Genomic DNA, 57,279 nt, shown 5'->3' on the forward strand with positions numbered 1-57,279 from the left:
GACTAAAATAAACCCGCCATAAATCAGTGCATTCCGTTTTCCTTTAGATCTATCAGTAGCATTTTTTGTAAAGAAAGAAACTGTCAGTGGAATCATAGGGAAGACGCATGGTGTCAACAACGCTATTAATCCTCCTAGGAATCCTAATAGCAATACCAGCCAATTACCAGATTCTTCTGTGACTTGCTCATTACCACAATCTACCAGGGGATTTTTAAAATCTAATGTATTGACCTTAATGTCACTTTGCAGATGAGCTAAATCAGAATCTTGCATTTCACTTACTATGATTTTGGACTTTGTTTCCAAATCATTTTTTGCATTTACTATTTCCTCAAATTCTATCGTATTTGGAGCTAAACAAATTTTATCGTTGCATACCTGAAAAATAATCTCAGTAGCTATCTTGGGATTGATTCCGTTACTTTTTAATCTGAATTTTTGAATAAATCTTACAGAATCGGCAAAATATACTATTTGAACACCAAATGCTTCACTGAACTCTTCTGTTTTTTTTCCCAGCTCTTTTACGTCTCCTATTAATTCAACGTTATTACTAACAATTTTCATTTTTGTTGGTATACCGCTATCCTTTGGTAAATCCTTAGAGTAAAGATGCCAACCTTCGTCTATCTGTGCTTTCAACACAGCCTCATATTCATTGTCTGCGATTTTATTAATTTTATAATCCCACTTAACAACTTCCTTTATCTGAGCCTGTAAGTTTGTTATTTGGAACAATAGCAAGACCCATAACCATTTTTTCATGATAATTTTTGTAAGTTTATTAAAATAATGTTGGGCTGTTTTCGGCCCATGTTAGAGGAAGCTTATCTGTCTTATTTAAGCGTATCAGGCTCAAAATCCATTGAAATGGAATTCATACAGTAACGCTTATATGTAGGGGCGGGGCCATCATCAAAGATATGTCCGAGATGCGAATTACAACGATTGCATTCAACCTCTGTTCTATGCATGCCATGTGAATTATCTTCTTTATAGACGACACTGTTTTTAACGGGTTCGAAAAAACTAGGCCACCCACAACTGCTTGAAAATTTAGCATCTGAACGGAAAAGTTTATTTCCACACACCGCACAATAGTAGGTGCCTTTCGTTTCACTATCCCAATATTTACCAGTAAATGCCTGTTCAGTAGCCTGTAATCTTGCAACTTGATACAACTGTGGATTTAAGACTTTTTTCCATTCTGCATTACTGATATTTAATTTTTTTTTATCGGTTCTGGAATAATAGGGATTTTCCATATGTTCCTGACTTATACCTTTATTCGTTTCCTGCGCATAACAACTACCTAAGAAAAACATGCATCCAATTAATATCAATATCCTTTTCATTTATATTTCGGTTTAACTTTATTCTTAAACACTTTTTTAAACTTGTCTAGCTTAGGTTTAATCACTCTCTGACAATACGCGGCCTCTGGATTATTCTCAAAATAATTTTGATGATAATCTTCTGCTTTGTAAAACTCTCCATAAGTTGTTACTTCGGTTATTATATTCTTTGGATAAACCTGTTCAATATTCAATTCAGCAATGATAGCTTCAGCCAATTTCTTTTGACTTTCATCATGGTAAAAAATAGCGGACCTGTATTGTGTTCCAATATCGTCTCCCTGTTTATTTAATTGGGTCGGATCATGCGCGACAAAAAAACCTCCTAATAATTCTTTATATGATATTCTTTCAGCATCATAGACTATATTACAAGCTTCTGCATGCCCGGTCATACCAGTACTTACTTCTTTATAGCTAGGATTTTTCTGATGACCACCAGTGTATCCAGAGGTTACAGATTCCACCCCTTCTAGTAGTTTGAATTGTTCTTCTACACACCAAAAACATCCGGCAGCAAACGTGGCAATTTCACAATTTTTACTATCTATTTCCATGACTCCCTTTCTTTCGACTTCTTTTTTTCCTATTTTTTTATTGATTTTCTGTTGACCACAGGAAACCAAGGGTATTTCGACCAATGCCAATAACCAAGTTTTTAAGTATTGCCCTATTTCCTAGTGTTCTTTTAATTCTTTAGCTAAAGGAAAATCTATTGGCACATTTAAAACTTTGCTTGTGAAGTTTGTGATGAAACTATCACCTACGACATGCAACGCATCAATCAGATTTTCATGATTATAGCCCATTTTAAAACATTGTTGAAGCAGTTGCACACTAATCCTATTTTTTTCTTCAACTACATTTTTAATGAATTTTACCAGCGCATCTAATTTTTTATCAAATTCAGCATTCCCCCGACGAAGCTGTAATATTTGATCTTCATCAAAACCATTTAGCTTTCCGATCATAGTATGGACACTTAGACAATATAAAGAATTGTTTTTTTGAGAAACCACTAACATAATCGCTTCGCATTCTTGCTTTGACAAAGAAACCTTTCTAGTATGAAATTGATAGTAATTACTTAATGCATTTTCTGAATGCATCATCGACGCATAAAGATTAGGGACACTCCCTAAACGCTCTTTGAAGTATTTCAAGAACTCCTTGTTTTTTTTACTAACTTCCTTATTATCGGGTATTTCTATTGTTAACATTGTTATATCTTCATTTTTTTAACTAAGACTCTTATTCTCTAAATTTGGAGATGTTTGTACCGGTATACATTTTAAAAAATCTGCTAAAATGTGCCGGACTTTCAAAACCTAATTCGTATGCAATTTCCTTTGCCGTTTTGTCGGTATAATGCAGATATCTTTTTGCTTCCAGGATAATCCTATTTTGTATTATTTTTGATGGAGCAGGTTGCCTCAAAATCGCGAAAATATTACTCAAAGTTTTTGGTGATTTATTTAACGCATCTGCATAAAATTTCACTCCATGTTCCTTTTTAAAATCTTCTTCCAGTAATAAGGCAAACTTTCTGATCATATCAAGTTTTTCATCTGAAAATTTTGAATAGCATTCACTTTGCTGTTTTGCAGTACGGGTCGTTTTAATTATTAGATGTTTCAGCAAAGTCCTAAGCATTTCTCCTTGAAAATTATCTTGCGATAACCATTCATCAGAAAACATTTTTTCTAAGTATCGCATTTCTTCTTTCTCATCCTCATTTAATTTAATAAACATAGGATGTTCAATACCATAAAATAGAAAACCAACGCAACCTACTTCAGCATCATGATCTACTATGCAATAAAACTCTCTGTTAAACTGCCAGGCAATTAATTGATCTGGTTTTTCAAATGTGAAATTTTGATTGGATACTAATGGTAATAAAGACCTTTCGGGCATTTCATAGTCAATTTCATCAATTTTTACTTTTTGCTTAGAACCTTTATTATAAACAAAAGTGTTGATAGGTGCTGTTGGCTTACGAAGTCCTGCTCCTTTTAACTGATCACTGTTCACATGCATGACGAATCTTGCTGAAGTTATTTTATCTTCGTATTCCCTTACCATATTGATTTGCCTTTATTTTATCGTTTTTAAGTGGATACTAATTTAATTTTTCTCCCTCTTTATTCCCTTATAATATCCATCACGTTTCCCCAATTATCTCATACTTACACTACATCATAAGACACCCTCTCATTTCACATTTATATGTTCTTATATATCTTACAAAATTGCTGCTGTCGCACCTCCGTCCACTACAATATTTTGACCGCTCACATACGATGCCTTATCCATTGCTAAAAAAGCAACTACCGCTGCTATTTCTACATCTTGGGCCACGCGTCGCAATGGGGTTCTGTTTGTTATTGCACTTAATTTTTGTTCATCTGCCAATACATTTTTTGTTGCTGGTGTTTCGGTAAACCATGGCGATACCGTATTTACTCTAATTTTATCTTCTGCCCATTCATTCGCTAGGTTTCTTCCCAATTGAATTAGCCCTGCCTTTGACATTCCGTAAGGAGCACCAGTTCTAGCATCCAATATTCCCGCTACAGACGCAATATTGACCACCGCACTTCCTGCCCCGTCCAAAAGGCTTGAATATAAAATTCTACTTAATTCAAATGGGGCTAACACATTTACTTCAAATACAGATCTGTATTCTCTTTCTTCATATTCGTTACTTGGTTTACGAATATTAATTCCAGCATTATTGACCAGCACATCTAATTTACCCCATTTTTTATCTACCCACATTTTAATTCTCAAACGATGATCTGTACTAGTTACGTCAGCTGACATACCATATACATTTAATCCTCGCTCTCTCAAAGCACTCTCTACTTTAATGACCTCCTCATTATCGCGTGCAGTAAACAATACTTCGGCTCCTAATTCCGCAAACTCTGTGACTATTGCTTTCCCAATCCCTTTGGAACCTCCCGTTATTACTACTTTTTTCCCTTCTAAATTCCAATTTTTCATGTCTTTATATTTTCAGTTATTTTTTCTTTGAAGCCTGTTCACCAAATTCTATCAACTGCTTTCCATTGACAAATCCTATTTTTGTCATCACTAATTTACCTTGTGGAGTGAAGAATAATAATGTTGGATATGCTGTCACTTTCCATTTCTCTGCTAATGCAATACCTTCACCACTCTCCATATCAATGGTCACATTAATGAAATTTTTATTAAAATACACTGCTGCTTCTTTCTCTTTGAATGTTTTAGATTTCAGTAATTTACAAGGCGCGCACCAAGTTGTATAAGCATCCACAAAAATATATTTATTACTTTTTTTTGCTTTTGCAGCAATTTCGCTCCATTTCCCATTAGTAAAGTCAATTTCCTGACTTTCCTTTTTCATACCGGCTTTTGGATTATTTTGGGCAAATGACATACTTACTAAAGACACCAATGCAAAAATTAGCATCGTATAAGTCATTACTCTTTTCTTAGTTTTTAACATCGTTTCTGTTTTATAAGTCTTTAAATATTGTTTGTGCTACTACCTTTAATAATTCAGGCTTTAACCTTTTTGTAATATCTGGATTGATGTATTCAAAATTTATTTCACCATTTTTGCTTAATATAAATACCGATGGAACAGGTATCAACAAATCAATGTCTTTTCCGCCAGTAGACTTAGGGAGAAAATCCCAATAACCTTTAGGGGCTTTATACGCGATGCCGAATTGCTTAGAAACTGCCAGATCTGCATCTGACAACAATGTGTATTCTAAGCTTGCTTTATCCATTGAAGCGTTTAAACCTTCAGGCTTATCGGTGCTTATTGCAATTAACTGATATCCCATTCTTTCCAGATCGCCTGATATTTCTTGTAATCCAGATAATTGTTTAGAACAGTATGGACACCATCCACCCCGATAAAAAACTAAGATAGTAGGTTTCTCAGCTACCATTTTATTTAAATCGACAATTTTCCCTTGCTGATTCATCAACGTTACCATAGGTATTTTCTCTCCTGCCAAAAGTGGGCTGATATCCTCAGCTTTTTGAGGATACATATTCTCTCCCATAGCCATCCTCCCCATTTCCATCTGGCTTTTTTCTTTATGGTCCATCATGTTCTTTTGTTGTCCTTGGGCATTGGCCTGACTAACCATTATAAGCAGACCAAGTATGCTCATAATGTGTTTTATTTTTTGTGTTATACTTTCCATTTTTAGTTAATGAAGTGTGATTAAATGTTTTTTGCTAAAGGAAAATCTATCGGTACTTGTGTTACGGCATGTAATAAGTTGCTTATTGTACGATCACCTATAATGACAATTATATCAACAAGGTTTCCCTTAGTATAACCAGCCTTAAAAAAAGCATCTAATGTTCCTACATCCACATGTCCTCTTTTTTCTGTAATCTGATTGGTAATTTTTACAAGCGCATCCAACTTTTCGTTAGCATGATACCCCCCCTTGCGGATCTCAATCGCTTCCTCATCATTTATACCTATCGATTTTGCAACTATGGTATGCGCACTTAAACAGTATACACAACTATTTACTTGGCTTACCACTAAATTTATAGCTCCGACCTCTTTTATAGTTAGGGAATTAGGAGTTTCTTCTAATTTCATATAGGCTCCTAACGCATTCTCAGAATATGCTATTATGTTATATAGATTTGGTACTTTACCAAAACTCTTCTCCATCTTATCAAAAATTTCTCTATTCGTTGATGAAATTTCTTCTTTGCTTAATAAACTGAATTTATTTTTCATTTATCCGCGATTTATAATGAGAGTCTAAGATTAAAAATGCCCAGCCTTGTTATTGGATTATTCTATTGTTACTTTGATGATGTTTGGTATAGTCGGTAACATCGTAAATGCGTTGGGATTTGGCACTTCTTCTATATTTTTATCTTCTGGCAGTGGTACTCCTGCTAAATTAAATTGGGTAATACTCGCTCCAGGAAATTGATTTATCGCTGTCCCATTGTCAAACAGACCAATTGTTGTTGAAATATCACCCTTTTGCAGTGCATCCACACCATTGCCTTTTGAAGCGAAGTACCAATCATTTGATAAGCCATACATGGTTGCAATTGCCAATCTATCACCGGATTTAACATTTAATTCTTGTGATACTTTGTTACCTGCTTGCCCACCAATTTTTGGCAACAATACCGTCGAATTGCTAGCAGGCAATACATATACATCTTTTACTCCATTCACAGTTTTGAGATACGCTGCTAATTCAGTAGCATCACCCATTTGTGCTAATTTTTTTAATCCTTTACCTTGATCTTTTTCACCTACTTTATAAATTGGATTCTCAATACCGTTGTAAATGACTACTAAAACTGGGGACAGTGGTGTAAAGATTCCTGTTTGCGACTTAATATAATCTGCAAACATTGTATTATCACCCATTTCGGCAATGTTGGTTAGGCCATTTGCGGTAGGTTTGCCTGATTCATATAGTGGGTTCGGATTTAATAAATCTCCCCCTGCAATATATGATACTGTCCATACACCCGGACTAAACGGCGTAGGATTAGCAGTATTTCCTGATGTATTTTCAATTGTCAGTGTAAACTGTGAGTTACCTTCATAATGTAGACTGGCTTTTAGTAAACTAGAAGCAGGCGCATATGTGTTTCCTTGTTCATCTGCACTGTTTACCTCAGTGATATCTTTCACACTAGATTCCGGAGTACCTGGATGCATTACAGTAGCTCCCGGCATTTGGTTAATCCTTGTACCATTATCCCATAACTTAATTTGGTTTGATACGTCACCTTCGATTGGAGTTCCGTCGTCTTTATATAATTTGATACCAGGATTAGCAGGAGCAAAAAATAAATCGTTTGACCATCCATACATTGTTGCAAATGATACAGCCTGTCCTTTACCTGCATATAATTGAATTGAAATTGATTCTCCTGGCATAATTAGAGGAGAACCGCCATTATTTTTAAATGTTCCTGATTCAACTAAAGGTCTGGAGTCCAATACATTTTCAATTGTAATCGTTGACGATGATGACATTTCCATCATGCCATCATCGTCCTTACTACATGATGCTAAAACTAATGATAGTCCCAAAAGTGATAACCACCCAAATTGTTTGTGTCTCATAAATTATTCTGTTAAAATTTTATAAAACAAAGGTATTTGATGATATTAGTTATACTGATGTCCAAATTTCCCTATCATATGACTGAATTTCCCGATTTACGGTATCTATCTGTTTAACTCGAAAAAATTATTGATTTGGGAGATTCAAATTGACAAAATTAGCTAACTTAAAATGTCAACCACCTATTCAAAGGAAAATTTGAAACAGTAAATCGAAGACAGAATCAAAAAAAGAGAATTAATACCATGTTAACATACAATCCAGCCATGTATTCATCAATCATATTCTATTCCTTCACAGGATAGAGGTCTTAGCGGGTTCTATGTAAAAATGGTATCATGACTTACTTGCACAAATTGCTTGGGTAAGTGGTTTTTTATATTCAAAAAAATACGCAGATTCCAAAACATCATTAACGGCAGTGTGTCTAAAAACCTAAACCTAACTGCTGAGAATCGAATATACGCGAATTTTGTAAGATAGGTGCCCGTGTATGAAATTGTGATTTGAGGTTATTACACAGTTTGACGGTCAGCACCTCATGGCAAATGCGAATTGGTGGAGTGGTCTTTATTACATTTAGTCTGCTAAATTCCGAATATAAAATTTCAACATAAGGACCGTTGACATAGGATCACGGCTCTCACTATATTACCTGATAATATTTGCTTCCCTTATATCTTTTAGTGGTATGTACGAGTATCTACACAAGTAAGTATATATGCTTATGTAATCCTGTAGTGGCTATATTGCTTAGTTTATTCTTCACAAAAGATAAAATCACTTTAATTCTATGATAGGCCTTTTTATTATTTTAGAAAGCATCTTATTCATGAATATAAAAAATACGGAACAGCTTTAAATTAGAATTAGAAAGAAAGCTATTCCAATTTAGTCGATAAAAGGAAATTTCGTCATGTATTAGGGAAATATGGACTATTAACCGCGCTGTTTTATAAATATCTTTGTTTTATCAAATAAAAAAATGGAAAAATCAAGCAACATAAAAACGCCAAGTATCGGGCTATTAATCATGGTTCTAGGTACAGCAGTTGTTCTACTCTGGATCGGTGCTTTTAAGTTTACATTAACGGAAGCTAAAGGAATTAAATCTCTCGTAGAAAATCATCCTTTAATGGGATGGAGTTATGAAATATGGTCAATTAGAACCGTTTCAAATATAATCGGCATAATTGAAATTATCACGGGATTAATGCTGTTGATAGGAATAAAAATAAAAAATAGCCTAAAATGGGCTGGATTGCTAATGATTTTGACTTTTGGATTTACAATTAGTTTTTTATTTACTACTCCTGGAGTATGGAAGACAGTAGATGGAGTACCTGTTACGGACTTTTTTATTTTGAAAGATTTAGTCTTTTTGGGATTTGGTGTGGCCTTATGGAAAGATAGTATTAAATGAAGCCTCGGTAGCTGAAGAATCAATCGAATCAACGATAAAATTGTATTGTGAATAAATAATTAATGAAAACAAGATTAGAAATAATGGGAGGCGTTAGTATGAGGTTACTTTTAAGTAGCCTTGTATTGATTTTGTTGAGCTTCAATCGTATGGATATACGATTGAAGCTCAACAGGCTTCCCATATGGAAATCTCTTATTGCAATCCTTTAAAAAGTGATTCTAAATCACATCAATCCGGTAAGACAAAAAATAATAAATGTAAAGGGGAATGTGCAAGTAAATGTTGCGGGAAAGCATGTAATAGTGGCTCTATTGTAGTCGCAGTAATTGAAAAATCTACGAAAAGAATATAATGTTGATCAATGTAAACGAAAACATGATCAATATATTTTATTAAAAGTATTCTGCCTTGATCCAAGATATATAACAACTGAAAAATCATCTATTTAATCCTAAGATGGCGCACAGTACTACAATACAATGTAGAAATAACTACTTCTTAATAAGCAAAGTGAAGGGAGAATAAACTGCCCGATGCATCTGGGAAATATCAAATAAAGTTTTTTAAAAGAGAATTTTAGGGAAAATCAAAAAAACAAATTTGAAATTATTGGAAGGGAATACTCGTGCGTTTTAAGAAACATACATAAGCAGATCTTACATACAGATAAACTATTTCACCCACAATTTCTTTTTCGGTGATGGCTAACGTGTAAGTACTCTAATATAGCTAGTCAATTTGTACATCGTCAATATTTATTAAAACTTATCCGGAAGTGAAATTTTCCATATCGGGAAGTATAGACAACTTAAAGGGAAGTACGGACATTTGTGAAAGCTTTCCCTCGGCTTACCTTTGTACTATACAAACGAATAAATTTATAACATAACAATTTAATAAAAATGGAAAATACATTCAACGTCCTAAAAAGAGAAGAGGTTTCAGCAAAAAATCAACAGATATTCGATGGTCTGAAAAAAGCATTCGGTGCTGTGCCTAATTTGTACTCTACGTTAGCTTATTCCGAAAATGCGCTAGAAGCTTATATTAATCTTGAAAATAGCAAAACCTCGTTAACAAAAAAAGAAATTGAGGCGGTAACGCTAGTAGTTAGTGAGGTGAATAGTTGTTTATATTGCTTAAGTGCACATACTATGGTTGCCAAGATGAATGGTTTCACAGAAGAACAGACGCTTGAAATCAGAGGCGGAAGCGCAGGGTTTGATAAAAAATTGAATGCTTTGGTAAAACTCGCCAAACAGCTTTCAGAAAAAAGAAATGCAGGTGATGGAACATTGGTAGCAGCCTTTTTTGATGCCGGTTATTCGAAAGAGAACCTTATTGATATGATCGTGCACATAGGCGACAGAACTATCAGTAACATATTACATGCTGTAACCCAAGTGCCTAATGAATTTCCATTAGCAAAATCTATTAGCTAGTAATAACTATTCAGTTAACGTCAAAATAACTTTAAATCTATAGACTATGATGCCAAGAACACAAGCTCTAAAGCCGGAACAGGTGCCGGCTGACTCTAAACCAACTCTTGATACGTTCACCAGGATGCTCGGGTTCACGCCAAATATGCTTGCGACATTTGCGCAGAGTCCAATTGCGTTCAATGCATGGGCTACTTTCCGCAGTTCCCTGAACAAGGTGCTTGACGTGAAGACGCGAGAAATCATCAGCCTCGCCGTCTCTGAGGTGAATGGCTGCAACTACTGCCTGGCGGTTCACAGCTATGCGGCCAGTATGGCTAAGTTGCCGGCCGATGAAATTATTCTCGCTCGGAAAGGCCATGCTATCGATCCGAAGAAGGACGCCGCCGTCCAGTTTGCGCGCAAAATCATCGAGACCCGCGGTCAGGTCGGTGAGTCTGATCTGGAAACTGTTCGTCAAGCTGGATATACAGATGCGAATATCATGGAGATTGTCGCTCTGGTGGCTATGTATTCGCTGACGAACTTTTTCAATAACGTGTTCGATCCGGAGAAGGACTATCCCGCTGTTCCGCTGGCTGGTTCGATCTAACTTTTATTTGGTTGGATAAATGATCTTCCAAGAGACATGAACATGCTGAAAACAAGATTGCAAGATTATAAGCGACAGTAATATAAGTTAAAAACAAGAATGGACATCGGAAAAGCAGAACCTAAATTATACAGAGCGAGGGGGACTTCGGACAAATATTTACCAACTTTAGATCTGGAACCAAACCCCCAGGAACTTATCCGGACTTGGATTTCACTAATCAACGTTTGCGGTTACTATATAATCAGTCATACCCAAGCGGCATTGGAATTAGGGTAAACTCCGTAGCGCCTGTTTGTCCTGGCCGCATGGTGGGAAACACCTTTTTTACAGAAACAGAACAAGCTGTACTTAAACTGGCAGAAGAAATTGCCTAACTTGATAAAGCTGGGGTTTCTGATGAAACTTACGAGCGAGCACTAGCGCTGCTTGGTGAACAGAAATTAGCTCAAGTAATTTTTGTTACAGTTACCATCGGTAGCAGGAACCGAATCGCTATTGCCATGCATATGGTAACCGGAGAATAGCTCAATAGTGCAATTGATGTTATTTTTTTACATGTATTATATGAAAAAAAACGAAATCTGAACGGGAATGATCAAAGAATATAACGAAAATGCAACATTGGCGCGGTTTGTTATGCACAGCGATAATCAACTGTTTTCAGGATTAGGACTTAGCAATTCAAGTCCTAATCCCGTAAATACTTTTGTTTACAATAAGGGTGAATCGCAAGAAGTACTCATCGATGCGATAGCCTACACAATGCCACCACGGAGCATTCTTCCGCTCGTTTCCAATCAGCATTTTACCTTTCAGCATCCTGAGACCCTAACTGCCTGGCAATTTAACCGTGAATTTTACTGTATCATCGATCACGATTCTGAAGTTGGATGCGTCGGTTTTCTCTTCTACGGAATCCAGCATCCAATGTTTATCACACTAAATGCCGATGAAGCAGAAGAATTGTCCGACCTTGAAAAAGTGTTTTCTACTGAACTGATGGTGAGGGATAATTTTCAGGGAGAAATGCTTCGTACCTTATTAAAAAGGGTAATTATAAAAACTACACGAATAGCAAAGCTTCAAAGTGAAAGCTATTCAAAATTCCCTGACGAAAAAATGGATATTGTGAGAAAATTTGCATTGCTTCTCGAAAAAAATTTCAAAGAACAACATCAGGTTAATTTTTATGCAGGTGCCCTCCATAAATCTCCTAAGACATTGAGCAATGTTTTTGCACGATTAAAACAACCGGCACCTTCGGTACTCATTCGTGAAAAGCTTCTGTTGGAAGCCAAACGTTATTTACATTATACTGAAAAATCGGCTAAGGAAATAGCCTATGAACTTGGTTTTGAAAGTCCGGCACATTTCAGCAAGTTTTTTAAGCTCTATACGGGAACAAATATTTCGAAGTTCAGAAGTATCTGATAGAAGCATTTTAATATAATAGAGATGTCAACGATAGATAACAACATGTACCTTCTTAATGCAATGAGTGAGCAGAATAGTAAGTATTTAACCTATTTCAATAGAAAGTTGGGGCGTACACCAAATCTGTTTTTGACGATGATGTATTCTGACAATACGTCGATAATGGAAATGCAGATATCAAGCTCATCATTAAAACATTTGAAAGCATTTTTAATGTTAGTTTGAGAGATTTTTATCATACATTTATGTAGCTTAAGTCCCGAAAAAAGGGAGGGTTACAAAGTTTCTTGACAGCCTGCGTAATGCTTTGATTAAGAAAATGTATGAACATGCCCAAGTCGGATAACATTCATTTGATTTTAATCCTGTTCTATTTAGGCTAGGATATTTATGTGTTGTAGGAGAATTGCGGGATAAAGTCAATTTAGATTCTATTCGACTAGACCTTTAAGCCAGTTCGTTCAAACCAATTATTTTTCAACTCGATCTTTTTTTCGAACAGCTCGCGAATAGTATGCTCATTTTTTTTATCGATGATTATTACTTCTGGCCTCGTTCCACTTTTCATATTTAATGCGTTTAGGATATCGTTGATGACACGCTGACGTTTCTCCTCTGTAGGTTCTAATTTAGAAACTGATTGTTTTAGTTTGTGTATTAAATCTTTGGATTCAATTCTATAGGCCTCTTCAATTTCCGGCCGGTCAGCATCTAATAACTTATTATCGTCCGAATTGGGCAAACAACTATCAACCAAAACAGAAATACAATCGATTCCCTCATTTTTCAGTTCAGCTTTTAATCCTTCCGATAATGCGATGATACTTATTTTTGATAATGTTTGCGGTATTAAGAATGGTAAGGAAAAAAGGGAGGGTCCACAACAGATATTTAAAATGATCCCGGATTTGTTTTTTCGCATGTCTGGCAACACAGCCTGTATCATACTTATCACGTTAAATAAGCTAATATCAAGTATATGTTTTATTTGAGTGATAGAAGTTGCTTCAAGCAACCCTATGCTGATTACCTCGGTACTATTGATTAAAATGTCGATTGCTCCATATTTACGAAGGATATGATCTACATTATCCTTTATAGATTTTTCGTTATTCAAATCTATATCTACCACTTGAATGTTGGGACATGAACCAAGTTCTTCAGCTGTTTCCCTACTCTTGTCATCAGTGATTACCATGGTTGCAATTACTCCATGTCCTTCTTCAGATAGCGCTTTGGCAATTAATTTACCAAACCCTGTACCACTCCCTGTTACTAAAATTGTCTTTGACATAAAATTAAACTTAAGTTATCAGTTTAGTTGCTGAATAAGTGCCTGTTATTATTGTTTGAGGATCATCACAGTTCACGGTTTTCTTGACAGGCACAAGCCTAAAGTTTTATTGTAAAAATTGTAATTACGTTGTGCATTCCCTGCAATTGCCCTCATATGATGCAATCTCAATATTCTACATGAATTATAAATTTAATAATGTAGTCGCCTTCATCAGTTGCTGTCATATTTAGATGATTTCCTTTAAATGTTGGTAATTTGATTTTAATGTTTGCATCGCCTCATCCATGCGACCACCTAGGATCATTTTTCCTACTGATAAGGTAAAGCCTTTTAGTTGTTCCCATTCAATTTTGGGGGGCATTGCCAGTGCATGTGGATTGGTTTTAATATCTACTATAACAGGCCCGTTATGTGCCAATGCCTCTGAAAGCCCTTCATACACCATTTGAGGCTCATCAATAGTTATAGATTTAAAGCCCATAGCGGTTCCAATTAGCGAAAAATCCGGATTAACAAGATCTGTTTCATTATCAATAAGGCCTTGAACTTCCATTTCAAGTTTTACCATTCCTAATGAACGATTGTTAAATACCAGAATCTTGACCGGTAAATTATATTGTTTAATAGTTACCAGGTCACCGAGTAACATGGTCAGTCCACCATCACCACAGAGCGCAATAATTTGCTTTTCCGGATGCGCCAAAGCTGCACCAATAGCCATCGGCATCGCATTTGCCATAGAACCGTGATTGAACGATCCCAGAAATTTGCGCCCTTTGGTAGCGGCAATATAACGAGCAGCCCATACACAGCACATGCCCGTATCCATAGTGAATATAGCATTGTCGGATACGAGTTCATTGACTGCATGGGCTACAAATTCAGGTTGGATAAGATCCTTTGCACCCGAATCTTTTACATAAATATTTAGATGCTTTTTTACATGGTCATATAAAGTCAATTGGGCGTTGAGAAAGCTATCGTCCGTTTTACTATCTATTAATGGTAGTAATGCTGTTAAAGTATCCTTAATATCTCCAGCCAATCCAAGTTCCAATTTTGCCCTTCTTCCCAATTTTTCCGGTTTGTCATCTATTTGGATTAACTTGTTATCAGTTGGCATGAAAGGTATGTAAGGAAAATCTGTACCCAAGAGCAAAACAATATCCGATTCATGCATCGCATGAAAGGCTGAAGGAAGGCCTAAAAGACCGGTCATTCCAACATCATAAGGATTGTCATATTGTATGCCCATCTTTCCACGAAAGGTATAGCCCACGGGTGCCTTTAATGCTTCTGCAAGACGTATTATTTCATCATGTGCATGGATAGCTCCAAATCCGCAAAAGATGGAAACTTTAGGATACTTATTCAATAAGGCCGCTGCTCTATGTAAATCTTGATCAACTGGACGGTGAATCGAAACAGGTCTATAGTTATGCATGGCGGCAACACTTTCCTGGGCAGGGAGGGCAGAGATATCACCGGGCAGACCAATAACTGCTACGCCCCGCTGGTGAATGGCATGCTGAATGGCAGTCTGCATCATGCGGGGAGCTTGTGCAGGCGTTTGGATTATTTGGTTGTAACAGCTGCAGTCATCGAATAGTTTTATCGTATTTGTTTCCTGATGGTAGTTTGTACCAAATTCACTGGTACGTATAGTCGAAGCAATTGCGATCACCGGCACACCTGAACGTTGCGCATCGTAAAGACCATTAACAAGGTGCACATGTCCTGGGCCGGAACTTCCTGCGCAGCATCCTATTCCGTTGAGTTCGGCCTCTGCCGCCGCCGCGTAGGCGCCGACTTCTTCATGGCGTACATGAATCCATTTTATTTTTCCATTACGTCGAACAGCATCATTTAGCTCGTTTAGGCTATCTCCGGCAACAGCATAGATCCTTTTTACGCCATTTTCCACTAGCATTTCAATTAGTTGTTCAGCTACTTTTTTACCCATGCGTTTAGTTTTTGAAATATAATGATTGATTTTTCACCAACGGTTATGGCATATATATAATAATAAACGTCATAAGACTACTTACTTACTTTTACGCCATTCCAAAATGCGATACGTCCTTTTATACCCTCGGCCAGTGGTCGTGGATTAGGATAGTACCATGCAGCGTCGGCGGCTTGTTCCCCGTTAACAATTACATTGTAGTAAGATGCCATACCTTTCCAAGGGCACGTCGTGTGTGTATTTGATTCCGTTAAGAATTCTTTTTTCACGGAATTTTCAGGAAAATAATGGTTACCTTCGACAACAACAGTGTTTTCACTTTCTGCGATCACTTGATCATTATAAATTGCTCTCATTGATATTGATTTTTGTTTAAATGTTATTGCTTTTTAATGACTAATTCCTATTCAAATTATTTAAGCAGTATGGCAAAACTGAATTGAGAATCAAACACTTAACTCAATGCCTCACGTTATACATACGTTTAACGAATGCAAGTATCTTAATTGACTACTAAAGTATAAACTTTGATTAAAGCGTACATTGACAAATGTCACATACATTGAAGTGGTGCCAAAGTCGAAGCTACTCCATCAGAAATGTAGTTTTTGGAGTTTGTTTCTTTTGAAAAGATTTCTGAAGCATTTTAACCTATGCACCTCATTTATATTCGGGGACTTTCAGACGGAGGCAGGACATAGGTGAAAATATCCATACTAAATGCACAGACACACCTATATGATACAGCTTTAACGCAATATAATATGGGTAATAAATAACATTTTTTTTCGCACTAGATAACTTAAAGATTTGCTTTTGACAACATGTTTTTTATTTTATCACTTACTTTAAACCGAGCTGACTAAGAGCCTGTTTCCAGAGATCAATGGCACTCACCATTTCGATTTCATCTAAAGAACAATATCCAATACGTATGAAGTTGTCTGGCTTAGAAGTATTGGGCTGAAAAAAGTAATTAGTGCCGTCGCTTATCTTTAATCCCAACTTTGCCGCATTTAGCGAGACTTCCCTGGCACTAATATCTTTTCTATAAGTTGCCCAGATTGCAAGTCCTCCGTTCGGCCGCTCAAAGGCTAAATATTCCCCCAACTGCTCGTTAAGCAAGCGGCAAGTGTTTGTCAACCGCCCCTCATAAACCTTATGTGACTTTTTGAGGTGCCGCGAGATATCACCAGTAGACAAAAGTTCGGCAATTGCTTCTTCCAGTAACTGTTCTCCTTGCCGATCTATCAATTTACGAATCGCTGCGGCTTGGTTTATTACTGCCTCCGGAGCCACCATAAAACCAATCCGGATGCCAGGGGCAAGGCTTTTGCAAAAGGAACCTACATAAATAATATTTCCTCCGTTATCCAGACTTGCCAAAGGCAAAAGCGAATTGCTTGAAAAATGATAATCGAAATCATAATCGTCTTCGAGCAATGCAAATTTATATTTACGGGCAAGATTCATCAGTCGCATACGTCTTTCCGCACACAGTGTAACCGTCGTAGGCCGATGGTGGTGGGGAATAATATAGATCATTTTAGGAATCACCTTAGTCTTACACAACTGTTCAATCATATCTATATCCATACCATCTTTATCTACAGGAATAAACGTTAGTTTTGCTCCAGTAAGCATAAATGCTTGATTTGCATCCTTATAACCTGGTTCTGGTACGAACACGTGATCTCCCGGACGAATGAGTAACTGTGTCGTTAAATAGATGGCCATCTGTGTTCCTTTGGTTATCAGTATTTCTTTTTCAGTAATCTGCATACCTCTTGTCCTGTTTAAGAAATTGGAAAGCTCAACCCTTAGCCTATGGGAACCATGTTCCGGACCATACATGAGAAATTGCCCTGCCGAGCGGCTTTTCCCAAATCTTCTGTATTCCCGCACTAACTGCTCAATAGGTGCAATCCTCGGATCAGGAAAACCGTCATCGAGTTTATATAGCGGTGCTGGCAATTCCTTGGCATTTGATTCTATACCCGGATCTATACTTGTTGATACATCAATAGATCTATTTATCAATGGATAAATGGGGTGCGAACTCCGTGTCAATTTTTTGTTGTTTTGGTTATTAATACGGACCGACGTCTCAGGGAGGTTACCTGAAACATAGACACCACTTCGGTCTCTGGTTTCCACCCAGCCCTGTAAGCTCAATTCTTCGTAGGTCTTAACGACTGTTTTTCGGTTAATTTTTAGCATTTGAGCAAGTTCACGCGAAGGTGGGAGCAGCTGGCCTGGCTTCAGGGTGCCTCGACAAATTAACTGGATAATTTCAGATTCCAACTGTAAGTATAAAGGACTATGCTGCCTATCTTTTCTAAATGCAATTTGAAGAAGTTTTATGATCATATTTGGACCCTTGTATATTTTGAAATTGGCCCACCAAGGTAACCAAAAAAAAGATTAATTTTATAGCTTGACCAAAGAATCATTTTAACAATAATAAATATTGAACTCTTTATGAAAGCAATAATTGTAACAAACCAGGCGGCTGGAATAGCTGGGATGAAACTGGTAGAGTTGCCAGAGCCAGTGGCGGCTATAAACGATGTCATTGTTCAGGTTTATGCAGCCAGTATTACCGGGGACGAGTTGTCATGGCCGTCGACCTGGACAGATCGTGCTGATCATGACCGAACGCCCTCGATTCCAGGACACGAACTGGCTGGAGTGGTTACGGCGCTTGGGTATGGCACAACGGGATTATCAGTAGGACAACGCGTCTTCGGCCTTCAGGATTGGTATAGAAACGGCACACTGGCCGAATACGTGGCGATAGAGGCACGTAACCTTGCACCATTACCAGACAATGTTGACTTCAATGATGGTAATGCACTAGTGATGCCGGGCTTAACTGCGTGGCAGGCACTTTTCGATCATGGCCAACTTCAGGCAGGACAAAGAATCCTCGTGCATGGAGCAGCTGGTATAGTAGGATCAATGGCCGTGCAGCTTGCACGTGATGCCGACGCGTACGTCATCGGTACTGGACGTACTTCTCATCGCGAAGCGGCGCTCAACTTTGGCGCAAATGAGTTTGTCGATCTGGATAATGATGAGTTAGAAAGCATTGACAAAGTAGACCTGGTTTTTGATGTCCTCGGGGGTGATATTGCGAAGCGTTCTTTGGGCGTGATTCGCTCCGGAGGGAAATTTGTGACCATCACGGGACCAATCGAAGAACAGATCAACGGAGTTAAGAATATTGACTTTGTTGTCGAAGCCAATCGGTCTCAATTGATTGAGATTGTGAAGAGGTTTGGTGAGGGAGGTCTAAAGACGAATAGCGGTATCGTTGTTACGCTCGATGACGCGGTTAAGACATACAATTCTACTGATCAGATTAAGGGTAAGACAATTGTTCGCATAGTTTCTTAAAAGCAAGTAAATAGGGGGATAATCTGCGTCGATTTTCGTTAGCCCCCTTTGAGCTAACTGATGAAACCATGGAGTATGTATTATCCTTCAGCATTGAGGACGAACATACTCCATTTTCTTTCAGTATTGGTCCTTGTGTTTTAACTAGGTAAATGAACATGAAATAAATTTGTTAAAGTATGAATGAACGACTACAGATAGAATTAGTAAATCCACAAACCAACGTATTAGCGTTTAGGTTAGTACAGCTTAATGATGACAACTATTTTAAAAATCTGAAAGGCTTCAACTGTTATAAAATAATACTGATCAGAAAAGGAAAAGGTCACTTAACCTTTGATAAGGTTAAGTATAAGTTCTCTGAAAATTGCTTAATAAGATTTCCTATTTATCAACCTTTTCAAATTGAGGCCGATGGTCCACTTGAGGGTATATTATTACAATTTCACCCGGATTTCTTTTGGAATCATAAATATGAATTGGAATTAACCAGTAAGCAGGTGCTATTTAAGAATGTTGGCGAAGTCCCCTCAATCAAAATCAGTAAAGGGGAAATGAATCAACTCCTGCATCCATTGGATAATCTTATTTCGGAACTCCATAATGACCGTTTAGGTCGTTATGATATAACGATTTCCTGGGTAAAAATATTTATGATCTATGCATCTCGGATAAAGATGGAAAGAGGAAGTGATCAATCAGAAAAACTTTCAGCAGCGCATTACATGACCCGGAATTTGATCGATGCAATAGAGCAGCATTTTCACAGTAAGCACAGGCCAGCAGATTACGCCAAATTATTAAATGTCACCGTCAAAACACTGAATCGTAGTGCTAAGCAAAACTTTTATAAAACTGTTAGTGATATGATTGCAGAACGCCTCATAACGCAGGCTAAACATGAATTGTATTTAAGTGATAAGCCAATAAAGCAAATTGCAATTGAGCTGGGGTTTCATGATATGGCTTATTTCAGCCGTTTCTTTAAAGTGAGAACGAGTATGGCACCTGACGTTTATCGTAAATCATTCCGAGATACGTCTGATTAGGCTGTCAATAATCAGATATGGATGTCATCATTGATGCCTACCATTTGTCTAGTAACCATTAACAATTATACAACAAGTTTAGATTTAAAGATTTGTTGGTATATCCGACAAAAAGGATGATTATCACAACAGATTGTCCTTTCCGTCCATTTATCTGCTTTGCTTTATACCTTAATTTTACCAGTCATAATAAGGTTTTTATGAGGACGAATAGTGCTAAAAACATGCATTGTGGCTTTGCTGCTGTAAGAGACAATAAAAGTGAAATTTTTTTTTACTTAAAGCAATCAGTTATTTCTATTGATGCCTGAGTCTATATTTGATTTTTTTGAAAGTTATATCAGAACTTATGACCTATTCTCTGACGAGGAGATTGCAACTATTAAGTCTCTTGCAATACCCAAGCGACTTAAAAAGAGACAATTTTTACTACGTCAAGGAAGCATATGTAGATATCACACCTTTGTATGTAGTGGCTGTTTCAGGTCATATCGAATCGATGGTGAGGGCTATGAGCACATCATAAGTCTCTCTCCGGCCACGGTTTGGTTAAGTGATCCGGTTAGTCTTCTAAGCAGTTCGCCTTCAAACGAATTTATTGATGCGCTGGAAGACAGTACCATCATACAACTTTCAATACATAGTTTTAAAACCCTTTTGGAAGATATACCTAATTTTAATATACTAGTTACCAAAATCATTAGGGATGACTACTATATCAGCCGTGATAGGATATACATGATGCTCAGCCTTCAAGCAGAAGAAAGATACCGGGAGTTCATCCGGAATTTCCCTAAATTACATCAACGTATCCCGATATATATGATAGCTTCTTATCTTGGGGTATCAAGGGAGACATTAACAAGGGTACGGAGCAATATGTTGGAGCCTTGACGTTTTGGGAGGCATGAAGTAAATTAAGATGGTTGGGAGGATGGTTTTCTTATAGAAAATAAGGTTACACAAGGCCGAAATATTGATAATCAAAATTAAAGATTGAAAGTGCATGCAATGATAATCATTATATACTTTTATGATAATGAACATCTTTCTTCCGATCGAATATCGACCACCTCATTTTGCTCTAGCCAGGTTTTAAAATTATTCATGTCTTCAGGAAAATGATGAATAATCTTGCCGTTTTTGAGCATAATAGTAAAGAAGCATGATGTACTAGCATATTTTTTTAATTCTTCCGCTAAATATTCAAAATTAGGATATCGATTTTTCAAGACCACTATCTCTCACTGTTAATATCTTTCATCAAACCGGTTATACCCAGTATAATACTAATTCGGGTATAACCGTAGAATTAAATCCCTTGAAATATGCTGCCTTATATTGCAGTCGGACTTTATATTTCAATTAGAAAATGTTTATTGTTTATCGATCAATACTACTACCCTCACTTGCAGTAACTGCTACAACAAGATATACAACGACGGCATTGATATAATAATACGCTGCATCAAGCCCCTCAAAACCAAAAAGAAACGGCACGAGCATAAATATTGTCGCAACTAGGAGGTCAAGTACAAGATGCCCGCCGAATGGAATTATTTTAAATACTCCATAACGATACCTGGTAGCTAGGCTAACAAAAATAACAACAATACCTGTAATTACAGATATCCAGGATGCCATAGGATTGTTGTTGCCCAATTGTAAAATGAATGGTGCAACAATTAATGTAACAGCGGCAAGGTAGTCTACAATGCCGTGATTAGTTGGAGAAAGAAACCTTAATTTCATGTTATTTAAATTATGTTGAAAGATTATTAGTTCAAAAGACCAAAATTTCTAATGATTAGTTGTTAGTAATACTGCTCAGATAATGCCCACTTTTGTACACCTCACTATCACTGCAACACAGCGGTTCCTTTGTTATTGTCGATAAGGAATCTCCAAAATCCATCAACCTTGTACCGGATGGTATCGCAGGCCGTGCCTGCGAGCTGAATAGAATCGCCATCTTGCCCTGTGCCATCAATCGATCAGTCTACCGCGATCTGGGCAATATCTTCAGCAATGAAAATATGGCGAACATTGGCCATTAATGGAATGCCCGGCTTTAGATCTGTTTCAAGTCTGCCTGTAAGCGCTGCCTGATCAGTAATATAACCATCATCCATGACAAACACCGCCTCTGGCTCATATAATTCCATCTGGATAATAATGCTACACGAGTTAAAGTGTTTCACTAACGAAGGCATAAAATCTTCGAGTTTAATAGGAAGCGGGAATGATTTCATGTATTCTAATTAGTTTTCAGGATCATAAAGTGTAGTCCACTAACTATATCAAATGCGAACGAAGCATCCAGGCAAGTTTTTCGTGAAATTCAGTCAGACCAGTCAAATAATCACTGGTACCAGCGTCCTTTAATTGTTCTGCCAAACGGTTAATTTGCGTTCGAATATTGATAACAATACTTTCGTGATCTCCCAACAACTCCTTTATAAAACCTTTGCTGTCGTTTTTCTCCCTTGTCTGTTCAGTAAGATGGGTTAATTGTAACATTTGTTTTAGGGTAGCAGGAGCATAATGCCCCAATGTCCTTATCCGCTCTGCGACATTATCAATAATTTCGGACAGCTCGTTATATTGAGACTCGAACATCATATGCATGGCATGGAAATCTGGTCCTTCAATATTCCAATGTGCATTACGCGTTTTAGTATATAATACAAATTCATCAGCAAGGATATGTGAAAGTACTTGGCTGATCTCGGCGAGGTGTTCCTCGCTTATTCCAATATTTGGTTTCATAATAAAAATTAAAGTTATTTATTTTCTGTAAAACTATGTTCTTGACTTATATCCATCACTCAATGTCACCCTGGTGGATGCCTTTAAGGTCTTGTAACATTGTGATAATTTTATCCAATTTTTCAGTTTCAATCCTGCTAAGTTTGACCTCTATTTCTTCGATTTCCATTTTTGCTTCAAGGTTGGTTCTATAGTCATCATATGCCTGGATTCTGTCCCGCTCACCCTGACGATTTTGAGCCATCATAATTATAGGTGCTGCGTAGGCTGATTGCACCGAAAAAAATAGATTAAGAAGGATGAAAGGATAAGGGTCCCATTTAGAAAAATACGCAAGTAAATTGATGCCAACCCAGGTTAGAATCACCGCAGTTTGAATGATAATGAACTTCCATGAGCCCATGACATTCGTTACTTTATCGGCAAGACGATCACCAGGAGTGCAATCAGACTTATGTTGTTCATGCCACGTTTTACTACTTTTCATTAATGATATTGCGTGTTTTAGTATTTAATACAAATTGATCTCCAAAGACATGAGAAAGCACTTCATTGATTCCGTCGCGATACTCCTCGCTTATTCCAATGTTTGGTTTCATAATATAAGTTTTCGATTTAATTAATTCAGATAAAATTATGTTTGTATTAGGAACTGCACAATGACATTTGTCACAATACATACTTGTTCTTCAATATCATTCTGCTGATTATTGCTTGGAAACTCCAAGTGATTCAATCTTTTTCTGTAACACATATACTAGGTCCTCCTTAAACCACTCGTTTTTCCTTTGCCAAATGTTGTTCCGGGGTGACGGATGTGGTAGTGGGATAAAATTTGGGAGATACTCTTCGTAATTTTTCACTGTTTCTGTTAAGGTATCTTTAGCGCTGTTTTTTAAGTAGTATTTCTGGGCATATTGTCCAATCAAAAGTGTTAATTGTACTTCTGGCATTAATTTTAAAATCTGTTGATGCCATAAGGGTGCACATTCTGGTCTTGGAGGCAAGTCGCCTGATTTTCCGCTGCCAGGAAAACAAAAGCCCATGGGGATGAGTGCGAAGACCTTTTCATTATAAAATGTTTGTCTGTCGACTCCCAACCATTCTCTCAAATTGTTACCGCTGGCATCATCCCAAGGAATACCACTATTTTGAACTTTTTGACCTGGGGCCTGACCTATTATTACAATTTTTGATATCATGCTCGCTTGAATAATCGGTCTTGGAATGTTAGGCAAAAAATCTTTGCAAACAGTACAATTTCTAATTTCTGAAAGTATTTTGTCCATTTTATATAAGCGTAAAACACTTGAAGCATCGACTTCAAGCGTTTTTTTTAAAATTTATCGAAATAATTAGAAACAGCCTACTCCGGCTTATGCAAGCTTACTACTGTTAAAACCGCACCTCCGTTTATCCAGTAGTAGTAGGCATCCACTCCTTCAAATGAAAATGCGAACGGAGCTATCACAAACACAATTCCCACAAGTGCATCTATCGCTAAATGCCCTTTGTAAGGGATAATTCGGTATGCACCCAATTGGTGGTCTGTCAGTAGTGTGAGAATAAAGGCTGCAATGCCTGTTCCGACCGATAGTTGTAAAGCAAGTGGGTTAGAATTTCCCAATCCTAATACAAACGGTAATGCTATTAGTGCCACAGCTACCGGATAATCTAAATATGCGTGTATTTTTTTGGTTACGAATCTCATGTCTTGTTAGTTTAAGCGTTAAAATATTGTTCTTCTACAATTTGTCCGTTTTGCCAAATGGTTCGAAGTATTTCGTGCCATAAGACTTTACTTCCATCTTTCATATCGAAGTCAAAAGTGAATTCAGCGAAAGAAACATCTCCATTCAATGAAGCATTATGCAGGGTGATACCATTTACCTTGGCAATAGCGCCTGCAAAACCTTGCATTTTGGCTATCATTTCTGATTTTCCCTTTGTTACCGTACCATCAAAATCAATAGTTTTGGCATCCGGAGCGAAAAACTTTTCTGTTGCTTCTACGATTTGTCCTTTTTTAACCATCTCGTTTTTAGCCGAGAAGATTTCATTTAATGAATGTTCCATTTTTTTATCTGTTTTGAATTAGCTGTCAACATTGACAAAACAAAACTCCGATAATTCAAAAACAATAAAAATGAAGTAGGTCAAGAAAAAAGGTTGATGTAGTTCAACTTTTTTTCCGAGCTTTCTTATTTCTGATTCTTGATAGGAATTCAGTTGACATTCCGAGGTAGGAAGCTAAAGCGTATTGAGGTACACGTTGAACGAAATTTGGATAGTTTAATAAAAAGTTCTCGTAGCGTGCTTCAGCACCATGTTTTAGGTTAAAAAGGATTCTTCGGTGTTCGAAAGCAAGTCCTTTCTCAGCCATTATCCTAAAAAAGGTTTCGAATTTATGGTTCGCTTTTTTTAGTTCCTGCTCTTTATCATAGTCAATTTGTAAAACGGTACTATCTTCTAATGCGATGATGAAAAGCGTAGCGGGATGCTGATAGATATAGCTATTAAAATCAGATACCCACCAATTTTCTATAGCAAATTGAAAGGTGTGGTCTTGTCCCTCATCTGTAACGGCATAAGTTCTGAAAGCCCCTTTAACCACAAATGCTCTATGTTTATTGGTAAAATTAGGCTGCACAATGAATTGTCTTTTTTTTACTTTGACTTCTTTAAAGCCAGACACAAATTGTTCAGCCTCATCATCATCATCTAATGAAACAAAGTTTCGTACATAATCTAAAAGTTGCTTCTTGCTCATTTTTCAATTTGTGTATGCTGTTGGCGTTCCAGCATTAAAGGTAACTTCTGTCTTCTGACAAACAGTTAAAGTCCTGAAAATAATAGTCTGTCTAGTTCGTTGCAATATTTAAATCTGCTATTTTAACCCGCAGTACATCCAACTGTTCTCCCAACCGAATCCGAACATCGAATCGGGATTTGGTTGATAGTTCTGTAAAGAATGTTTTTATTACTAGATCTGGTTTTTCATTGATTAATTTTAAAAATTAAATCAAAATCGAGTAATATCATAAAGAAACTATACTACATGGATCGATGATTTTTCGTCCTCTCTTTTAAGGCTTCAAAATTGTTGGCTGCAATTTGGTCGAATTTTCTCGGCTCCAAAAAATTCACTTTTACTTGTTCTTCCATTTCTTTGCCACCTATGATCACATTAATTTCTTTCTGAATTAGCCCTGTAATAGTGGCTTTTGCCACATCTTCAGGACTATCCATTTTCTCTACCACTGCCGTTTTCATCATACCAGTATCTGTTGCCGAAGGATAAACAGTCATGACATGAAGGGGATATTGATAAAGCTCCCTTCTCATGGCATCAGAGAATTGTCCGACCGCTGCTTTGGTAGCAGCATACACACTGTAAAAGGGCATAGCGATGTAGCCATATCCGGAGGATATATTAACAATTGCACCTTCGTTACTCTTCTGTAAAAGACTGGTTAATTTTTTGGTCAATAATACCAGACCTGTGAGGTTGATATTTATCTGGCCAATAATATCTTCGTCGCTCTGTTCGGTTAACAAACCGGCACTTACAACACCCGCACTATTTACCAGGATGTCTAGTGCTCCCCACTCTTTTGTTATCGTTGCAACCACTCTATTTAAATCTTCAACCTCAGCAACATTAGCCTGTATGATAAGAATGTTTATAGATTTCAATTCAGCTTTTAGCGCCTCTAAATGCTCTTTCTTTCTGCCCACAACAGCTATATCCTTTACACCATGCCGTACGAGCTCTTTGACAATTGCTTTGCCTATTCCGGCACTTCCACCGGTAATTAATACCTTTTTGTTTTTCAGTTCCATACGATTCTTCTAGTTTTATGTTAATATATTGTGGCCAGCCAACGACTATAGGATAACACAATAAGCGAATTTATTTTTTGTGCGACCTTTATACGTATGAGCTGGACTAACGTTTGTCAAATTTCTTTAGACGGCGCCATTAGTTAGGCCTTTCCGATTTTACGCTTCTTTATAAAGAACGGTTTTTAATCTTTCATCTTTTAGAATACTGGAAGTTAACCATACGTATTCCTTTAATTTATTATCATAGCCCAACATGGAAAAACTTTGCGCAAATGGACAAGGAGGAAAATCAGGAAAATCCTTTCTTAACACATAGCGATGAGGGTCTTCATTAAATTTTGATTTGTGAACTTTTGGCAGTAAGCCGAATTTCAAGTCCGAATTACTTTCTTCATGGGTCAACAGAATTGTCTTTGCTGACCGAATTTTATGAATGACAAAGTTATCTTCCAATGATGATAAGGCATCAAACACATCGATTAAAATTCCCTTTATCCCTTTTTTCGGAATGGAAATTCCATAAATCAACGAAGAATCTTCAGGGGCATCCGCGCTTTCAAGACGATAGGCATGATCTATTTCAAATTGATCAGCATTATATTTAACAGACTTCCCCACCCAGTATAATTTTTCACCCCTGGTCCTGAATTCTTCTGAGTATCCAAGCTTCCCCAGTTCATCTACAATTGCTACGATATTGTTCTTTCCTCTCATATTGTCTTTTGATTTTATTTTAAATAAGAAATAAAGTTGATACACCGGTAGCAAAGACCGAACAACCGGCTTTAATGTGTTTTTAATTTTTGTACCATATCGGCAGTTAACGGGTCTGAATACAGACCATAGGCGTCAACTAAGACGCCTTGATGACCGGATTTAGTCCTTAACGCATAAACAATCGACTCATCTGCCGGATCGCTATTTCCTTCAAACCGATAGAATTCCACGATTTCGAAGTCATCGGGTTTAAAAGATTCACCAAGCGCCTTACAATAAATACTATCACTTTGCATGTTAAAATCTATGGTATAACCACGTTTGTTTAATCCATTTAATGCTTCTGATAAAGTATCGTATGAACTCATGTTCTATTTCCTTTTATTTTAGTTTACAACCTCGATTGTAAATTTTTTATTATTAAATTCAAATGTGTCGCCTGCTCTTTTCCCTTCAAGGCTCTTGTAGATGGGTGCGGCTGGTGAGATACCTATAAAATGCCTACCATCAATTGTAAAAGGCGCCTTGGGAACTGCAACGATCATGCAGCGGCCATTTACGCTTACGACTGCGCCAGGCTTGACAACATCTGTAGGGTCGAATGAAATGTCATTAATTGCCTTTAAGTGGTCAATATGGACATGAGCCTGATGTTCTAATTCATCCGAGATCTCTATACTCTGCCGATGATGTGACTGATCATCTTGATCTACGATTTCTTCCCTGTCCAGCAAATTACCCATTAAGAAATCGTCATATTTCATTTCTGCTTCATCAATATGATGTCTTTCCAATTTGATTAGTGCTTGCTTAATTGCGTTTTTATCCATTTTTTTTTAATTAAGATTGTTATGATGTATGTTAAGGATGCATAGAATGAATCTGTTTGCCACGAAATTTTACTAAAATTTTAAATTGGGTTATAGAATATTGGATTGACTTTCTAGTCTTTTTTCGGATTGAAGAGAGGCTAATAGCAGGCTGGCGAAACTGACAACGAAAACGGAATAATCAAATGGGGATCGATATCCGGTAAAGATCAGCATACTGAGTGCAAACGTCAGCGTAAGCACGAAACTGCCATAAGCAGCGAGCCTGATTTTATACCCGATAATAAGCAATATGCCAAATAATGCTTCGCCAATAGTAGCTACGAGGCCAAAAAAAGAAGCCATTTTTGGTGCCAGATAAGGCATCATGGTATTTGCATAAGCGACAAAATTGTCCCAATTACCCCATGATACATTGGCACTGCCGGGGGTGCCTAGAAAACCAATACGGTCCAATACCGGCAGTAGGAAACCTGCTCCTAATGCAAAACGTAATAGTACCTGCGCTGTTGGAAAAATATTTTTCATAATGACTTTATATTAAATTAAAGAGAAAGGAATTTAAACCCTTTCAAGTTCACAAGGCCTCAAATGGTCTTTTTATCAAAGTACGGCAGTAAACTTCTTTTTATTAATGACATTTATCACAAAAAGCAAAATAGTAACTATAATGTTGTAAGGGTAAAGTCCTCATTCAAGAAATGGAATTTGTCTAAAATGATTCCGTCATTCAAAGTCATAAATTAATGGACTGATAATTCGATTTTTCCAAACCAGTGAACGATTACTTCATGGCCTTCTCCAGTTGTTTTTCTGAAGGAATCATAGTTAGCCTAGCAGCTAAAGTGTGATAAATGTCCTTGTGCTGGAATCTTGATTTCTCTTTTTTTGTATGTATTAAACAGGATAGAAGAATTTTAAAACTAAATATTGATTATGACATTAAATGAAAACGATCTTGTCGCGGTAGTTGACGAACTACGTCTTAAAGGTTACACCGATAACTTTATCATAAAAGACAATCTGATTTTCTCGACAAGCATGAACCAAGGGTTTAAAGAAGAAGATGTAATTATCGAAGGAGCATACCAATTTGACGTCACCGAAGACGCCTTTGATACACAATACCTATTCGCTGTTTCGGTACCGCAATATGAGTTAAGAGGGCTGATCGTTGATCTTTTAGGAACGTACTTCTATATGGAAGAGCAATCGATCACCAAGATACTGAGAGATGCATCTCTGGTTAGCTACATTTTTGACGATCATGACCCTTATGTAAAATATGGATTGAAAAAAATTACACCATCCAATTTTAATGCAGACAGCAATCGATATGTGTTGCGGATAGGATTTCCTGATTACCCTGAATGTCCTGTAGGAACTGATTTTACGATGCTGGGATTTGATGAACAAACACGGCAGTATGTATGGCTTTCAACAAGCATACTAAACAATAGTCGCCTTAAAAGAGTCGAGTTTAATACCCTGTAATTTTTGGTAAGAGTCAATTTTACAATTGATTTGTGTGATAAATGTCAATGTTTAAGAGATGGCAAGTTTTTAACTTGCCATCTCTATGCTTTGATAATTTTAAGTAATCGGGCGAAATATAAGTTTATCTTTTAAATCCTACTAAAACAATATGATATCAATAGAGACAGACGAGTTCAGATTTGCAACAAAGAATAAAGATTTTTATTTGGACGTTATCCAGAGTCTGACGGAAACGCCAAAAAGGCTGTCGTCAAAATACTTTTACGACAAAAAGGGTGATGGCCTCTTTGAGGCTATCATGATGTCTCCGGATTATTATCTTACCCGGTGTGAAATGGAAATTTTCACTTGTCAAGCCAAACAAATTGTTGATAGGATAACAGGTCAAAATTCAGATTTTGAATTAATTGAACTGGGACCCGGTAATTGCGCTAAATCAATTCATCTATTACGTGCCCTTGTTAATGCAAATGTGTCTTTTAATTATGTACCCATCGACATATCTGAAAACGTAATCAATGAGCTGCAATCATTTCTACCCGAGAACGCCCCAGACTTACATTTTAATGGATTGGTAGGTGACTACTTTGACGCATTAGCACTCCATTGTTTATTGCCAGGAACGCGGAAAGTTGTGATGTGTTTAGGGGGCAATATCGGCAATATGACAATAGCTGAAGCTAACCTGTTCTGTAAAAAGCTTCGTAGTTATTTAAAGCCCGGTGATCAGTGTGTCATCGGATTTGATCTTGTCAAACATCCTGCAATTATCAAGCAAGCATACGACGACAGGGATGGCCTGACCCGGGAATTTAATCTAAACCTCTTAGATAGAATTAACCGTGAATTAGATGCAGATTTTAAGATTGACCAGTTTGACCATTACTGTAGCTATGATCCTTTGACAGGGTCAGCTAAAAGCTATCTCGTCAGTTTAAGCGACATGTCAGTAAACATATCCGGCACCAGCATTCCTTTTGAAAAAGACGAATGTATATGGACTGAAATATCTCAAAAATATTCTAAAGATCAGATTCATCAAATAGCGGCAGATAATGGGTTTGTCCATGCGGCGGAGTTCGTGGACAGCAAATCATGGTTTATGGATGCGCTTTGGACGGCTGTTTAAATTAAATTAATATGGAAAGATTTGATGCGATAATTATTGGTTCCGGTCAGGCGGGCAATCCCTTAGCAAAGCGATTGACTATGGAAGGTAAACGTGTGGCTATTGTCGAATCAGTCTATATAGGAGGTACTTGTATTAACTATGGATGCACACCGACAAAAACTTTGGTTGGCCTGGCTAAAAACATTGCCCAGGCACGCAAGGCCTCAGACTATGGCATCATACTAAATAACAATGTTCCGGATTATAAACTAATCAATCAACGCAAGAACGAAGTTGTATCCTATTACCGGGAAGGACTTGAAAATAGGCTGATTAAGGACCCAAATATTACGGTTTATCATGGAAAAGGCAAGTTTTCAGGATATAAGGAAGTCAGTGTACAACTTGCAGATCTGAGCTATAAATTAATTACGGCGGACTGGGTATTTATTAACACGGGCGCTCGGCCCCGTATTCCAGATATTGATAGGTTGCAATCAGTCAACTTTTTAACGTCGGAAACCATTTTAGACCTTGAATATCTGCCGGAGCATTTGATTATTGCCGGTGGCGGCTACGTGGCACTTGAATTTGCACAGATTTTCCGTCGGATGGGCAGCCAGGTTACGATCATTGAAAAGTCTTCCAAGTTACTGTCAAAAGAAGATGAGGATGTAGGATTAGAAATCACCGGGATTCTTGAGGCTGAAGGTATGCAGATCGTTATGGATGCATCCATAAAACGTGTTGATGCCGAGACGGATGGGTCTATCGCTGTTGAAATTCTTTCCACACAAGGATCATATACGTTAACCGGTAGTGATCTGTTGATTGCTACCGGCAGAATGCCAAACACGGAAGATTTGGATTTACCAAAAACAGGCATTCAGGTTGACGGAAAGGGATTTATTCCGGTAAACGACCACTTGGAAACAACAGAAGCAGGTATTTACGCACTTGGCGATGTAAAGGGCGGGCCTGCATTCACGCATGTGTCGTATCACGATTATATTGTGTTAGCTGAGAACTTATTGGATAAAAAAATGTCCTCTATCCACAATCGGTTAATCCCTTACTGTGTTTTTATTGATCCTGAACTGGGAAGAGTTGGGCTCACGGAAAAGGAAGCCGTTGAAATGGGTCTGGACTTTTCGGTTGCAAAGATGAATACTTCTTTTATTGCCCGGGCAGTTGAGATAGGCGAAACAAGCGGATTTATAAAGGCAATAGTTGACAATAAAACAAAGAAGATTTTAGGTGTCGCTGTGATATGTCCGAACGGTGGCGAATTGATGTCTTTGCTACAGGTGGCCATAATGGGCGGTCTTACTTATGACCAGTTGCGCGATACCATGTTTGCCCATCCCACGTATGCGGAAGCTATCAATAATCTTTTCCATCCGGCACATATAAAACCAAAAGCTAAGTTATGATCAGCATTCGCCAGGTAAGTAAGTTTTTTGGAGCGCATTCAGCAATAGAAAACGTCGATTTTAATATTGCTGAGGGTGAACACGTTGTATTGCTTGGACCTAGTGGAAGCGGTAAAACAACATTACTTCGGATGATTAACGGCCTGGTAACACCTTCAGCCGGTATAATATTGATCAATGGAAAGGATATCCGGAAGCAGCCTCAGGATGAGCTGAGGCGTCGAATTGGTTATGTACTTCAACGCAATAGCCTTTTTCCACATTATACCGTGGAAGAGAATATTAGCGTGGTGCCCAATCTGTTAAAATGGAACAAGCAGACGACTGCTCAAAGAGTTAGGGAACTGATGGCAAAGTTACACTTACCTGAAAAATACTTATCACGCAGACCGGATGAATTAAGCGGTGGCGAGGCACAAAGGGTAAACATCGCGCGGGCGCTTGCTACAGATCCACCGGTATTATTGATGGATGAACCGTTGAGTGCTTTAGATGCCATTACCAGAAAGTCCATACGGGAGGAATTTATGCGACTAGATGAATTCCGGAAGAAAACGATCGTCATGGTTTCTCATGATATCCAAGAAGCATTTGCAATGGCAGATACCGTTGTTTTGCTTAATAATGGGAAACTGGTTCAGCAAGGAAGACCATCTGAATTATTATACAATCCTGCTAATGATTTCGTAAAAGATTTTCTTTCAAACGACTATTTAAAACTTTCGCTTGGCGTTACATCGATTGACGACCTGTGGAATTACCTGCGGGGAGAAAGCGGTGACGAAGAAGGTTTTTCTGCGGAGCCGGTCGGTGATACCACGTTATGGAATGCAATGGAACGATTTCAGCATAACACTGAAAATTGTCAGTTCATCACCATGCGACACAAATCTTCCGGTGAATGGAAGCGCATTACATGGAGCGATCTCATGAATGCATATCGTTTACATCAAAACAATAATCAAAGATGAACGACAATATTAATCTTTGGGAGTTTGTTACCCGCCATTGGGAGAAGTTGCTCGAACAAACCGGGCAACATATCGGGCTTACCTTTATGTCCATATCCCTTGCGATATTCGTAGGTGTCCCGGCAGGTATTCTCATCAGCAGAAAAAGAAAGTTATCATCACCGGTTCTTGGTTTCGCCGGAGTGCTGCAAACAATTCCAAGCATTGCATTGCTCGGACTGCTGATTCCTGTATTGGGTATTGGTGCCAAACCCGCTATTGCAGCACTGTTCTTATACGGCCTGCTTCCTATCGTTCGCAATACCTACACTGGTATTATAAACATTGATCCTGAAATAAAAGAGGCCGCAAGAGGACTCGGCATGAGCTATAAGCAATCATTGCTGAAAGTAGAACTGCCCCTAGCGATGCCTGTAATACTTGCTGGCGTTCGTATCGCGACGATCATCAACGTTGGAGTAGCCACGCTTGCGGCGTATATAGCTGCCGGTGGATTGGGCGAGTTTATTTTTGGCGGGATTTCGCTGAACAATACAACCATGATGCTTGCGGGTGCAATACCTGCGGCCTTGCTGGCGCTTCTTTTCGATTTTCTTCTTTCGCGTCTTCAAAAAATAAGGTTTAGGAAGATAGCGGGCCTTTTTTCCATCATGGCAGGAATTGTTTTGCTTTCGGGCTTCTATATCATTCCATCCATAGAACGGAGCAAATTATTAGCCGGGTTTACTCCTGAATTCATGGGACGTGCCGATGGTTACATCGGCCTACTGCAAACATATGGTTTAAAGATACCGACAGTGGTTATCAATGATGCCGTTATGTACAAAGCGATTTATGAAAAGAAGCTGGATATAGTGAGCGGTTATAGTACCGACGGCCGGATTGATGCTTACCGGTTGGTTAGCCTGGAAGATGACAAGAAAATATTTCCCCCATATTATGTAGCACCGATTATAAAAGAGCAGACACTCTTGCGCTTCCCCGAACTGGAGCCTGTGCTTAACCTACTTGCGGGTAGGATCAATGATTCGATCATGACTTCCCTTAACTATCAAGCGGACTACCTACACCGTGAACCGGCTACCATTGCCCGTGAGTTTCTTGAAAGCCAGCATTTATATAAACCTGCCCGTCCGGTCGGTAAAAGCTCGATCAGGATTGGCTCTAAAGTATTTGACGAGCAATATATTCTTGCAAGCATTTATACGCAGCTTATCAGGGGCTATACAGACTTGGATGTTTTACCAAAAACCGGATTGGGCGGCACTAAAATATGCTTTGACGCACTAATGAACGATCAGATTGATCTATATCCGGAATACACAGGAACGGGGCTGACGGTCATGTTGCACGCCGATACGGCAACTGTGCGCAGGCTGATAGCAAATAAAGATGCGGTGTATGATTATGTGCAACGGGAGTTTAAACAACAGTTTCAAATCAAATGGTTAAAGCCTGTGGGATTCAATAACACTTATGCCTTAATGATGCGGAAAGAAGACGTTAAACGGCTAAAAATCCGGACAATCAGCGATTTGTCCAATTATTTAAAATTCGAAAAATGATAGCTATTAAAGATAAATACAGTAAAGTCCGCAAACGAAGCGAAGACATCTGTTCGACCTTGGAGACGGAAGATTATGTGGTACAACCGATAGTAGACGTGAGTCCGCCTAAATGGCACTTAGGACATACATCCTGGTTTTTTGAAACCTTTATCTTGGTCTGCTATCTTGAAGATTATTCCAGTTTTAATCCGTCTTATCCTTTCGTGTTTAACAGTTATTATGAGAGTTTAGGCGCACGCGTGATACGGACTAACCGTGGTAATTTAAGCCGGCCAACTGTTGACGAGGTCTATGAATATCGCCGTCATGTTGATGTGGCAATGGACAAGTTGCTTAGTCAAACGATAAGTGAGGAACTACATACCCTTATTATTCTTGGACTTAATCATGAAGAGCAACATCAGGAATTATTAGCGACCGATATCAAATATATTTTAGGACACAATCCGCTCTTTCCAACCTATGAGGAAATTGCAAATCCAATAGCCGTAGATACGGCTACCAATGAGTTTATTACCGTTAATGATTCCATGCACAACATTGGATACGATGGCAACGGATTCTGCTTTGACAATGAACTTGGGCGTCATGAAGTCTTTCTCCCAGCATTTAAAATAGCAAAGAATTTGGTCACAAATGGCGAGTATCTCTCATTCATCGAGGATGACGGGTACAAGAAGCATGAATACTGGCATGCCGAGGGCCTTGATTGGGTCAAAAATAATAACATTGATGCACCACTTTACTGGCATTGGATAGCTGACCAATGGCACTCCTACGGTACGGCGGGAATCCAACCATTGAAACTGGACGAACCGGTGGCTCATGTAAGCTATTACGAAGCATCCGCCTTTGCTGCATGGAAAGGAATGCGATTGCCTACAGAATTTGAGTGGGAAGCAGCGTGTAAGCAATTTCCTTGGGGTGACCGTTGGGAATGGACCGGCAGCGCATATCTGCCTTATCCCGGATACGTCCGAGCGGCCGGGGCTATCGGAGAGTATAATGGCAAATTTATGGTTAATCAAATGGTACTCCGTGGCGCTTCAATTGTCACGCCGCCGGAACATAGCCGTCCAAGTTACCGCAATTTTTTCCATCCGCATTTAAGATGGCAATATACGGGCATCAGACTCGCAAAGGCCTTTAAATAACTGCACGCACGTTTATTGTATACATATAACTCATACTCAAAAAAACAAAAAAATGGAAAGCAAACTTAAAGAACTCGTAAAAGAATTGAATGGTTTGGTATCAAATGGTCAGCTGGTTGATGCGGCTGAAAAATTTTATGCACCTAATGTCAAGACCATTGAATATGATGGCTCAGTAACAGAGGGAAAACTCGCGACAATGAAGAAACTCATCGACTTTGTAGATTCCATTCAAAATGTCAAAAAAATTGAGCTTCTTCGATCGGCGGCTGATGGCAATGCCTCCTTTTCGGAATACATTTTAGATTTCGACATGAAGGATGGAAGCAATGTCTACCTGCATGAGATCATCCGCGCACTATGGGAAGATGGCAAAGTTGTAGAGGAGCGGTATTTCAAAGGATAACGGATTTTTTTAACCTTAAATAATTAATACTACTATGCTAAAGTGGCTTGATGTTATAAAATATGCCAATAACGGCAACCCTACTCCTGACAAAAGAGTGGAAAAGACTGAAAAGGAATGGAAAGCACAGCTTACCGAAGAGCAGTTCAATATTACGCGGCTTAAGGGGACAGAGCGTGCATTCAGTTCTGACCTGTGCTCCTATTTTGAACCGGGAAGATACGCATGCGTTTGCTGTGGCACAGAACTATTTGATGCAGACACCAAGTTTGAAAGTGGAACTGGATGGCCCTCCTTCACGCAGCCGATAGAAGAAAATGCAGTTGCCTACCATAAGGATAGCGCCTTTGGTATGGTGCGTATTGAGGCGCTCTGCAATACCTGTGATGCTCACCTGGGGCATGTTTTTCAGGATGGACCTATGCCGAGTGGACTTCGTTATTGCATGAATGCCGTTTCGTTAAAAAAGGTAGACGTTAGCGAAAAGAAGGTGGATTTGGGCGGAGGCTGCTTCTGGTGTACCGAAGCAATCTTTCAACGACTGAAAGGAGTAATAAAAGTAGAAAGTGGCTACAGCGGAGGGAAGATCACCAACCCAACCTATAGAGAGGTTTGCAGCGGTATAACCGGACATGCTGAAATGGTTGAAGTTACCTACAATCCAAACGAAATATCATTTGATGATTTACTGCGAATACATCTCAGTACCCACAACCCTACAGCCGTGGACCAACAGGGCGCAGACCAGGGTTCCCAGTATCGGAGCATCATTTTTTACAGGACTGAAGATGAAAAACAAACTGCGATGAAGGTTATTCACGAAGTGCAAAAATCATATTTAGATATGGTTGTTACTCAACTGGAAATGTTCGAACATTTTTACAAAGCGGAAGATTATCATCAGGATTACTACAACAAGAACCCCGACGGAGGATATTGCCAGGCTGTTATCGATCCTAAACTATCTAAATTCAGGGAATTGTATAACGACAATATAAAATAACGCTAACTTATTAAAACAGAGACACAATTGAATACAGAACAGTACGAACGAATAAAATGTCTGATCATCGGATCTGGACCAGCTGGTTACACCGCCGCCATTTATACGGCCCGCGCAGACCTAAAACCTGTACTATATACAGGCTTGCTTATCGGCGGCCAGCTTACTAAAACGTCTGATGTCGAAAATTATCCGGGATATCCCGATGGTATAATGGGACCCGAAATGATGGAAGGTTTTCACAAACAGGCTTCCAGAATGGGCGCAGATCTGCGGATCGGGTTTGCAAGCGAAGTCGATTTTTCTGAACGGCCTTTTAAAGTTACTATCGATGAAAATAAGGTGTTACTGGCGGATTCTGTGATTATCGCTACAGGAGCAACACCAAAGCTTTTGGGACTTGATTCGGAAAATCAGTATGCGGGTCACGGGGTTTCGGCTTGTGCCACCTGTGATGGATTCTTCTTTAAGGGTGAGGATGTTGCCATTGTAGGTGCCGGGGATACTGCGGCTGAGGAAGCACTGCACCTATCAAAACTTTGTAGAAAAGTGTACATGTTGGTTCGTAAATCCAACTTCAGGGCTTCGAAAACAATGGTTCATCGGGTAGAAAACACGCCTAACATTGAAATCATGTTTAACGTCGAGGTAAAAGAAATTCTCGGAGATGGTGTAAAAGTTAATGGTACTCGGCTATTCAATAACATTACTTCGGAGGAAACTAAACTGGACGTAACCGGTCTGTTTTTAGCCATCGGCCACCATCCAAACACCGGGTTATTCAGCCGTTGGATTGATATGGATGATGTAGGATATATTAAAACAAAAAATTGTTCCACAAAGACAAATATCCAGGGCATTTTCTGTTGTGGTGACGCTCAAGACCCAAACTACCGTCAGGCAATTACCGCTGCGGGAAGTGGTTGCATGGCGGCCCTGGATTGTGAGCGGTTTCTATCGGCTATGGAACACGGAGCTATTGAATAACGGCTGCCAAATGATTTAACAAATAAAGGAAACAACAAAGTATGGAGGAATCATTAAATTTTGTCGAAGCAATCATTGAGCAAGATATCCATAATGAGGTTTACAGTGAAGGTATCACGACGAGGTTCCCTCCAGAGCCTAATGGATATCTGCATCTCGGTCATGCCAAATCCATCTGCTTGAATTTTGGGCTTGCATCAAAATACAAAGGAAGGGTTAACCTGAGGTTTGACGATACCAATCCAGAAAGAGAAAACAGCAGCTATATAGATGCCATCAGGGAAGATATTCAGTGGTTGGGATTTGAATGGCATAATGAATTCTACGCTTCAGACTATTTTGAAATCCTCTACGGATTTGCCATAGAATTAATCAAAAGAGACCTCGCTTACGTTGACGATAGCACACCTGAAGAAATTGCCGAGCAGAAAGGAACTCCCCAGGTTCCGGGAGTACCTAATCGGTACAGAGGACGTTCGATAGATGAAAATCTACTTTTATTCGAAGCGATGAAGTTTGGCGGCTTCAAAGATGGGGAGAAAGTATTGCGCGCTAAGATTGATATGAAGGCCGCTAATATGCACATGAGAGACCCGATCATGTACCGCATCAAACACACTCCCCATCATCGTACCGGGAGTGCGTGGTGTATTTATCCCATGTATGATTTTGCTCATGGCCAGTCCGATGCTATTGAGCACATCACGCATTCCACCTGCACCCTTGAATTTGTTGCACACCGTCCGCTTTATAATTGGTTCATCGAGAAATTGGGCTTATTTCCCTCCAAACAGATTGAATTTGCTCGTTTGAATCTTGCTTATACAATCATGAGCAAACGCAAGTTGCAGCAACTGGTTGAAAAAGGCTTGGTTGACGGATGGGATGATCCACGATTGCCTACGATAGCCGGTCTCCGTCGAAGGGGTTATACCCAAAACGCTATCCAGGAGTTTTGTGAAAGGATTGGCGTTGCGAAACGGGATGCGATTACGGATTACAATTTGTTAGAATTCTGTGTACGCCAGGATCTAAACAAAACGGCCCAGCGGAGAATTGCCGTTTTAAAACCGTTGAAGGTTATTATAACGAACTACGACCAGGCATCTATTGAAAAGATAGTTTTAGAGAATTTACCAGGAGAAGAAACCAAAGGTAGTCGTGAAGTACCATTTAGCAGGGAGCTATGGATCGAGCAGGACGATTTTATGGAGCATCCGACAAAGAATTACTACAGGTTGACTTTGGGAGGAGCGGTCAGATTGAAAGGAGCATATATCATCTTATGTGAGCATGTTGTGAAAGATGAAGATGGAAACATCTTAGAACTACATTGTAAATATTTTCCGGAAAGCAAGTCTGGTGACGATCAAAGCAACATTAAAGTAAAAAGCACGATCCATTGGTTAAGTATTCCTTTTGCGATCCCGGCTGAAATCCGGCTCTACAGTAACCTTTTTAAAATAGAAGACCCTAGTCAAACGGGAGACGAATTCCTAAATCATTTTAACAAAGACAGTATTCAGGTATTGCCAAATGCATATGTAGAAAATGATCTCATCAAAGGAGATGAAGTAGGTGTAAACTTTCAATTTGTCAGAATGGGCTATTTTATAAAAGACAAGAATTCAACAGCGGACCATTTTATTTTTAACAGAACCGTCGATTTGAAAGAAAACTGGAAGAAAACCTAAAAATGCCTTTTACAATAACTCATACTTAAATAACAAGCAAATACAAATTATTAAAAAAATATAAAAAATGGAAAAGATTGAAATACACGAAGGCCAAAATGGCATCTCTTTTTTTTCGCTTCATGCAGATGGCCAGGAAGTCGGCAGAATGCTTGTCAGTGTTACTCCCGATATATTGGAAGCGGGATATACCAGTGTTGGCTTTGCCCAGCGTAAAAATGGATATGGCAAGAAACTCGTAGACGCAGTAGTTGATTATGCACGCAAAAACAACCTGAAAGTAATAGGGAAATGTGGTTTTGTGGCGATGATGTTTAACAAATATCCAGAGACTTACGGAGACATCCGTGCCCATATGTAAACGTAAGGGTAACCGCTTCGGCGTATAATAGGACCCTACGTCGCAATCCCAAAAGAGATACTTAAAAACCTGAAGTCTGCACTCATGTTACCTGTTGTTATCCAGACATTCAAGCTAGAAGTATTGGTAGAGATAAAAGTTGTCGCATAAGGAGCGCTAGTTGACAGGAAAGCTAATTGGCATTTGATGCCGAATTCAAAAGGATTTTTTAAAAGGAACCAAACACTTTGAAGATAGCGCTAAAATTTAAAAATCATGATACACAAAAAACAAATCGTTCGATTGTTCGCAAAGGATATTACAGGTGATATCATTAAAGACCGTCAGGGAGTTACTGTTAATTGGCGAGCAGGGCAACTGGTTCTCGATGAACCAACATTTAATGGTGGTAATGATATCGGTCCCGATCCGTTTACAACGGTTTTATCCGGTCTTGTAGGTTGTACATTGACCACCTTACGGATGTATATCAAAAGGAAAGGATGGGATATTACAGACATACATTGCTCCGTGAATATGCTTCAACAGGCAGAGCCGTTCAAGACTTCGATTTTCAGGACGCTTTCATTCGGTCAGCCCGTTACCGATGCGCAAAAAGAACGCCTGCTTTGGATTGCAGTGAACTGTCCGGTAGCAAAGTTGCTGCATGGTGAGATTGATATAGAAACCCAGCTATCTGATGATCCAACTGTTCGGGCTGGTGGTGGAGACTACCCACCATCGGATGAGGCTTCAACAGATGCCACAGGGAATTATACAACCCAGTAACGTGAACGACCAAAAAGATTATACCGACCATTTATGTACCACTAAAACCGCAAGTAAAAAGATATGTCTACAGTTGCTTTAAGTAGCCTTAAGGGAAGATGGGTGATGGTTGGTACAATCATGGCCTCATCTATGGCATTTATAGATGCGACTGCACTTAATGTTGCATTGCCCGCTTTGCAAAGCGACTTTCATGCGACAAGCAGTGAGCTGTTCTGGATATTGAATGCATATCTGCTGATGCTCTCATCGTTAATCCTTATAGGTGGATCTTTAGGCGATAAAATTGGACGTAAACGAATTTTTATGTTGGGGATATTGATTTTTATAATCGGATCAGCTGCCTGTGGGTTTTCTCAGAATGTCTTGTCTTTGATTATATTTCGAATGATACAAGGCATCGGAGGCTCACTAATGATCCCTGGGAGCCTTGCACTGATTTCTTCTTCGATAAATGAAGTAGAGCGGGGAAAGGCTATCGGGACATGGTCAGCAGTAACTACTGTCGTCAGTGTCGGAGGGCCTATTCTCGGCGGAGGGCTTGCCGACATCGGACTTTGGAAATATATATTCTTTATTAACGTCCCTATAGGTGTATTTACGTTGATTGTTCTGGCAACAAATGTAAATGAGGTCAAGTCAGACAAGATGGATAAATCGATTGATTTTGTTGGCGCCATTACAGTTGTGTCTGGATTAGCCGCACTAACATTTAGCTTTCTTAGTATGCCTGCTAAAGGGATTTATAGTTGGCAGGTGTCCTTGGCCCTGATAATCGGTATTATCCTTCTCATAGGTTTTGTTCGGATTGAACAGCGAGCCAAACATCCGATGATGCCAATGTCTATATTTAAAAATGGAACCTTCAGCGGGGTCAATCTATTGACACTATTTCTCTATGCCGGTCTTGGTGGTGGTATGTTATTTCTGTCGTTAAATCTCGTTCAGGCGCAAGGTTACTCACAATTTGAATCAGGACTTACTATTCTTCCTTTTTCCATCCTTATGATATTGCTCTCCAGATACATTGGTAAATTATCAGACAAATACGGGGCGCGAATGTTTTTGATATTAGGTCCGATCATCACTGGCACAGGGTTTATGATGCTTGCATCAATTAAGCAGACTTATGGATCAGGTGAATACTTCAATACTTTTTTCCCAGGGATATTTGTATTCGGGCTCGGTATGGCTATTACCGTTGTCCCGCTTACAAAAACCGTAATGAGTTCGGTAGGCGATCAATTATCAGGGACTGCCTCGGGCATCAATAATGCAACAGCACAAATGTCCAATGTCTTTGCTTATGCCATCTTTGGGGCTTTGGCCGTTTTCTTCTTCTCGTCAGGAATGGAAAGCCGTCTGGCAAATTCAAAATTACCTAGTGATGCCCGAAAACTCATAGTTTCTGAGGCTATAAATCTTGGAAACGCCCAGGTCCCAGCGACAGTACAGGAGTCTGATCGTGCTCAAATTGCAGCATTTTATAAGGAAAGCTTCATAGATTCCTATAAAAATGTAATGCAGATATCAGGAATGCTTTGTATTGCAGGCGCGTTTATGACGATTATCTTCATTAAAAAAAAATCTGTTAGGGATGCACCAGAAGGCTCTAAATCCATATTTAATAAGGACTATGATAAGATTCGGTATTGACAGAGGAAGTTATTGGCACCCAGGAATTATGACTAGGGTCCTGAAAGGCATAGAATCCTTAGAACAACACAGGAATTGGTTTCGCGTCAGGAGTCAAATCGGTACCTGCCTTCTCTTTGCCATTACATTACTCAAAATCCTAAAACAAAGCTCATGCAACATAACATCCTTATAGATATATGTGCCATTTTTGGCGTTGCTACAGCTATCATCATTGTTTGCAATTTTCTTAAAATTAGATATATCATTGGTTATCTAATCACCGGTATTTTGCTCAGTCCAAATACTTCCAGCTATTTTGCCAACATGAACGAGGTGGATGTGTATGCGGAAATAGGAGTCATACTGCTTTTGTTTACCATTGGACTTGAATTTTCCTTTGACAAATTGAGAAAAATCCAAAAATACGTATTGGGCGGAGGTATGGCGCAATTGGTCATTACCATCTTAATTACTTCAGGACTTATCTGGCTTACAAGACGACCCAGCTGGGAAGGAAGTATATTCTGGGGGTTTTTGTATTCATTGAGCAGTACGGCGATCGTAATAAAAACGTTGCAGGATTCGAATAAAATAGTAACGCCCCACGGTAAATTTATATTAGCGGTGTTATTGTTTCAGGATATTATGATCGTACCCCTTATGCTGTTTACGCCTATTCTTGCAGGTGCAGGTGGTGACTTATTAACAGCGTTTGGTTTGTTATTGGGCAAATTGGTGCTGATGGGCTTCATTGCCTATGTACTGGCTCGTTTTGTAATCCCCTTTTTCTTAAAAAGTGTAATGAAGGTGCAGAGCCAGGAGGTATTTTTGATTGCCTTAATCTTTATCGTTACCGGTATCGCCTTAGTAACCGAACGACTAGGCTTATCTCTTGCTTTAGGTGCCTTCATTGCGGGCTTGATTATTGCCGAAACTGATTATGACCGTATGGCGATCTCCTGTTTTTTGCCTTTTCGATATGTATTTATGAGCTTTTTTTTCATTTCTATGGGAATGTTGCTTAACTACGAGATATTTCTGACCGATTTCGGTTGGATTGTATTTTGGATATTTTTTGTCTTTGTTGTAAAGTCAGTTGCGGGAATTCTTGCCGTAAAAATATTTGGACTGGAATGGAAAATTGCTCTTGCCGTTGGATTTTCTATCGCGCAAATTGGTGAGTTTTCATTTGTACTCGCCCAAAGCGGGTTGAAGTATCAATTGATAAGTGACAATAATTATCAGATATTTTTAGCTGTGTCCATTATCCTGATGTCTGTAACACCCTTTATAGTAACAAACGCGGAAAAAATACATCCTTTATTTAAAAAATTGATAACTAAAAATGGATAGACCTAAATTACAATTATATGGAACTGACTGGTGTACCAAGTCTTCTGCATTGCGGAATTATCTGCAAAGCAAATGGATAGAATTTGATGATTTTAATGTGGAAACAAATATTGAAGCCGAAGCTAAAGTACGGGGTCTGTACGAAGGTAAATTAAAGTTCCCTACCATAATAGTGGGCAATGATTATATTAAGAATCCAACGATATCACAACTCGAAGAATTTTTGAAAATACACAATATCTCCGGATAATTTTTAGGAGTTGAATCCATTATTTTAATAAAAGACGCCAGCTCAGATAATAATTTGTTAATAAGAAATATGAAAAAAATAGGTTTTGGTGGAGGATGTCACTGGTGTACAGAAGCCATATTTCAGGCTTTAAATGGCGTTGAGTTTGTGGAGCAGGGCTGGATTTCCTCATTGAATCCCTATGATACATTTTCAGAAGCGGTTATTGTTCATTTTAATGAAGGCATCACACTGGATGTGTTAATTGAAGTGCATCTGCTGACGCACAGTAGCGCGAGCGCACACAGTATGCGTTACAAGTACCGTTCGGCAGTGTATTATTTTGATCCCAATGATAAAGATACTATCGAATTAATAATCAATAAGCTGTCAAAGGAAAATGACACCAAATATATTACACAGACACTGCCCTTTGCAGACTTCAGATTGAATTCGGAGCACTTCCTCAATTATTATAAAAAAGACAAACAGAAACCTTTCTGCCAAACCAATATAAATCCTAAACTAGCTGCAATACGCAAAACATTCGGTCATCATATTCGAAATGATTTTTAAGATGGGAAGAATTGCCAAAATATCGGGTGATAACGGTAAGAGAAAGGGTATTGCCGTATATTAACTTTGTGGAGTTAGATAACAATTAAAGTTTTTAGTTATGAGAAAAATAGAAAGTAAACAGGAATTTGAAGAAACAATTCAAAAAGAAGCAAGCGTAGTTGTAGATTTTTACGCCGACTGGTGTGGTCCTTGCCAGACGCTATTACCCACATTGGATGACCTGTCCAAAGACTTTGAGGGGAAGGTCAAAATAGTTAAAGTTAATGTTGATAATCAACAGGAACTTGCCCAGCGTTTTGGTGTGCGTAGCATCCCCACATTGATCTTTTTCAAGAACCAAAAAGCTGTGGAGACCATAGTAGGTCTTCGAACCAAGGATGAACTTCAAAAGAAGATATCCGCGTTGGAAATAGGAAATAAATAGTAACATTCAAAATAAATAGTTATGTTAAACTGGAATGATATCATCAAGTTCGTAAACAAAGGTAATCCTGTTCCGACTCGCAGGGTGGAAAAAACAGACGAGGAATGGAAAGAACTGTTAAGCCCCGATTCGTATTTTGTTACCAGGGGGAAGGGTACTGAGCGAGCACATAGTTCGGATATGTGCGGCTTATTTGAACCGGGTAAATATGAATGTATCAGTTGTGGAACACCTTTGTTTGATGCAACTGAAAAATTTAACAGCACTTCTGGCTGGCCTTCTTTCACTCAGCCCATAGCTGTTGAAAATATTGCCTACCATAAGGATGGTGGTTATGGTATGATAAGAGTGGAAACGACCTGCAATGTCTGTGATGCGCATTTGGGCCATGTTTTTCCGGATGGTCCTGCACCAAGTGGTCTTAGATACTGTATCAATGCCGTGGCGCTTAAGAAAGTAGAGGGCTGAGATCTCTCAAGCATTTCAGATCAAAAATTTTAAAGAACTTAAATAAAATAAAAGCTATAAGTAATGGAAAATTTGAAAAAAGCATATTTGGCGGGTGGATGTTTCTGGGGCATGGAAGATCTTTTCAGAGCACGTCCTGGCGTAATTAATACCGAAGTCGGGTACTTAGGGGGACAGAACGATAATCCCACCTACGAGTATCATCCCGGCCATGCAGAGGGTGTTGAAATTACCTATGATCCAAGCAAGACAACTTATAGGGAGTTATTGGATTATTTTTTCAGGGTACATGATCCCAGCACGGTAGATAGGCAGGGCAATGACAGGGGCAAAAGTTACCGCTCGGCACTATTCATTCAGAACGATGAAGAAGGAAATGATGCCGTGGAAATGATCAAATTAGTTGATGATTCGCAACGCTGGCCTGGAAAGGTAGTAACGACATTGGAGCCGTTCACAAAATTTTGGCCTGCCGAAGACTACCATCAAGATTATCTGGTCAAAAATCCGAATGGCTACACCTGCCACTTTGAGCGCTTTGGAACTTTTTTGTAAAGCAATGAACAAAGTAACGGCAGAAATTTACCAGCTGCATCCCGATCGGTATATATTGGTCTCTGGACAGGAGGAAGGCGCACCTACATGCCCTTATGAAAATGTCCAACAATGGGTTGGCTATGATACCTTAACCAAAGAATATATTCGGTTTACAAAGTCGGTATACAAAAAGCTTGTTGAAGAAATGGAAAATAAAAAAATAAAGATATGAATATAGTAGTTTTCTTATCGACCGCACTCGGCTTCTTCGCCATGACAGGTTGTAGCAACAGTATGAGTAACAAAGCCGAGCATAATAAGGGCTTGGAAGAAAAAGTAAGCATTACTGAAATGACAGGCAATAGCGATAGCACGGACGTTATCTATTTTGCCGGAGGATGTTTCTGGGGAACAGAGCATTTTTTTAAACAGGTAGATGGTGTTATCGCTACCGAAGTAGGCTTTGCCAATGGCCGTACCGACAATCCGACATATGAGGATGTAGTACAGAAAAATACGGGCTACGCTGAAACCGTAAAGGTTACATACGATGCTGAAAAATTGGATTTGAATCTGTTACTTGATTTGTATTTCCTTGCTATTGATCCTACGAGCGTAAATAAACAGGGTAATGATATCGGTGATCAGTACCGTACGGGCATTTATTACACCTCAGGCCAGCAGTTACCACTTATAAACCAACGGATAAATAAAGAGGCGGCAAAACATATCAGAGCTATAGCAGTTGAAGTAACCCCCATAAAGAAATATTATAAAGCCGAGGATTACCATCAAGACTACCTGGATAAGAATCCGGGAGGATACTGCCATATTAATCCGGCACTTTTTAAAGTGGCGAAGGAAGCTAATAAGGCAACCAATAAATGATAATATCATCAAAAAACTATAAAAAATCATGAAAAAAGTAGCAATCAACGGATTTGGTCGCATAGGAAGGGCAGCATTAAAACTGATTTTTGAAACCGATGACCTTGAAGTCGTCGCCATAAACGATTTGATGTCGGTAGAAAATGCAGCATATCTGCTTAAATACGACAGTAACTATGGTAAGTATGCTAAAGATGTTAAATTTGAAGGAGACAGCTTATTTGTGGGGGATAAAGAAATCAAGTATTCCAGTCTACGCAACATTTTAGAGTTACCATGGAAAGCACTCAATGTAGACGTTGTTATTGAAAGTACCGGCATATTTACCAACAGTGCCGATGCTGAAGGGCATATTCTGGCTGGTGCTAAAGCAGCTGTAATTTCAGGTCCTACAAAAGACACTCCAACAGTTGTTTATGGTGTAAATACTACAGATGATAAGACATTGGTCTTTTCTTGTGCAAGTTGTACGACCAATAACATCAGCCCTGTAATAGAAATTTTGGGAAGAAGGTTAGGTATAAAAAAAGCAATTCTTAATACCATACATGGATATACTGCTTCACAAAGCCTTGTCGATGCGCCTTCGAAAAAAGAGCCACGCATGGGTAGAGCGGCCGGCTTGAATCTGGCACCGGCTGCTACGGGAGCAGCCATAGCGACTACTAAAGTATTACCTCAGTACGCCGGAAAGTTCGACGGCGTTGCCATTAGAGTTCCCGTCCCTGTTGGCTCCATTTCGGATATTACTTTTATTGCTGAGAGACCTACCACGGTTGAGGAAATCAATCAGATTCTGTCAGAAGAAGCGACCACAGAACGGTATAAAAAAGTGATCGCTGTAACAAATGAACCCCTTGTATCAACTGATATCATAGGAAGTGCTTTCGCTTCTACCGTAGATTTAGAAATGACAAGGGTTGTTGATGGAGACCTAGTGAAAATAATGGCTTGGTATGACAATGAATGGGGATTTACCAATCAGATGATCAGACAGATTCAATCAATATGGCAACCTGAATAAACTGATTTAAGCGCACATGCTTACGTCGATTAACTGCATTCCCCTTCTGAAAAGGATAGGGGAATTTTGATATTTATTGTTATGGAAATTTTGAACAACCAAATCCAACCCTGGCATTTGGAAAGTATCGGACAGAAAGATCTTCCACATTACGATAGCTTCAAAGGAAAACCCTTATTGATCTTGTTTTTCTATTTAGGCTGTCCGGGATGTGTAGGAAGAGCTATCCCATTTGCCAATAAAATGGCGTATGAACACGGGGACAAGATGAACGTATTAGGGATTCATAGCAATTTTGAAGGTCCCGAATATACCAATGATGAAATTATTGAAAATTTAAAGTCATTGCATGTTAGGTTTCCGGTTTTTAGGGATGCCGGTATGGCCACCACTTTTCACGATTACCAAGCCGGGGGGACACCTCACTGGGTTTTGGTAGATAAAAACGGTAAGGTAGTCCGTTCCATATTTGGTTCGGATCCCAATCGAGCATTATTATGGTTAGATTACGCAATTATTGAAGAGTTGGAAAAGTGAATTAGAATTTACCTTCAAAACATTGCAACTTTTGAATATTCAATATGACTATATATAAAGATCATCCACTGAAAATATATAACTCACTTTCGAACGAAAAAGAAATATTCACACCGATTCAAGATGGTCACGTTGGGATGTATGTCTGCGGTCCGACGGTGTACAGTAATGTACATCTTGGTAATGTAAGGACATTCCTCTCGTTCGATATCATCTATCGCTATCTTCTGCATTTAGGCTATAAAGTCCGTTATGTGCGTAATATCACTGATGTAGGACACCTGGTTGATGATGCAGATAGCGGTGAAGATAAAATTGCAAAAAGAGCGCGTTTGGAACAACTTGAACCAATGGAAATTGTTCAACGCTATACCGTTGATTTCCATGATATCCTCCAAAAATTCAACCTTTTGCCGCCAAGCATTGAACCAACGGCGACCGGTCACATGATTGAGCAAATCAATGTCATACAGAACATCATAGATAAGGGCTATGCCTACGAATCGAATGGATCGGTATATTTCGACGTGGCAAAGTATAGTGAGGATTACGATTATGGTGTGCTCAGCCATCGGGACCTGATACACACGCTTGATAACTCCAGACCACTTCACGGCCAGTCTGACAAACGGAATGAACAGGATTTTGCGCTATGGAAGCGTGCTGATCCACACCATATAATGCGCTGGCCTTCGCCGTGGAGCGATGGTTTTCCGGGATGGCATACGGAGTGTACCACAATGAGCACAAAATACCTTGGGCAAAGATTTGACATCCACGGTGGAGGTATGGATCTGAAATTTCCACATCATGAATGTGAAATAGCTCAGGGAGAAGCCTCCACGGGCCATGCACCGGTTAACTACTGGCTGCATGCCAATATGTTAACGCTGAATGGAAAGAAAATGTCCAAATCTAGTGGAAATAATATTCTGCCAGATGAGATTTTGGCTGGCGACAATCCTGTTCTTAGCAAAGCGTTTTCAGCTTCGGTGACGCGTTTTTTTATGTTACAAACGCATTATCGAAGTATTATGGATTTTTCGAATGAGGCGATCCTGGCTGCTGAAAAAGGATACGACCGCCTGATGAAAGCGATAAATAGCTTATCGAAGCTTGAGCCTGGAAATAGATCGACACTCGACATCGCTGGTTGGGAAGCCAAATGTTATGAGGCGTTGGATGACGATTTTAATACGCCGATACTTATCTCACACCTTTTTGAAGGCGTTACGTATATTAATCAACTGAAAGACAAGACTGCCATACTTTCAGCAACCGATCTGGAACATTTCAATAAAGGTATTTCAACCTTTGTTTTTGACGTACTAGGATTGGAAATGAGATCGGGTGTGTATGACAGCTACGCTGAAAAACTCGACGGGACAATCAAATTACTAATTGAAATTAGGAATAAGGTGCGAGCAGATAGAAACTTTACTTTGTCAGATCAGATACGCAACCGACTCGCTGAGTTAGCTATCAAATTGAATGACTCAAAGGAAGAAACAACTTTTAACTATTGATCTGATTTAAAGATTCGCTTTAAATTAAATTGTGTTTTGAGATTATATGTATTTTTGATAATAATATAGAAGTACTTTAAATTGAATATTAATATGATCTATCAAGGAAAGCAGAACGAATACTTTGAGTTGGAGTATCTAGATTGTGACAATTTCAGAAGCTTTAGGCCGATTGTATCTGGGGCTCTGCAGCTACTGTGGTTTCAATCTGACGGAAACAAATTGATCATCGATGGCATTCACCAAACTTTTAATAACAACCAGATTGTTAGTCTCTCTCAATACCATCATGTGCAATATGAGCAGATTAACGCTATGAAAATGCTTCGGTTCAATTCAGAATTCTATTGCATAATTAACCATGATAGCGAAGTCGGCTGTAAAGGTGTATTGTATTATACACCTGCAAAAATACCGGTTGTTTCGGTTCAGGAGCCGCAATTTGCGATAATGAATGATGCCTGGAACCTAACCGATATGGAATTAGAAATGAAAGACGAATTGCAGCTTGAAATGCTGCAAATTGTCCTCAAGCGCATCCTGATACTGTGCACAAGAATATACAAAATGCAAGGTACCTTGTCTTTCATCGACGATAGTCAGCATAATTTAATAAGGGAATTCAATTTTCTGGTTGAACAAAACTTTAAGGAGCAGCATAGCGTCTCTTACTATGCAGGTTTATTACACAAATCACCAAAGACCATTACCAATACCTTTAAGAAGATTGATGAAAAATCACCACTTCAGCTTATCCATGACCGTATTCTGTTAGAGGCTAAAAACTTGCTGCATTATACAAAACGGGATATTTCTGAAATAGCGTACGAACTCGGATTTGAAAACGTGCAGGTATTCAGCCGATTTTTCAAGAGACTCTCAGGTATTTCTCCTACCGAATTTCGACTCAAATAAAAGAAGAGAATTTAGGCGGATTAGGCTTAAAAACATAGCAATTAAAAACGTAGACCTCTTTAAGGGCAGATCTTGAACAGTAGGGTAAATCGATCTTAATAGGTTTCGATTTAATTATTGTGCGACCTGATTGACTGAGTTTTTAATGTCTTGAAAAAAACTCTAACTCAGTAAGGCTGTCATTATGGATATAAAACAGCACCATAGCTTTATGCTCAGTGTTCCTGGTACATGGATAGGTCAAACTACCAGCCTTTGCTTAAGCCATATATCTAAAGCATTCTGTATCTCTCTGTTTGGGTACATATTCTATATACACCTTGCCATGTCTTATACTAAAGCAGGGCTCATACTATTGGGATTACGGTAATGCGCAATTGTAGGAGCACACAAATGAGCAACCTCCGCAATAACTTTGTAAGTCGAAATAAAGGGTAAAGAGCCAATGTACTCTACCCTTTATTTTTTATATTTGCAATATTGATTTACAAGGTAATCAAATGAAAAAGAATGTAATAAGCACCATTACTAAATCGTTACCGATAGAGTTTTCCTCTCTTGTAAACTACTCTTTATTAGTCACTTTGTGCTATATTAATCTTTTTTTTGAAAAATAATAACCATGAAAACAACAACATTATATAGACCAGTAGGCGAAAAAGAAATGATCCTGATTATAGAAAGCGGATTTAAAGAATTTCCCCCAAGACTGGAATGGCAGCCCATTTTTTACCCTGTTCTCAATGAAGAATATGCTTCAGAAATTGCAGAAAAATGGAACACCAGAGACGAAGCCGGAAACTATCTTGGTTTTGTAACCCAATTTGATGTACAGAAAGAAGTAGCAGATCAATATCCTGCTCAGAATGTAGGAGCAAGAAACCACAACGAGCTATGGGTTCCATCAGAAGAACTGGATAGTTTTAATAAAGCCATTGTAGGAAACATCAAAGTAACCCAAGTGTTTATAGGAGATGATTTTGAAAAAGCAGGAAATACGGAGTTGGGAGAATTGATGTCTAATATTAAAAAATTAACCATGACAAATAAAGGAATGGCAAAAGATACCTTAGATATCCTTGCCAAAAAATATTATATAAACGAAAACAACGAAAAAATAAATATAGAAAACGAACTGGAAATCAGTAAAAAAGAAACCGTTCTTTTCACTCCGGAACAACTTTCTGAAATGAAAGAATCTCCGTTGCCGGAAATCAGTTTTGAAACAAAAATTGAAACATGGAAATGCAGTTCTTTAAAAGCAATTTTACAATTAGCCGAAGAAGAAAATCAGGAGAAAATCATGTGTCTGAATTTTGCATCAGCAAAAAATCCGGGTGGAGGATTTATCAACGGTGCCGAAGCTCAGGAAGAAAGCCTGGCAAGAACTTCCGGACTGTATGAAAGCTTACTTCAGGCATGGGATTATTACACAATTCATCGTGCGATGGAATCCTGTTTTTATACCGATACAATGATTTACAGTCCTAAAGTTCCTGTTTTCAGGAAAGATAAGGGAGAGTTGCTTTCTAAGCCTGTTCTGTGTAATTTCATCACGTCTCCGGCAGTCAATGCAGGTGTGGTAAAACGTCAGGAACCGGAAAGAGTACATGAAATTTTTGATGCAATGGATCTTAGAATGGATAAAATGTTCTCACTGGCCTTACATCAGGGAAATGAAGTCTTAATCTTAGGAGCCTGGGGATGCGGTGTATTCAAGAATGATCCAAAAGAAATTGCAGGATTATTCAGGAAACATCTTCAGGGAAAATTTAAAAATAAATTTAAAAGAGTGGTTTTCGCAGTGCTTACGAAGAAAGAAGAAATGTTGAAACCATTTGAAGAAATTGTTTTGTAGTAAAAAAAATAAGATAATTGTCATGAAAGTTTATAAATATAGATCAATAGAAGAAGATATTTTTAAAAGAGATTTTGAAACTATAAGTACCAATTCTTTTTACTCATCAAATTATAGCATGTTGAATGATCCGTTTGATATTTATTTTAATGAGGAAATATCCCAAGTCATAGATCTTTTGAAAACATTATTTCCACATAGTGAATTGGAAAATCTAGAAAAACAATTTCGGGAAGTTTTAAATTTTAAAGAAGAAATTGGAGTTTATTGTTTAAGTACAGATTTTTTGAATGAACAATTATGGGCTTATTATGCTAGTTCATATTTTGGATACTGTATAGAATATGATTTAGATAAATTAGTTGATAAAGGGCAAAATTTTGATTTTCAATATCAATTTCAAATTGATTATATGGATAATATTCCAACTTTGGGAATTGAGGATCTTATAAATTTACAAGATGGCTTTATAAGAAAGATGTTTGCTACTAAGAAGTCTGCTTGGCAACATGAAAAAGAAATTCGCTTAATCTTTGATAAGTATGGGATGAAAAAAATTCATCGCTCAGCTATTACGGGAATTTATTTTGGAGTTAAAACACCGGAGAAAATAAAGCAGAATTTTTACAAACTTTTCGAGAATGATGATGTGAAATTTTATGAAGTTTTTCCTTCAAATTTTGAATTAGATTTTAGACTAATAAATGAGACTAAAAGAAAACTAAAGCATAATATAAACAAATTTGATTTTGAAATATTGAAACATAGAATTAATGTATCTCATGAATCATATTATGTTTTTTATAAGGGTAACAAAAATGAACTAGATATTAAAGAATTTATTTTAGCGTTTAGAGAAGCTTTTTTAATTAAAGAGAATAATAGTCTTTATATTTTTGATAATAAAGAGGTAGAATCTTTAATAGATATTTATCCTAAAAATGATGAACAGTATATTAATTACGCTAATTCAATAATTACTGTTTGTGACGATTGGGAAGAAGCAGGTATCAATAATCCTTATAAAGATTTTCATTATAAAGAAATTATAAATAAAAGATGAAAAAACTAACCATATTAAGCGGCGCGGGAATCAGTGCCGAAAGCGGAATAAAAACCTTCAGAGACGGAGACGGTCTTTGGGAAAATCATAATGTAACGGATGTGGCAAGTCCGGAAGGATGGAAAAAAGACAGAGCATTAGTCCTTGAATTTTACAACCAGAGAAGACGTCAGCTGCATGAAGTACAGCCCAACGAAGCGCATCAATTGCTGGCAGAGCTGGAGAAACATTTTGACGTTCAGATTATTACCCAAAATATAGATGATCTTCACGAAAGATCAGGATCTACCAACATCCTTCATATTCACGGAGAATTGTTTAAATCATGTTCGAGTAATAATAAAAGCCTGATTTATGAACAAAAAGATGATATTAAAATAGGAGATCAGGCAGAAGACGGAGCTCAATTAAGACCTTTTATCGTTTGGTTTGGAGAGGATGTTCCTTTGTATCAAACGGCAAGAGAAATTGTAAAGGAATCAGATATTCTGTTGGTAGTCGGAACTTCGTTGCAGGTGTATCCTGCTGCCGGACTGATTCATGATATCAAAGACGACTGCCTTCTAATCGTCATCAATCCTAATGAAACAGGATTCGGATACGGACAGAGAGCTGTTGTAATGAAGGAAACAGCTACGCAGGGAATGAAATTATTATTTGATAAACTGGTGAATCTTGCCTGATGGAAAACAAAGTAAAAGCAGGGATAATAGGTGTTTGTATAGGAGATGCACTGGGTGTTCCGGTAGAATTTAAAAAAAGAGAAGATCTGATAAGAAATCCGGTAACAAAAATGCTGGAATATATGTCCTGGAATCAACCCAAAGGAACCTGGAGTGATGACAGTTCTCTTACGCTTTGCCTTGCAGAAGAGCTTACCAAAGGTTACGATCTTGAAAAAATCGGACAAAGTTTTGTGAAGTGGAACAAGTATGGTCACTTGACTGCCCATGGAAGGCTTTTCGATATCGGAGGAACTACAAGACATGCTCTGGCAAGATTAATCAAAGGTGAAAGTGCCAGATTTTCAGGAAATATTTTTGAAGAAGACAATGGAAATGGTTCTTTAATGAGAATTCTTCCCCTTGCCTTTTATCTTGAAAATGAAGAGGATATTCAGAAGCTTTATCTGATCGTAAAAGAGGTTTCAGCAATAACTCACGGTCATTTCCGTTCTGTTTTTGCCTGTTTCATCTATGTTATTTTTTCCATTCAACTGTTGAAAAGAAAGAATAAAAGAGAGGCATACACGCATACACAGAAAGTGTCTTTAGAGTATGCTGAAAAGCAAGGTTTTAACCCAAATGAAATTGAACTTTTCAGTAGAATTTTAAAGAATGATATTTCCGGATATCCTGAAGATGAAATTAAGAGTGGCGGATACGTTCTTCACAGCCTGGAAGCTTCTTTATGGTGTTTTTTAAATTCGGAAAGCTACTCAGAAGCCGTTTTAAAAGCTGTCAATCTGGGAGAAGATACCGATACCACAGGAGCCATCACCGGAGGAATTGCCGGAATTTATTATGGATATGAAAATATTCCGCAGGAATGGATTTCTGAGCTGGTGAGGAAAGATGATATTGAAGCTTTATGTGAGAAATTACACCAAAAATTAATGAATTAAAATACAAACCATGAACGAAATAGAAAAGAAAAAAATAAGTAAATTTTTAAGCCTGATCTTGCGGCATCAGCCAAAAAGTATAGGCCTTACACTGGATGAAAACGGTTGGACAGATGTCGAAGAGCTGAGAACAAAATCAGCCAAAAAAAGAATATATTTTACTCCCGAAGAATTAGATGAGGTAGTAGAAACCAACAATAAAAAGCGTTTTGCTTTTAACGAAGATAAAACCATGATCAGAGCAAGTCAGGGACACTCTATTGATATTGACCTGGCGTTGGAAGCCAAGCAGCCTCCGGAATTTCTGTACCATGGAACAGCTGAAGCCAATATTTCTTCCATTTTAGAAAAAGGAATCGAAAAAAGAACACGTCAGCATGTACACTTAAGTGCTGATAAAGAGACCGCTACAAAGGTCGGGATGAGACACGGCAAACCTGTGATTCTGACCATCAGAACCGGAACAATGCATCAGGAAGGATTGTCTTTCTACCAGTCTGCAAATGGAGTTTGGCTTACAGATTTTGTAGATGCAAAATATATTTCGAAGTAAAATGAGCAGAACATTAGTCATAGGAGACATCCACGGAGGATTTAAAGCCTTGTTGCAGGTTCTTGAAAGAGCAGGAGTGACGCAAAATGATCAACTGATCTTCCTCGGAGATTATGTAGATGGATGGAGCGAGTCTTCACAAATCATACAATTCTTACTGGAACTTTCCGAAAAACAGGAATGTATTTTCATCAAAGGAAACCATGATGCATGGTGTGAAGATTGGTTGGCATTTGGACAAAAACCCGATGTATGGCTTTTCAACGGAGGAAAAAGTACAGTAGAAAGTTATGTTGATTATTCTCTTGAAGATCTGGATATTCATCTCGAATTCTTTCAAAGGATGAAAAATTATCATATTGATGATCAGAACCGACTCTTTATTCATGCCGGATATTCTTCCATGCACGGTCCTGAAAAAGAAGTCTATTCCAGTAATTACCGCTGGGACAGAACCCTTTGGGAAACTGCCGTGGCAATGGATAAAAAACTGGAAAAGAATTCTGAATTATATCCCAAAAGACTGCTGTTGTATAAAGAAATATTCATCGGACATACGCCAACGCTGGATATTGGGATCAAAATACCAGCCAATAAAGCCAATATCTGGAATATGGATACCGGAGCAGCCTATACCGGATCTTTATCCATCATGGATATTGACTCCAAGCAATTCTGGCAAAGTGATCCGCTTCCTTCTCTGTATCCTAATGAAAAAGGAAGGAATTGATAGAATAGAACAAATAAAAGAGCGTTTATTGTGATGACAAACTAAACCTAACAGGTTTTTAAAACCTGTTAGGTTTCTATTTTAAAAACATTTTACCCATCAACATATTCTCATTTCTCCC

General features: G+C 38.4%; 64 protein-coding genes and 2 pseudogenes (1 of these 66 cut by a window edge). 39 read left to right on the plus strand and 27 right to left on the minus strand.

Annotated elements, in window-relative coordinates; all coding sequences use genetic code 11:
* From ACMA47_RS18420 to ACMA47_RS18465, 10 genes are all read right to left on the minus strand, one after another.
* Nucleotides 1-768, minus strand: partial view of a protein-disulfide reductase DsbD family protein gene (locus tag ACMA47_RS18420; RefSeq protein WP_072996038.1) — the 5' portion only. The gene continues 1,236 nt to the left of window position 1, outside the view; the window shows 768 of its 2,004 coding nt (coding positions 1-768); its start codon is at nt 766-768; its stop codon lies beyond the left edge, outside the window.
* A 71-nt stretch (nt 769-839) separates the two neighbouring features.
* On the minus strand, nt 840-1,358 hold the full coding sequence (msrB, locus tag ACMA47_RS18425; protein ID WP_072996036.1) for a peptide-methionine (R)-S-oxide reductase MsrB: 519 nt from the start codon (nt 1,356-1,358) through the stop codon (nt 840-842).
* Nucleotides 1,355-2,005, minus strand: coding sequence for a peptide-methionine (S)-S-oxide reductase MsrA (gene msrA, locus ACMA47_RS18430; protein ID WP_245795778.1), 651 nt, complete (start codon nt 2,003-2,005; stop codon nt 1,355-1,357). The genes msrB (ACMA47_RS18425) and msrA (ACMA47_RS18430) overlap by 4 nt, the downstream gene beginning before the upstream one ends.
* Before the next feature lie 30 nt (nt 2,006-2,035).
* Nucleotides 2,036-2,578: a carboxymuconolactone decarboxylase family protein gene (locus ACMA47_RS18435; protein ID WP_070562137.1), complete on the minus strand. Its 543-nt coding sequence runs from the start codon at nt 2,576-2,578 to the stop codon at nt 2,036-2,038.
* Nucleotides 2,579-2,609: 31 nt separating this feature from the next.
* Complete coding sequence (locus ACMA47_RS18440) at nt 2,610-3,392, minus strand: helix-turn-helix domain-containing protein (RefSeq protein ID WP_413930956.1); 783 nt, start codon at nt 3,390-3,392, stop codon at nt 2,610-2,612.
* A gap of 210 nt (nt 3,393-3,602) precedes the next feature.
* Nucleotides 3,603-4,367, minus strand: a complete 765-nt coding sequence (locus ACMA47_RS18445; protein ID WP_070562130.1) for an SDR family oxidoreductase — start codon at nt 4,365-4,367, stop codon at nt 3,603-3,605.
* A gap of 16 nt (nt 4,368-4,383) precedes the next feature.
* Complete coding sequence (locus tag ACMA47_RS18450; protein ID WP_221405645.1) at nt 4,384-4,854, minus strand: thioredoxin family protein; 471 nt, start codon at nt 4,852-4,854, stop codon at nt 4,384-4,386.
* A gap of 10 nt (nt 4,855-4,864) precedes the next feature.
* Nucleotides 4,865-5,569, minus strand: a complete 705-nt coding sequence (locus ACMA47_RS18455; protein WP_072996032.1) for a peroxiredoxin family protein — start codon at nt 5,567-5,569, stop codon at nt 4,865-4,867.
* Between the two features lie 20 nt (nt 5,570-5,589).
* A complete protein-coding gene (locus ACMA47_RS18460; RefSeq protein ID WP_413930957.1) occupies nt 5,590-6,126 on the minus strand; it encodes a carboxymuconolactone decarboxylase family protein in 537 nt (178 codons plus the stop codon).
* A 57-nt stretch (nt 6,127-6,183) separates the two neighbouring features.
* Nucleotides 6,184-7,488, minus strand: coding sequence for a spondin domain-containing protein (locus ACMA47_RS18465; RefSeq protein ID WP_312208720.1), 1,305 nt, complete (start codon nt 7,486-7,488; stop codon nt 6,184-6,186).
* 986 nt (nt 7,489-8,474) lie between these two features.
* Here ACMA47_RS18465 and ACMA47_RS18470 point away from each other — a divergent pair.
* The 5 genes and pseudogenes from ACMA47_RS18470 to ACMA47_RS18490 all read left to right on the plus strand — a co-directional run.
* Nucleotides 8,475-8,912 (plus strand): DUF417 family protein, encoded by a 438-nt coding sequence (locus ACMA47_RS18470; RefSeq protein WP_072996028.1) that lies wholly within the window; start codon nt 8,475-8,477, stop codon nt 8,910-8,912.
* A 905-nt stretch (nt 8,913-9,817) separates the two neighbouring features.
* On the plus strand, nt 9,818-10,357 hold the full coding sequence (locus ACMA47_RS18475) for a carboxymuconolactone decarboxylase family protein (RefSeq protein WP_072996026.1): 540 nt from the start codon (nt 9,818-9,820) through the stop codon (nt 10,355-10,357).
* A gap of 46 nt (nt 10,358-10,403) precedes the next feature.
* On the plus strand, nt 10,404-10,949 hold the full coding sequence (locus ACMA47_RS18480; RefSeq protein ID WP_221405644.1) for a carboxymuconolactone decarboxylase family protein: 546 nt from the start codon (nt 10,404-10,406) through the stop codon (nt 10,947-10,949).
* 594 nt (nt 10,950-11,543) lie between these two features.
* Nucleotides 11,544-12,383: an AraC family transcriptional regulator gene (locus ACMA47_RS18485; protein ID WP_072996023.1), complete on the plus strand. Its 840-nt coding sequence runs from the start codon at nt 11,544-11,546 to the stop codon at nt 12,381-12,383.
* A 161-nt stretch (nt 12,384-12,544) separates the two neighbouring features.
* Nucleotides 12,545-12,732 (plus strand): annotated as a pseudogene (locus ACMA47_RS18490) (RteC domain-containing protein); the annotation flags it as partial.
* Between the two features lie 93 nt (nt 12,733-12,825).
* On the opposite strand, the gene ACMA47_RS18495 reads toward ACMA47_RS18490, so the two are convergent.
* The 4 genes from ACMA47_RS18495 to ACMA47_RS18510 form a co-directional block, all read right to left on the minus strand.
* The gene (locus ACMA47_RS18495) at nt 12,826-13,680 is read right to left on the minus strand and encodes an SDR family NAD(P)-dependent oxidoreductase (protein ID WP_413930958.1); all 855 of its coding nucleotides are present in this window, start codon (nt 13,678-13,680) and stop codon (nt 12,826-12,828) included.
* Nucleotides 13,681-13,909: 229 nt separating this feature from the next.
* Nucleotides 13,910-15,646 carry a thiamine pyrophosphate-dependent enzyme gene (locus tag ACMA47_RS18500; protein WP_413930959.1) on the minus strand — a complete coding sequence of 579 codons (1,737 nt, stop codon included), beginning with the start codon at nt 15,644-15,646 and terminating at the stop codon, nt 13,910-13,912.
* 77 nt (nt 15,647-15,723) lie between these two features.
* A complete protein-coding gene (locus ACMA47_RS18505; protein ID WP_413930960.1) occupies nt 15,724-16,005 on the minus strand; it encodes a DUF427 domain-containing protein in 282 nt (93 codons plus the stop codon).
* Between the two features lie 487 nt (nt 16,006-16,492).
* On the minus strand, nt 16,493-18,019 hold the full coding sequence (locus tag ACMA47_RS18510) for a PLP-dependent aminotransferase family protein (RefSeq protein ID WP_413930961.1): 1,527 nt from the start codon (nt 18,017-18,019) through the stop codon (nt 16,493-16,495).
* A gap of 111 nt (nt 18,020-18,130) precedes the next feature.
* On the opposite strand from ACMA47_RS18510, the gene ACMA47_RS18515 reads away from it, so the two are divergent.
* The 3 genes from ACMA47_RS18515 (at nt 18,131) to ACMA47_RS18525 (ending at nt 20,991) form a co-directional block, all read left to right on the plus strand.
* A complete protein-coding gene (locus tag ACMA47_RS18515) occupies nt 18,131-19,048 on the plus strand; it encodes an NADP-dependent oxidoreductase (RefSeq protein ID WP_413930962.1) in 918 nt (305 codons plus the stop codon).
* Nucleotides 19,049-19,227: 179 nt separating this feature from the next.
* On the plus strand, nt 19,228-20,097 hold the full coding sequence (locus ACMA47_RS18520) for a helix-turn-helix domain-containing protein (RefSeq protein ID WP_413930963.1): 870 nt from the start codon (nt 19,228-19,230) through the stop codon (nt 20,095-20,097).
* Nucleotides 20,098-20,400: 303 nt separating this feature from the next.
* Nucleotides 20,401-20,991: a Crp/Fnr family transcriptional regulator gene (locus tag ACMA47_RS18525; RefSeq protein WP_413930964.1), complete on the plus strand. Its 591-nt coding sequence runs from the start codon at nt 20,401-20,403 to the stop codon at nt 20,989-20,991.
* Nucleotides 20,992-21,480: 489 nt separating this feature from the next.
* Here ACMA47_RS18525 and ACMA47_RS18530 read toward each other — a convergent pair whose 3' ends face one another.
* From ACMA47_RS18530 to ACMA47_RS18590, 13 genes are all read right to left on the minus strand, one after another.
* Nucleotides 21,481-21,849: a hypothetical protein gene (locus ACMA47_RS18530; protein WP_413930965.1), complete on the minus strand. Its 369-nt coding sequence runs from the start codon at nt 21,847-21,849 to the stop codon at nt 21,481-21,483.
* 242 nt (nt 21,850-22,091) lie between these two features.
* Entirely contained in the window at nt 22,092-22,310 is a 219-nt protein-coding gene (locus tag ACMA47_RS18535; RefSeq protein WP_413930966.1) for a hypothetical protein, read from the minus strand.
* An 82-nt stretch (nt 22,311-22,392) separates the two neighbouring features.
* The gene (locus tag ACMA47_RS18540; RefSeq protein WP_413930967.1) at nt 22,393-22,866 is read right to left on the minus strand and encodes a Dps family protein; all 474 of its coding nucleotides are present in this window, start codon (nt 22,864-22,866) and stop codon (nt 22,393-22,395) included.
* 55 nt (nt 22,867-22,921) lie between these two features.
* A complete protein-coding gene (locus tag ACMA47_RS18545) occupies nt 22,922-23,353 on the minus strand; it encodes a DUF1003 domain-containing protein (protein WP_413930968.1) in 432 nt (143 codons plus the stop codon).
* 220 nt (nt 23,354-23,573) lie between these two features.
* Nucleotides 23,574-24,155, minus strand: coding sequence for a uracil-DNA glycosylase family protein (locus tag ACMA47_RS18550; RefSeq protein WP_413930969.1), 582 nt, complete (start codon nt 24,153-24,155; stop codon nt 23,574-23,576).
* Nucleotides 24,156-24,232: 77 nt separating this feature from the next.
* Nucleotides 24,233-24,577 carry a hypothetical protein gene (locus ACMA47_RS18555; protein ID WP_413930970.1) on the minus strand — a complete coding sequence of 115 codons (345 nt, stop codon included), beginning with the start codon at nt 24,575-24,577 and terminating at the stop codon, nt 24,233-24,235.
* Nucleotides 24,578-24,588: 11 nt separating this feature from the next.
* Complete coding sequence (locus ACMA47_RS18560; protein ID WP_413930971.1) at nt 24,589-24,942, minus strand: SnoaL-like domain-containing protein; 354 nt, start codon at nt 24,940-24,942, stop codon at nt 24,589-24,591.
* Nucleotides 24,943-25,045: 103 nt separating this feature from the next.
* Entirely contained in the window at nt 25,046-25,636 is a 591-nt protein-coding gene (locus ACMA47_RS18565; RefSeq protein ID WP_413930972.1) for a Crp/Fnr family transcriptional regulator, read from the minus strand.
* 284 nt (nt 25,637-25,920) lie between these two features.
* Nucleotides 25,921-26,709, minus strand: coding sequence for an SDR family NAD(P)-dependent oxidoreductase (locus tag ACMA47_RS18570; RefSeq protein ID WP_413930973.1), 789 nt, complete (start codon nt 26,707-26,709; stop codon nt 25,921-25,923).
* A gap of 159 nt (nt 26,710-26,868) precedes the next feature.
* Nucleotides 26,869-27,426: a hypothetical protein gene (locus ACMA47_RS18575; protein ID WP_413930974.1), complete on the minus strand. Its 558-nt coding sequence runs from the start codon at nt 27,424-27,426 to the stop codon at nt 26,869-26,871.
* Between the two features lie 71 nt (nt 27,427-27,497).
* Nucleotides 27,498-27,797 (minus strand): phosphoribosylpyrophosphate synthetase, encoded by a 300-nt coding sequence (locus ACMA47_RS18580; protein ID WP_413930975.1) that lies wholly within the window; start codon nt 27,795-27,797, stop codon nt 27,498-27,500.
* An 18-nt stretch (nt 27,798-27,815) separates the two neighbouring features.
* The gene (locus ACMA47_RS18585; RefSeq protein WP_413930976.1) at nt 27,816-28,259 is read right to left on the minus strand and encodes a hypothetical protein; all 444 of its coding nucleotides are present in this window, start codon (nt 28,257-28,259) and stop codon (nt 27,816-27,818) included.
* Nucleotides 28,260-28,349: 90 nt separating this feature from the next.
* Nucleotides 28,350-28,787 carry a DoxX family protein gene (locus tag ACMA47_RS18590; RefSeq protein ID WP_413930977.1) on the minus strand — a complete coding sequence of 146 codons (438 nt, stop codon included), beginning with the start codon at nt 28,785-28,787 and terminating at the stop codon, nt 28,350-28,352.
* Nucleotides 28,788-29,195: 408 nt separating this feature from the next.
* Between ACMA47_RS18590 and ACMA47_RS18595 the strand changes: the two genes are divergently transcribed.
* The 31 genes and pseudogenes from ACMA47_RS18595 to ACMA47_RS18745 all read left to right on the plus strand — a co-directional run bounded on the left by ACMA47_RS18595 (nt 29,196) and on the right by ACMA47_RS18745 (nt 57,158).
* A complete protein-coding gene (locus ACMA47_RS18595; RefSeq protein WP_413930978.1) occupies nt 29,196-29,753 on the plus strand; it encodes a hypothetical protein in 558 nt (185 codons plus the stop codon).
* A gap of 151 nt (nt 29,754-29,904) precedes the next feature.
* Nucleotides 29,905-30,885, plus strand: coding sequence for an L-histidine N(alpha)-methyltransferase (locus ACMA47_RS18600; protein WP_413930979.1), 981 nt, complete (start codon nt 29,905-29,907; stop codon nt 30,883-30,885).
* 11 nt (nt 30,886-30,896) lie between these two features.
* Complete coding sequence (locus tag ACMA47_RS18605; protein ID WP_413930980.1) at nt 30,897-32,300, plus strand: mercuric reductase; 1,404 nt, start codon at nt 30,897-30,899, stop codon at nt 32,298-32,300.
* Nucleotides 32,297-33,271, plus strand: coding sequence for an ABC transporter ATP-binding protein (locus tag ACMA47_RS18610; RefSeq protein WP_413930981.1), 975 nt, complete (start codon nt 32,297-32,299; stop codon nt 33,269-33,271). Before ACMA47_RS18605 ends, ACMA47_RS18610 begins: the two co-directional genes overlap by 4 nt.
* Entirely contained in the window at nt 33,268-34,836 is a 1,569-nt protein-coding gene (locus tag ACMA47_RS18615; RefSeq protein WP_413930982.1) for an ABC transporter permease/substrate-binding protein, read from the plus strand. Before ACMA47_RS18610 ends, ACMA47_RS18615 begins: the two co-directional genes overlap by 4 nt.
* Nucleotides 34,833-35,993: an ergothioneine biosynthesis protein EgtB gene (egtB, locus tag ACMA47_RS18620; RefSeq protein WP_413930983.1), complete on the plus strand. Its 1,161-nt coding sequence runs from the start codon at nt 34,833-34,835 to the stop codon at nt 35,991-35,993. The genes ACMA47_RS18615 and egtB overlap by 4 nt, the downstream gene beginning before the upstream one ends.
* Nucleotides 35,994-36,045: 52 nt before the next feature.
* Nucleotides 36,046-36,399, plus strand: coding sequence for a SnoaL-like domain-containing protein (locus tag ACMA47_RS18625; protein ID WP_413930984.1), 354 nt, complete (start codon nt 36,046-36,048; stop codon nt 36,397-36,399).
* A 34-nt stretch (nt 36,400-36,433) separates the two neighbouring features.
* Nucleotides 36,434-37,402, plus strand: coding sequence for a bifunctional methionine sulfoxide reductase B/A protein (locus ACMA47_RS18630; RefSeq protein WP_413930985.1), 969 nt, complete (start codon nt 36,434-36,436; stop codon nt 37,400-37,402).
* Between the two features lie 27 nt (nt 37,403-37,429).
* The gene (gene trxB, locus ACMA47_RS18635) at nt 37,430-38,389 is read left to right on the plus strand and encodes a thioredoxin-disulfide reductase (protein ID WP_413930986.1); all 960 of its coding nucleotides are present in this window, start codon (nt 37,430-37,432) and stop codon (nt 38,387-38,389) included.
* A gap of 41 nt (nt 38,390-38,430) precedes the next feature.
* Complete coding sequence (locus ACMA47_RS18640) at nt 38,431-40,083, plus strand: glutamine--tRNA ligase/YqeY domain fusion protein (protein WP_413930987.1); 1,653 nt, start codon at nt 38,431-38,433, stop codon at nt 40,081-40,083.
* 67 nt (nt 40,084-40,150) lie between these two features.
* Nucleotides 40,151-40,444, plus strand: a complete 294-nt coding sequence (locus ACMA47_RS18645; protein WP_413930988.1) for a GNAT family N-acetyltransferase — start codon at nt 40,151-40,153, stop codon at nt 40,442-40,444.
* 255 nt (nt 40,445-40,699) lie between these two features.
* Complete coding sequence (locus ACMA47_RS18650; RefSeq protein WP_413930989.1) at nt 40,700-41,212, plus strand: OsmC family protein; 513 nt, start codon at nt 40,700-40,702, stop codon at nt 41,210-41,212.
* A 63-nt stretch (nt 41,213-41,275) separates the two neighbouring features.
* Nucleotides 41,276-42,868: an MFS transporter gene (locus ACMA47_RS18655; RefSeq protein ID WP_413930990.1), complete on the plus strand. Its 1,593-nt coding sequence runs from the start codon at nt 41,276-41,278 to the stop codon at nt 42,866-42,868.
* Between the two features lie 153 nt (nt 42,869-43,021).
* Nucleotides 43,022-44,203 carry a cation:proton antiporter gene (locus tag ACMA47_RS18660; protein WP_413930991.1) on the plus strand — a complete coding sequence of 394 codons (1,182 nt, stop codon included), beginning with the start codon at nt 43,022-43,024 and terminating at the stop codon, nt 44,201-44,203.
* Entirely contained in the window at nt 44,196-44,453 is a 258-nt protein-coding gene (locus ACMA47_RS18665; RefSeq protein ID WP_413930992.1) for a glutaredoxin family protein, read from the plus strand. The genes ACMA47_RS18660 and ACMA47_RS18665 overlap by 8 nt, the downstream gene beginning before the upstream one ends.
* 69 nt (nt 44,454-44,522) lie before the next feature.
* Nucleotides 44,523-45,008, plus strand: a complete 486-nt coding sequence (locus tag ACMA47_RS18670) for a peptide-methionine (S)-S-oxide reductase (RefSeq protein WP_413930993.1) — start codon at nt 44,523-44,525, stop codon at nt 45,006-45,008.
* Between the two features lie 100 nt (nt 45,009-45,108).
* Complete coding sequence (trxA, locus tag ACMA47_RS18675; RefSeq protein ID WP_070562100.1) at nt 45,109-45,435, plus strand: thioredoxin; 327 nt, start codon at nt 45,109-45,111, stop codon at nt 45,433-45,435.
* Nucleotides 45,436-45,456: 21 nt separating this feature from the next.
* Nucleotides 45,457-45,903: a peptide-methionine (R)-S-oxide reductase MsrB gene (gene msrB, locus ACMA47_RS18680; RefSeq protein WP_070562098.1), complete on the plus strand. Its 447-nt coding sequence runs from the start codon at nt 45,457-45,459 to the stop codon at nt 45,901-45,903.
* A 63-nt stretch (nt 45,904-45,966) separates the two neighbouring features.
* Complete coding sequence (msrA, locus tag ACMA47_RS18685) at nt 45,967-46,458, plus strand: peptide-methionine (S)-S-oxide reductase MsrA (protein ID WP_070562096.1); 492 nt, start codon at nt 45,967-45,969, stop codon at nt 46,456-46,458.
* Nucleotides 46,459-46,462: 4 nt separating this feature from the next.
* Nucleotides 46,463-46,672 carry a hypothetical protein gene (locus tag ACMA47_RS18690; protein ID WP_070562094.1) on the plus strand — a complete coding sequence of 70 codons (210 nt, stop codon included), beginning with the start codon at nt 46,463-46,465 and terminating at the stop codon, nt 46,670-46,672.
* Nucleotides 46,673-46,800: 128 nt separating this feature from the next.
* Nucleotides 46,801-47,310, plus strand: a pseudogene (msrA, locus tag ACMA47_RS18695) (peptide-methionine (S)-S-oxide reductase MsrA); the annotation flags it as partial.
* 46 nt (nt 47,311-47,356) lie between these two features.
* Nucleotides 47,357-48,352, plus strand: a complete 996-nt coding sequence (locus ACMA47_RS18700) for a type I glyceraldehyde-3-phosphate dehydrogenase (protein WP_070562090.1) — start codon at nt 47,357-47,359, stop codon at nt 48,350-48,352.
* Nucleotides 48,353-48,442: 90 nt separating this feature from the next.
* Complete coding sequence (locus tag ACMA47_RS18705) at nt 48,443-48,889, plus strand: TlpA disulfide reductase family protein (RefSeq protein ID WP_165689906.1); 447 nt, start codon at nt 48,443-48,445, stop codon at nt 48,887-48,889.
* 44 nt (nt 48,890-48,933) lie between these two features.
* Nucleotides 48,934-50,415, plus strand: coding sequence for a cysteine--tRNA ligase (cysS, locus tag ACMA47_RS18710; protein ID WP_413930994.1), 1,482 nt, complete (start codon nt 48,934-48,936; stop codon nt 50,413-50,415).
* A gap of 93 nt (nt 50,416-50,508) precedes the next feature.
* On the plus strand, nt 50,509-51,330 hold the full coding sequence (locus tag ACMA47_RS18715; RefSeq protein ID WP_413930995.1) for a helix-turn-helix domain-containing protein: 822 nt from the start codon (nt 50,509-50,511) through the stop codon (nt 51,328-51,330).
* Nucleotides 51,331-51,952: 622 nt separating this feature from the next.
* A complete protein-coding gene (locus tag ACMA47_RS18720) occupies nt 51,953-53,188 on the plus strand; it encodes a TIGR02452 family protein (protein ID WP_413930996.1) in 1,236 nt (411 codons plus the stop codon).
* Between the two features lie 22 nt (nt 53,189-53,210).
* Nucleotides 53,211-54,251 carry a DUF2971 domain-containing protein gene (locus ACMA47_RS18725; protein WP_413930997.1) on the plus strand — a complete coding sequence of 347 codons (1,041 nt, stop codon included), beginning with the start codon at nt 53,211-53,213 and terminating at the stop codon, nt 54,249-54,251.
* Nucleotides 54,248-54,934 carry a Sir2 family NAD-dependent protein deacetylase gene (locus ACMA47_RS18730; RefSeq protein ID WP_413930998.1) on the plus strand — a complete coding sequence of 229 codons (687 nt, stop codon included), beginning with the start codon at nt 54,248-54,250 and terminating at the stop codon, nt 54,932-54,934. The genes ACMA47_RS18725 and ACMA47_RS18730 overlap by 4 nt, the downstream gene beginning before the upstream one ends.
* Nucleotides 54,934-55,875 carry an ADP-ribosylglycohydrolase family protein gene (locus ACMA47_RS18735; RefSeq protein WP_413930999.1) on the plus strand — a complete coding sequence of 314 codons (942 nt, stop codon included), beginning with the start codon at nt 54,934-54,936 and terminating at the stop codon, nt 55,873-55,875. The genes ACMA47_RS18730 and ACMA47_RS18735 overlap by 1 nt, the downstream gene beginning before the upstream one ends.
* Nucleotides 55,876-55,885: 10 nt before the next feature.
* Nucleotides 55,886-56,428 carry an RNA 2'-phosphotransferase gene (locus tag ACMA47_RS18740; protein WP_413931000.1) on the plus strand — a complete coding sequence of 181 codons (543 nt, stop codon included), beginning with the start codon at nt 55,886-55,888 and terminating at the stop codon, nt 56,426-56,428.
* Between the two features lies 1 nt (nt 56,429).
* Nucleotides 56,430-57,158, plus strand: a complete 729-nt coding sequence (locus ACMA47_RS18745; RefSeq protein WP_413931001.1) for a metallophosphoesterase family protein — start codon at nt 56,430-56,432, stop codon at nt 57,156-57,158.
* Nucleotides 57,159-57,279 lie beyond the last annotated feature (121 nt).

Origin of the sequence: Chryseobacterium sp. T20 (assembly GCF_047345655.1) — a bacterium.
In the GTDB taxonomy this organism is placed as follows: Bacteria; Bacteroidota; Bacteroidia; order Flavobacteriales; family Weeksellaceae; genus Chryseobacterium.

Bases quoted from the DNA above. Each gene is read 5' to 3' on its own strand.
- ACMA47_RS18525 (WP_413930964.1), top strand. From the start codon at position 20,401: ATGCCTGAGTCTATATTTGATTTTTTTGAAAGTTATATCAGAACTTAT.
- ACMA47_RS18475 (WP_072996026.1), top strand. From the start codon at position 9,818: ATGGAAAATACATTCAACGTCCTAAAAAGAGAAGAGGTTTCAGCAAAA.
- ACMA47_RS18505 (WP_413930960.1), bottom strand. From the start codon at position 16,005: ATGAGAGCAATTTATAATGATCAAGTGATCGCAGAAAGTGAAAACACT.
- ACMA47_RS18570 (WP_413930973.1), bottom strand. From the start codon at position 26,709: ATGGAACTGAAAAACAAAAAGGTATTAATTACCGGTGGAAGTGCCGGA.
- ACMA47_RS18745 (WP_413931001.1), top strand. From the start codon at position 56,430: ATGAGCAGAACATTAGTCATAGGAGACATCCACGGAGGATTTAAAGCC.
- ACMA47_RS18600 (WP_413930979.1), top strand. From the start codon at position 29,905: ATGATATCAATAGAGACAGACGAGTTCAGATTTGCAACAAAGAATAAA.
- ACMA47_RS18540 (WP_413930967.1), bottom strand. From the start codon at position 22,866: ATGAAACCAAATATTGGAATAAGCGAGGAACACCTCGCCGAGATCAGC.
- ACMA47_RS18730 (WP_413930998.1), top strand. From the start codon at position 54,248: ATGAAAAAACTAACCATATTAAGCGGCGCGGGAATCAGTGCCGAAAGC.
- ACMA47_RS18550 (WP_413930969.1), bottom strand. From the start codon at position 24,155: ATGGACAAAATACTTTCAGAAATTAGAAATTGTACTGTTTGCAAAGAT.
- ACMA47_RS18545 (WP_413930968.1), bottom strand. From the start codon at position 23,353: ATGAAAAGTAGTAAAACGTGGCATGAACAACATAAGTCTGATTGCACT.
- ACMA47_RS18455 (WP_072996032.1), bottom strand. From the start codon at position 5,569: ATGGAAAGTATAACACAAAAAATAAAACACATTATGAGCATACTTGGT.
- ACMA47_RS18470 (WP_072996028.1), top strand. From the start codon at position 8,475: ATGGAAAAATCAAGCAACATAAAAACGCCAAGTATCGGGCTATTAATC.
- msrB (WP_072996036.1), bottom strand. From the start codon at position 1,358: ATGAAAAGGATATTGATATTAATTGGATGCATGTTTTTCTTAGGTAGT.
- egtB (WP_413930983.1), top strand. From the start codon at position 34,833: ATGATAGCTATTAAAGATAAATACAGTAAAGTCCGCAAACGAAGCGAA.
- ACMA47_RS18560 (WP_413930971.1), bottom strand. From the start codon at position 24,942: ATGGAACATTCATTAAATGAAATCTTCTCGGCTAAAAACGAGATGGTT.
- ACMA47_RS18725 (WP_413930997.1), top strand. From the start codon at position 53,211: ATGAAAGTTTATAAATATAGATCAATAGAAGAAGATATTTTTAAAAGA.
- ACMA47_RS18700 (WP_070562090.1), top strand. From the start codon at position 47,357: ATGAAAAAAGTAGCAATCAACGGATTTGGTCGCATAGGAAGGGCAGCA.
- ACMA47_RS18580 (WP_413930975.1), bottom strand. From the start codon at position 27,797: ATGAGTTCATACGATACTTTATCAGAAGCATTAAATGGATTAAACAAA.
- msrA (WP_070562096.1), top strand. From the start codon at position 45,967: ATGGAAAATTTGAAAAAAGCATATTTGGCGGGTGGATGTTTCTGGGGC.
- ACMA47_RS18515 (WP_413930962.1), top strand. From the start codon at position 18,131: ATGAAAGCAATAATTGTAACAAACCAGGCGGCTGGAATAGCTGGGATG.
- ACMA47_RS18715 (WP_413930995.1), top strand. From the start codon at position 50,509: ATGATCTATCAAGGAAAGCAGAACGAATACTTTGAGTTGGAGTATCTA.
- ACMA47_RS18555 (WP_413930970.1), bottom strand. From the start codon at position 24,577: ATGAGATTCGTAACCAAAAAAATACACGCATATTTAGATTATCCGGTA.
- msrB (WP_070562098.1), top strand. From the start codon at position 45,457: ATGTTAAACTGGAATGATATCATCAAGTTCGTAAACAAAGGTAATCCT.
- ACMA47_RS18460 (WP_413930957.1), bottom strand. From the start codon at position 6,126: ATGAAAAATAAATTCAGTTTATTAAGCAAAGAAGAAATTTCATCAACG.
- ACMA47_RS18445 (WP_070562130.1), bottom strand. From the start codon at position 4,367: ATGAAAAATTGGAATTTAGAAGGGAAAAAAGTAGTAATAACGGGAGGT.
- ACMA47_RS18435 (WP_070562137.1), bottom strand. From the start codon at position 2,578: ATGTTAACAATAGAAATACCCGATAATAAGGAAGTTAGTAAAAAAAAC.
- trxA (WP_070562100.1), top strand. From the start codon at position 45,109: ATGAGAAAAATAGAAAGTAAACAGGAATTTGAAGAAACAATTCAAAAA.
- ACMA47_RS18615 (WP_413930982.1), top strand. From the start codon at position 33,268: ATGAACGACAATATTAATCTTTGGGAGTTTGTTACCCGCCATTGGGAG.
- ACMA47_RS18645 (WP_413930988.1), top strand. From the start codon at position 40,151: ATGGAAAAGATTGAAATACACGAAGGCCAAAATGGCATCTCTTTTTTT.
- ACMA47_RS18605 (WP_413930980.1), top strand. From the start codon at position 30,897: ATGGAAAGATTTGATGCGATAATTATTGGTTCCGGTCAGGCGGGCAAT.
- ACMA47_RS18670 (WP_413930993.1), top strand. From the start codon at position 44,523: ATGAAAAAAATAGGTTTTGGTGGAGGATGTCACTGGTGTACAGAAGCC.
- ACMA47_RS18450 (WP_221405645.1), bottom strand. From the start codon at position 4,854: ATGTTAAAAACTAAGAAAAGAGTAATGACTTATACGATGCTAATTTTT.
- ACMA47_RS18535 (WP_413930966.1), bottom strand. From the start codon at position 22,310: ATGCCTTCGTTAGTGAAACACTTTAACTCGTGTAGCATTATTATCCAG.
- ACMA47_RS18530 (WP_413930965.1), bottom strand. From the start codon at position 21,849: ATGAAATTAAGGTTTCTTTCTCCAACTAATCACGGCATTGTAGACTAC.
- ACMA47_RS18740 (WP_413931000.1), top strand. From the start codon at position 55,886: ATGAACGAAATAGAAAAGAAAAAAATAAGTAAATTTTTAAGCCTGATC.
- ACMA47_RS18655 (WP_413930990.1), top strand. From the start codon at position 41,276: ATGTCTACAGTTGCTTTAAGTAGCCTTAAGGGAAGATGGGTGATGGTT.
- ACMA47_RS18485 (WP_072996023.1), top strand. From the start codon at position 11,544: ATGATCAAAGAATATAACGAAAATGCAACATTGGCGCGGTTTGTTATG.
- ACMA47_RS18510 (WP_413930961.1), bottom strand. From the start codon at position 18,019: ATGATCATAAAACTTCTTCAAATTGCATTTAGAAAAGATAGGCAGCAT.
- ACMA47_RS18595 (WP_413930978.1), top strand. From the start codon at position 29,196: ATGACATTAAATGAAAACGATCTTGTCGCGGTAGTTGACGAACTACGT.
- ACMA47_RS18660 (WP_413930991.1), top strand. From the start codon at position 43,022: ATGCAACATAACATCCTTATAGATATATGTGCCATTTTTGGCGTTGCT.
- cysS (WP_413930994.1), top strand. From the start codon at position 48,934: ATGACTATATATAAAGATCATCCACTGAAAATATATAACTCACTTTCG.
- ACMA47_RS18665 (WP_413930992.1), top strand. From the start codon at position 44,196: ATGGATAGACCTAAATTACAATTATATGGAACTGACTGGTGTACCAAG.
- ACMA47_RS18735 (WP_413930999.1), top strand. From the start codon at position 54,934: ATGGAAAACAAAGTAAAAGCAGGGATAATAGGTGTTTGTATAGGAGAT.
- ACMA47_RS18480 (WP_221405644.1), top strand. From the start codon at position 10,404: ATGATGCCAAGAACACAAGCTCTAAAGCCGGAACAGGTGCCGGCTGAC.
- ACMA47_RS18590 (WP_413930977.1), bottom strand. From the start codon at position 28,787: ATGAAAAATATTTTTCCAACAGCGCAGGTACTATTACGTTTTGCATTA.
- ACMA47_RS18640 (WP_413930987.1), top strand. From the start codon at position 38,431: ATGGAGGAATCATTAAATTTTGTCGAAGCAATCATTGAGCAAGATATC.
- ACMA47_RS18650 (WP_413930989.1), top strand. From the start codon at position 40,700: ATGATACACAAAAAACAAATCGTTCGATTGTTCGCAAAGGATATTACA.
- ACMA47_RS18520 (WP_413930963.1), top strand. From the start codon at position 19,228: ATGAATGAACGACTACAGATAGAATTAGTAAATCCACAAACCAACGTA.
- ACMA47_RS18575 (WP_413930974.1), bottom strand. From the start codon at position 27,426: ATGAGAGGAAAGAACAATATCGTAGCAATTGTAGATGAACTGGGGAAG.
- ACMA47_RS18465 (WP_312208720.1), bottom strand. From the start codon at position 7,488: ATGAGACACAAACAATTTGGGTGGTTATCACTTTTGGGACTATCATTA.
- ACMA47_RS18495 (WP_413930958.1), bottom strand. From the start codon at position 13,680: ATGTCAAAGACAATTTTAGTAACAGGGAGTGGTACAGGGTTTGGTAAA.
- ACMA47_RS18585 (WP_413930976.1), bottom strand. From the start codon at position 28,259: ATGGATAAAAACGCAATTAAGCAAGCACTAATCAAATTGGAAAGACAT.
- ACMA47_RS18630 (WP_413930985.1), top strand. From the start codon at position 36,434: ATGCTAAAGTGGCTTGATGTTATAAAATATGCCAATAACGGCAACCCT.
- ACMA47_RS18625 (WP_413930984.1), top strand. From the start codon at position 36,046: ATGGAAAGCAAACTTAAAGAACTCGTAAAAGAATTGAATGGTTTGGTA.
- ACMA47_RS18690 (WP_070562094.1), top strand. From the start codon at position 46,463: ATGAACAAAGTAACGGCAGAAATTTACCAGCTGCATCCCGATCGGTAT.
- ACMA47_RS18720 (WP_413930996.1), top strand. From the start codon at position 51,953: ATGAAAACAACAACATTATATAGACCAGTAGGCGAAAAAGAAATGATC.
- ACMA47_RS18500 (WP_413930959.1), bottom strand. From the start codon at position 15,646: ATGGGTAAAAAAGTAGCTGAACAACTAATTGAAATGCTAGTGGAAAAT.
- ACMA47_RS18610 (WP_413930981.1), top strand. From the start codon at position 32,297: ATGATCAGCATTCGCCAGGTAAGTAAGTTTTTTGGAGCGCATTCAGCA.
- ACMA47_RS18565 (WP_413930972.1), bottom strand. From the start codon at position 25,636: ATGAGCAAGAAGCAACTTTTAGATTATGTACGAAACTTTGTTTCATTA.